Here is a 43,835-nt window from a genome sequence, read left to right as displayed (position 1 = left end):
AAAAATCGAGCGTCTTCCCTCTATCACGGAATCTCCCTTTTTTCAAGAAGAATCTTCCACTCCGACTTTTGTCGTATCTCCGACAAAACTTTCTTTTCAAACGAGGAACTTCCCATGAAAACAAATCAACTCCCCGGCGTATATATCCGCGGAACCGGCGTCATCGGATGGCCTCTCTCTTCTCTCCTCTTGATTCTCCAGGAAAAACTAAAACAGTTCCAGGTTTATATCGAGCCCTTTCGGTTGAAAGAATCGGAAATTCCGGCAATACTTTCCCTCGTGGAAAAAGGCGCGTATGTCGTTGAAACTTCCGAAAACGAAGTCGCAAAGTATTTTCCGGATTTTGTTAAAAAGGAAGACGCACTTTATAGATCCCTTGTGCTCTGCGATTGTTCGCCATCTGGAGTGGCGGATTCAAGAATCCAGGAATACTATTCATCAGAATATTCTAATATTAGAATGTTTATATCCCAAGGCAGTGAGCATAAATTCGGTCCACAGTTTATGTATCCGGATGCGAGGGATTCACTGGAGAAAAAACTTCCAAGAATGATTCACGTCGCGACCTGCAATACTCATACGCTCGCTGGATCACTGCGCATATTAACGGAAGAATCTCCTAAAGAATTGGAATCGATCTTGGAAGAAGCCGACTTTCTCGTCATTCGTCGTGATGCGGATATGGCCAAGGACGATCCGCACGTAACCGGGCCACTCTTGGTAAAACCGGAGGCGGAATGGGGAACACATCATAGCAGATTGTTAAACGAACTCTATTCCGAAATCGGAATCAAAATTCCGGTGACATCGTCTTCGGTCACGATCAATTCACCCTATATGCATCTGGTTCGTTTTCGATTTCGTCTTAAAAAAACGCTAAAAAGGGAAATCGTCTTAAAACGATTGCAAAACGATCCATATCTTTCGACTACAAATCTGATTTCCACGAACTCAATCTTTTCTTCCGGAAGAGATCGGGGACTTTACGGAAGAATTTTTTCTCACGCTGTGATTCCTCTCGGCTCTTTGGAGATTTTGGAGAAAGAAATTCGAGGTTACGCGGCGACTCCGGGAGATTCCAATGTTCACATTTCGACGATCTATGCAGTTTTCAAAGCACTTGGGATAGAATTTGGACCAACGGCCGAATCCTTTCTTCAGAGCATTGTCCTTCAGGAAATCTGAGATTTTCTAAAAAAGTAGGAGCTCACACTTTTTCCAGGAAATTGAGGAATGTCAAAAATCCCTCCTTTCCGTAAAAAGAATCCGCTGAAAAGGATTTTTTTTCTTGAATTCATTTGTTATATTGAAACAAATGTCTAATATAACAACATCTAAACTCAAAGAACCCTTGGAAGAGGCAGGAAAACAGAAATGAAAGCTAAGAGTATTCTAGAAACTATCGGAAACACTCCACACGTAAAAATCAACCGCTTGTACAACACAAAGAGCGAAATCTATGTAAAGTTAGAAAGATCGAATCCGGGCGGATCCATTAAGGATCGTATCGCACTTTCTATGATCGAAGACGCGGAGAAATCCGGAAAGCTCACAAAAGATAGTATCATCGTAGAACCGACCTCCGGAAACACAGGAATCGGATTGGCTTTGGTTGCGGCCGTTAAGGGATACAAACTCCTTTTAGTAATGCCTGAATCGATGAGCATCGAAAGAAGAAGAATCATGGCGGCTTACGGAGCCGAGTTCGAACTCACTCCTCGTGAAAAAGGAATGCCGGGCGCGATCGAAAAAGCAAAACAGATCGTTGCGGAAAATCCAAAAGCTTGGATGCCTCAGCAGTTTGAAAACGATGCAAACATCAAAGTGCACGTGGAAACCACAGCGCAAGAAATTCTAAAAGATTTTCCGGACGGATTGGATTTTGTGATCACAGGCGTTGGAACCGGAGGACATATCACAGGTGTCGCTCAAGTACTGAAACAAAAGTTTCCAAAATTGAAAGTGTTCGCGGTAGAACCAGAAGCTTCTCCCGTAATTTCCGGAGGAAAGCCGGGACCTCACCCGATTCAAGGGATCGGAGCAGGATTCATTCCAAAGAACCTTCACACGGATCTTTTAGACGGGGTGATTCAAGTGAGCAAAGACGAAGCGTTTCAATACGCTCAAAGAGCGGCGAAAGAAGAAGGAATCTTTATCGGAGTTTCTTCCGGAGCATCCTTGGCAGCGGTCGCCAAAAAACTTCCTGAAATTCCGGAAGGTTCTAAAGTTCTGACTTTCTCTTACGATACGGGTGAAAGATACCTTTCGATCGAAGGATTATTTCCGGTTCCATCGAACGCATAAAAATTTCTGATCTCAGCACTCTCCGTTTTAAAAACCCCGGAGCCGAAATGCCTCGGGGTTTTTTATATTAGATTCCATTTTTGGAATACATTTTTCGGGATGCGACACAAATCAAATCCGTAAGGAACACATACTTATTATCAATTATAAGAATTTTGAAAAGATGTATCGGTTTGTATTCCCTTGTGCCTGGTATTTGAAAATGTAAGCAAAGTTATATCGAAAGAATTTCGAGTCGAATCTCCGTCTCGTTTCGACTTTAATTTTTAATTCGAGGAAAATCGAAGTTCAAGGATCTCTTGAGAAGTGCTTTTCACTCTGCGTTACTCTTAAGGAGCGGATTTCATTTCGAATTAAAAAGAAATTCTTTAATGAGAAGAACCTATGAGGCCGTGAACGAACGTTTATATTTTATTGGAAAGTTTGATGCCAAAGGAATCGGAAATAAAATTTCTTGCATCACAATCCGTATTCTGCAAATTGCGGCTATGTGGAACCGATATACGATTTACGATCAGATTCAAAACTTAGATCCCGAGAAGGATTGTCACAAAATTTCTTTTCTCTCCGGCAGTTACGATTTTCCAAGGGATATAGAAATCTCTCTAGCATTAGCATTCTTTAAAACGTTTGCGATTCCTTCGATTGCAAAGATCTTAGACGGGACCAAACAATTCGAAAACTTCGGACAAAAGAGATACGACGACACTTCGATTCTTTTGGGAGAATTTTTGGAGAATGGAACCGAATCCGAAAACGGAAAGGCCGCGATTCGAAGACTCAATCAGATCCATAAAAAGTATTCGATTTCTAATCAGGATTTTCTCTACACCCTCAGCACGTTTATCTACGAACCCGTCCGCTGGAATTTTCGTTTCGGCTGGAGAAGGGCCTCAAAAAAAGAGAAACTCGCCAATTTTTATTTCTGGAAGAATGTGGGAAAGCTTATGAATATCAAAGATCTCCCCGACGACTACGATACATTTGAAATCTGGAATCGCAGATTTGAAAAGGAAAACTTCAAAAGAACTCCCGAAAGCGAACGTCTCGGCCGGGCGACGCTTCATATCCTTGCCGGAAGAATTCCGAAAATTCCGGGAATTCAAACGATTCTTTTTCACGGTCTTTTTAGCTTAATGGAACCCCCTCTTCGAGACGCGATGGGATTTCCAAAGCCGATTCGCTGGATCGAACTCGTAACGATCGCCGCATTTAAGACCCGCGCATTGATCCTGGAATTCTTTTGGCCTTCTCGAAAAAAACCGTTTCTTGTAACGAAGCGGAAAAACCCGACTTACAAAGACGGATATTTGATTGAAAACCTCGGGCCAAGTTAGACTTTAAAACTTCGTGTCCTACCTCCTCATCGTCGAATCTCCCTCGAAAGCAAAAACCATCTCCGGTTACTTGGGAAAAGAATATAAAATTCTCGCGACGCTCGGTCACGTCGCGGATCTTCCTAAGAAGACGCTTGGAGTCGATCTCAAAAATCGTTTCGAACCTGAATACACGATTCTTCCCGGAAAAAAAAAGGTGGTTTCCGAAATCGTCAAAGCCGCTAAAGAATCTGATAGAATTTACTTGGCAACCGATCCGGATCGTGAAGGTGAGTTTATCAGTTCCTATATTCGAGAGCGTCTCAAAAAAAAATCGAACGTCTTTCGGATTCGATTTTCCGAAATTACAAAGAATTCCATTCTCGCGGCGATCGAAAACGCGGCTCAGGTCCAAGAATCTCTTGTAAACGCTCAGAAAACGAGAAGGATCGGCGATCGTCTGATCGGATATTTTATCAGTCCGGTTCTCTGGAAGGAAATCGGGCCCGGACTTTCGGCCGGAAGGGTTCAATCCGTCGCACTAAAATGGATCTGCGATCGAGAAGAGGAAATCCGGGGTTTTAAACCGGAAGTATATTATAATATTTTGATTTACTCTAAGGATAAAAATGGGCGGGAAGGAATCTTTCAAAGAATCGGAGATAGGATTCTTTCCAAAGAAAAAGCGGACTTGATTCTTACGCAGATTCAAAAAGAGAAGAACTTAATCTTATCGGATAAAAAGGAATCGAAGGGAAAAAGCTTTCCTCCACCTCCGTTTCAGACCGCGAGTCTTCAGCAGGAAGCGTTTCGCAGATTTCAATTTTCATCCAAAAAAACGATGAACATCGCTCAGAAATTGTACGAGGGAATCGATCTCGGAAACGGTAAGCGGGAAGGGTTGATCACTTATATGAGAACGGATTCCACACGCCTGAGTCCGGACTTTGTCTCCCAAGCGCAGACTTGGATTCTTTCCAATTTAGGAAAGGACTTTCAGCAATCAGCGATCAAAACAAGAAAGTCGACCCGCAAAATTCAGGACGCACACGAGGCGATTCGGATTACAAACGTATCTTTGACTCCAAAGGATGCAAAAAGAATTCTAACCAAAGAAGAATTTTCCCTCTACGAACTCATCTGGAAAAGGAGCATCGGATCCCTCCTTCCTCCGGAAGAGTTTATAAAAACTGAATATTCGATCCTTTCTTCGGGTGAAATCTTTCGATTGGAAACAAAAAAGACAATCTTTCTCGGATTTAAGATTCTGATTGAAGCTGAGGATAAGCCGATTCCGGTTTGGGAAAAAGGAGAATCCGTTTTTATCGTAAAGGTGGAAGCCGAAACAAAACAGACTGAAGCTCCTTCCCGATTTTCAGAAGGTTCGCTCGTCGCAAAACTCGAAAAGGAAGGAATCGGCCGTCCCTCCACGTATGCGACCGTTGCGGAAACTTTGCTAAAAAGAAAGTATATCGATCAGGACAAAAAATTCTTCACTCCTCTTCCCTTGGGAGAGAAGGTAAATTTCTTTCTTCAATCGAGTTTTGGTGGATTATTTCGGGAAAAGTTTACCGCCGAACTTGAATCGGATCTGGACAAGATAGAACGAAACGAGTCCGATTCTTTTGAAATATTAAACCGACTTTGGTCTACTCTTCAAACTCAGATCGAAACTAGTAAAAAAAATTCGAACGTCGTCCGCAAGGGTTGGGCGGAAGTTCGAGAAAGGAAAAAGGAAACCGGCTGGGGAATCTGTCCGCTTTGTAAGGAAGGGGTTCTGCAAAAAAAGAAAACTTCGAAACAGAAGGAGTTCTATCAGTGCAATCGGTTTCCCGAATGCGAGTATGTGAGCTACGAGCTGTCGGCGGACCGCGGCGATTCTTATCTCTGAAACCTTAGTTTTCGAAACCCATTTCCATTCCACATTCTCTTACGGGAAGAGCCTTCTTCGGAAAGTAGATTCTTTCGCGTAATTTCTCTTGGAATTTTTTTAACAAGAACTCCGATGGATTAGCATTTTGTTAGAATTCCTCACTCGGATCCTTTCATTTTGAATCCTTTTCGTAAACGAAGAATACAAGTTTAATTCAAAATACACATCTTATGTTGAGCTTGTTTATTTTTTACGCGAAATCCATTTTTATTCCGATGTTCTTTTTCTACATCCGAGTATCGAGTTTTTGATTCTGATGAAAACACTCCGTTTTTTTCCCATAAAAGAGCAGGCCTTATTCTCATTGAGAATTCTGTTTGAGTTTTGATGGTTGAGATGTAAAATTTTAGATTGGGTCTGTTTGAATTTCAGCCAATCGTTTCATTTTTAAGGGTTTAGCTTCTTTTTTTAAGAAGGTTATAGAATGGAATTTGAATCTTTTTTTTAAGCCGTTTTGGATTGTGTGCTTCTGCGCTTGTTCGTTGCATAAAATGGAATATTGTAAATCCGATAAGTGAAAGTAGAGGTTGGGTTCTAAATTTTTTTTTGATTCTAAAAATGGTTTTTTCTTAAAGATGAGTCTGATTGTTAGAAGGGAAACAAAGATACTTTGTTTCCAGAGAAACCGTCGAGCGAGGATTCCTTGTTTTGAGGCGGATTTCAAAAGCAAAAACAAATATAAAACTTGAGGTTTCAATCATGAACACTAACAAATTGATTTCTGTAATTTCTCTTTTGGGCTTTCTGGCAGCGAGCTCCGTTTTTGCCGTCTCCGATGACGTTGAAGATCAACTTCTGGAAAAAGCGATCGTGGAAAGTGCCGTGACAAAAGAGCAAAAAACGGCTGTGGGAAATTATCTGCGGGCCATCGCATTTCAAAAAAACCAAAGAGCGGAAGAATTGAGAGAACTTGCCAGAAGATCCACAGGTGGTAAATTTCTTGCCAGCAACGCTCAATCTCAAAAATACATCAAACAAGCTCAGGTGCTGGAAAGGGAAAATGCGAGATACCAAGCACTTCTTGGTAATTTCTGATCGAAAATAAATATGATCTTTGTGGATTGAAAAAAGGCGCCTGAGGCGCCTTTTTTCTTTGAGCATCGGATTCGATTCTTATCCTATTTTTCGTATAGGCGAGCAGCGCTTCGTCAGGATGCCCCGAACGTTTTTTCCATCAGATTCTTAAGCTCGTTCAAGTCCTTTCGCACCCAGTTTGCGTCCTCCTCGAATTTTTTGGAACTCATCCCCTCTGTTTTAAAAAGCGAGAATAGAACTTCGCATCCGTCCGCGTTTGGAAGAATTCTCATTGGATTGTGGATTCGTTCTCCCGTTGGAAAGATTACGGTGTGATCGACGATTCCGAACTCATTCTCTTTCGTAAAGATCGCCTTGAGTGCGCCCTGAGGGGCGTCGATGATCCATTCCTCACCGGCTCCTGGTGTAATGGATTTGCAGAGTCCGGAAGCCCACTGCGGAAAGTTTCTAGGATCGGAAAGATATTTATAAACCTTCTCCGAAGAAGCGAGGATGGAGATTCCGATATGTTTTGTTTTTAGGATTCTGATCATCTTGAATTTTGCTCCGGAATCGTTTTGGATAAGAATTTGAATTTTGATTTCAAAAAAGCAAAGGCAATTCCAAATTTTGAAATCTGAAAAAAGTTTTTATCAGTTTCGTTTGGGAAGGACCGACCAAGTGCCGTTGATTTTTTTGACTTGTAAGGGGATTTCGTAGAGTTCTTCCAAGTATGTTTCTCTGAAAGATTCTTCGATCGGTCCGAACTTCAATACTTTTCCTTCTTTTAACAATACGGCTCTCGAATAGAATTCGGGAATTTCTTCCGGTCTGTGAGTGATGTAGAGAGAAGTGAAGTTTCTTTGTGTATGATATCGGTTTAAGAATCCTAAAAAATCTTCTCTCGCGGTGAGATCCAAAGAGGAGCAGGGTTCGTCGAGGATTAAAAGATCGGGCTCGCATACAAGACTTCTCAAAAAAAGAATTTTTTTCTTTTCTCCCGATGAGAGTGTAACGTAGAATTGTTCCTTTTTAGAAATCAGATCCGCTTCTTCCAAAATCCGTATCGCTTTTTTTTCTTCCTCGGAACTCGGATCTCTGTAATATCCTATCGTATGGAAAAGTCCGGTCAAGATTACTTCTAAGACCGTAAGTTTTCTTTGAAGAGCGTTTTCTTGTTGGGAAGCGTCCAGGATTCCGATTCTTTTTCTCAAGTCCTGAATGATCGTTTCTCCATAGGTTTCCTGAAAAAGTCGGATGGTTCCGGAACTGGCCCAGATCATCCCGTAGATCAGATTTACGAGTGTACTTTTTCCGGCTCCGTTTCTTCCCAAAAGGACGCAGTGTTCGTGTTCCCAAATCCGAAAGCTGACCTTGTCTAGGATCGTCTTTCCGGTCGGTCTATAACTGACTTCCTCGAGGGAAAGTAAGGGCTCCGATTGCAAACGTTTTTAGTTCTCCATTCTCGCGATGTTGTAGAGTTTTCGAAGTTTTTCACAGGTTTCTTCGAAGGTCTTTTTATCGGTTAGATCGTATTTCTGAAGAATGGTTTCGTCTATCGTAAAAAAGGAAGCTTTCTTATCGATACAATCCACCATCATGTTGGCAAGATATACAAGTTCGACTAAGTCGTGATAGACGCTTCCCATCGCCATAAAAGGCCTGTGGTGATATTCTATCATCTGAACAAGGTCCGGAGGAAAGTCCCATTTTTTCGCGAGAAGTCCCCCGAGGGTCGGATGGGAAATTCCGATCGAAATCTCTTCTAAGATCGTAGAACTTCCGAAGTCCCTGTCTTTTTGATAATTGGATAATTTGATAAAAAGTTTCTGATCCAAGGAAAGAAGAATAAACTTTCCAAGATCGTGAAGGAGCGCCCCGGCTGCGGCGATATCCGCGACTCTTGTCATTCCACCTCGGCCCGCGATATGACGTATAAAAAAACTGCACATGTTGGAATGATTCCAAACTTCTTGCAGTTTCGCATAACGTCCATCCATGATCTTTCTTACTCCGGAAACGTAGAGTAGGTTTCGAACATTTTTAAGGCCTACCACTTTCACTGCTTGGACGATCGTGTTGACCTTGTTTCTACTCGCAAAACCTGCGGAGTTGGATAGTTTTAAGAGGTCCACGCTCAAAGCAGGATTTTTTTCGATCTCGTTTGCTATGATGGAAAGATCGGAGTCCGGGTTGTTACAAAGAGAGATGATACGAGTGAGTGTGTTGGGAAGAGGAGGAAGTCCTTCGATTTCAGCCAAAATTCTTTCTTTGAGTTTGGTCGTTATATCGATCGGGACGATCTGCTGCGGAACTACGAGAGTCGCCCTCGTGAGTTTTCCGTCCGTATCCATTTTGAATTTATCGGATCCGATCCCGGAGTTTTTTAAGAGAAGTTGGATCAGAACCAATCCGAGTCCGGCGCTTTCCTGAGAATCGGAGATATCCATAAACGCGTCTGAAAGATCGTTGTATTTTCTCGCGGACTCGATTCTTTTTTTGATTCTTTCCGTTTCTTGGGGAAGTAGGGCCGCGTCGTTTTCTACAAGGATGGCGAGGCTGTTGTTGATCATCTTTGCACGGAGATGAATCTGAAAATTGCTGTTGATCAAACTTTCTTTCTGGTCGTCCCAGTGGTGTGTGATCTCTTGCTGAAAGGTTCTCATTCCCTTTGTGTAATGATCCGCGTTATGAATATCCAAATTCTTTTTGAGAAAAAAGATTCTTTTCGCATTCGCTTTGTTCGCGTTCATGAGAATTTCTTTTAAAATCGTAGAAATCACTTCGGTTAGAAAAAGTCGATCGATCTTCCCTAAAATATTGAGCAATAAATTATAGAGCTGTTGATGGTCCTCTTCCGATACGAATTTGTATTCGATATCTATGTCCTTTCCATTGAGAAGAGTTTCCGTGAGTTCCGTTATATTGAGCATCGATTGGCCTTTCTCTTTGCAATTTTTTGACGAATCGGAAATAAATCCAGTCTTTCCGGAAAACATTGTCCGGGGTCCGATTTATTCTTTCTATAGTATTCGAGGAAAGTTGGAGGATAGAGATGGTTTTGATCCGCGAAACAGAAAACGAAATCGAGCAACAATTGCGTTATTTTTTAGAGGAGAAACTGGAGGGAATCTTAGAAGAAGCCAGAAAGGTGAAAAAACGGCGTCAAGAAGTCTTCCACGGTAAAAAATTGGGAAACTTGGTAGGAGAAATCGACGCCTCCGAGAAAAATCGGGAGGAGGGCCAGTTGACTCTTTGGGACTAGAATTTCGCCCGATCAATGCGAACATAATAAAAGAATGGACATTGGAAATGCCCCTGATTAGAATTGAACCAATGGACAATAGCTTCTTTTCAGAAAGCGAAAGCGGCCAGGGTTTCCCCGTAAAAAGGGATATTCTCGACATCATGGACTCTTATCGGTACATGAACTCCTCCTACTTCTTTGATTTTCTATCAGATGGACGATGGGATCACGGAACGGGATGGATTGAAAAGAATATGAGCGGCGCGGATTGGTCCACCAGATATGTCCCGGAAAGTATCGAACGTTATAAAAAGCAAACGAAACGTTCCAGAAAATCTCTCTAAAAAAATACCTTTTTACCGTCAATTTCAGAGCGATTTTAGATCGAGATCTTCTTCTTTATTTCCTTGATCCCAAGATCTCCTTGTTTGATTTTTTCTCTTCCAAGAATTGATGCCAAGAACTGGATAAGATACTCACAAAAGTGGTTCTTTACTCTTAGAGGAAATCCGTCGGAAATACGACAGTCCTCCGTGAAAGTCGCGCGGCCCCGCCCTGACCTTGGGTGGAGGGGAGCGGTGGCGGGAAAAATCGGGAGACTTTCCTCTATCACAAAATCAGACTTTTCGCAAGAAAAAATCCCCGCGTAGGAACTCCTCCAAAACTTCGTCTTGTAAAATGATTTTAGTTACAATTCCTCTTAACTTGTAGTAAGGATAAATCCGTCGGAAATACGACAGTCCTCCGTGAAAGTAGCGCGGCCCCGCCCTGACCTTGGGTGGAGGGGAGCGGCGGCGGGAAAAATCGGAAGACTTTCCTCTATCACAAAATCAGACTTTTCGCAAGAAAAAATCCCCGCGTAGGAACTCCTCCAAACAGGAGGATTTCAACTATTCTCAGATTTTCCCGTTTTCAGAAACCATCGATCCAAACATCGAACCCACTAATGCTAAGAGGTCTTCCGACCTTTGTCTCCGGGGTTTTACGGGGTTCCAGAGTCTGAATTTTTTTTGAATCTTTCCATTTCACTCAAGAAGAATGAATTAAATCGAATGTCTCAAGAAACAAATCCTCAGTCTTCTTGGATCGAGAAACGTGGAAGAAACAAAAGACGGGTTTTTCAGTGTTTCTTTCGTGTGGTAATCTTTTTTTGCAAATCGAGGATTCTGTTTTATGGAAGACTTGGTTCCGTCATGAAATCTAAACTTCCTTTTTCATCCCAGGGAAGAAAAGAGCTATCCTTTCCGAATTTTATCCCGGACAAACTTCAAACCCATTTTCAGTTCTTAACGATGAGTTTGTCGAATAAATTGAAAAAACTTTCTAAAGCAGGTGGGGACTTGGGATCGACCGTCGAACATCGGGCGGAAGAAGGATTTCCGCCCGGAAGCAAATAATTCTCAATTGAGGAGTTTGATTCCGCTTACGTCCATGAATCTTCTGTAGACGAGCTTGTTTTTCTCTTTCAAAGGATTGAAAATCAAAATCACTACTTTGTTGTAACTCACATAACCGGGTCTGTACTCGGTATAATGATGCGACATGAGCGTTGCTTTGTATTTTGCGTTGTAGATCGTGTAAGTGTGTTTGTTGAGAGATTCGTGAGCTTGTTTCTTTTTCTCTTCTTCCGTCTGGTCCACAAAGTTGCTGATCAAAACCTGATCTTTTTTCGGACCTTGTTCTCCAAAGATCGTAAATTCTAAAGCATTTTCAGGATGATTGGTAAGATAGGTAATCATTTCCGTGAGAGCTGGAATTCCCATTTTCACGGTTTCTCCTCTCGCGATCTTATCATCGTATTCTTTTTTTACCTTATTGTATTTCTCTTCTCCCCAAACCGTTTTCGGTTCGAGCTTCTGAGGCATTAGGTTTTGAAAATTGATCACAAAGGTATTGTTTTCGGAGTCGTATCCTCTCCATTTCGGAAAAGGAACGAGTTCTCTTTTTTCAGCACTGACGGAAGAGGTTTCGTTCACCGCTAAAATATAAGCGGAAAACTTCGCCGGTTCGAAGTCCCGATTTTCCAGTTCCACCATCACATCCAGAAATTCTCCCTTTCCGTTATCTGAGTGTCTGCGGAAGAAGGAAATATTCTTCACGGCGAGACGTTCGTCGTAGAAGGATAGGGGATAGTAGTCTGTTCCTCCGTCCTTTTTGTTCGGATCGGGTTTTTCTGCGTTCTGGCTATAGGATGACTGACCTAGGAAAAGAAGTAGCAGGCAAACAGAGATTCTCAAAAAAGATTTCATAGTTATTCTGGTCCGATGGAATTCTTACTAATTTATATCGGTCTCTGCGAGCCGGAAATTAGGTTCGGAAAGTCGTTTTTTGTAAAAATTACCGTTTCCGGTTATTTTCGTCAACGTGAACTACTTTTGGGGAGTAATTAGAGGGAAGTTCTTTCTCTTCCACTTGCGCGTAGGTGATGATGATGACCTTGTCACCCTTCATCCCGAGTCTCGCGGCCGCTCCATTGAGACAAATCTCTCCGGATCCGCGCTTTCCTTCGATGATATAGGTCTCGAAACGGGCTCCATTGTTGACATTCACAACGGAAACCTTCTCATAGACCCGCATTCCTGCCGCGTCCACGAGATCCATGTCCACGGTCAGACTGCCTTCATAGTTCAGGTCCGCGTCCGTTACCGTAGCCCGGTGGATTTTACCTTTCATTACGGTTATTTGCATCTTAGGGTCCCGTTATTCACTAAATAGTACCTTAAAAATTTTACCGGAGATATTTAAAAGCGTTTTCCGCTTAAAAAAGTGAATTTTGGTATTTAAGGTATCCATGCTGAATGGAATTTCCGCAAAAAGTGGAGAAATGATGTAGTTTTCGTAGAGATTCGGGTATACCCGATTCTCATCGTAGACCGCATTCTTAAAATTTTCCAAAATCTTACGAATGATTCGTTTTTCCTGCCGATTCAAATCTACCGCTTCTTCTCCGGGTTCGCCCGTCCAAACGATCTGAAATCCTGAGATTCCTTTTTCCGTAAGTCTGGGCTTGATATCTATTAGACCGTTTTTTCTCAGATGAAGCAACGCCGACTGAAAATCTAAAGCGCAAGGAGAATCTTCCAAATGGATATAAGTCTGATTCGTGATCAGTTTTGCGTTTTTTTGGAAGTAAACCCCGTCCGCGTAATAGATCAGCTTGGAAAGGGACAAACGATCCCTTCCATTCGGGGACTTTTGTAGGATAAAAGAGATGACTTCTAAAAGTTTTTCCATATAAAGAATCTTGTGAGAATGATCGAACTGAAAGGAGAATTTCCATACCTTCGTTATGTGGAATTGCAGGAAAAATTTCGCCGATTTCGGAAAGAATGTGTTCTGTTTTTAGAACACGGTCCCACGATCACCGGCGGAATCAATTATAATCTTGAGAATCTCCTCTTAGGGAAGGATTTTCTGGAATCCCAAGGAATTGAGATCCATTTTATCCAGAGGGGCGGGGATTTTACCGCTCACGAACCAGGCCAACTCGTGATCTATTCTCACGTGGATTTGAAAAAACGGAATCTTTCCATTCGCACTTACCTGGAGAATTTTTTGGGCGCCTTACAAGATGCCGCGCTCAAAACCTGGAACTTAAGCCTTGTCTCCGATCCGGATTCTCCCGGTCTTTATCTTCAGTCTGATCCTTCGAAAAAGATCTGCTCTATCGGCGTGAACTTTAAGTCCTTTTTTACGAGTTATGGAATCGCGTTTAACTTGAACAACGATTTCAAGGCCTTTCGTTGTATCAACCCCTGCGGCAAAAACTGGCTGGACATGACGAACATCGAAATGTTGGGCCTTGACCCGGGCGCGGACAAACGAAACGAATTTCTTTCCCTGATTCAAAAAAGTCTAAATTCTTTTCTTCTTTCTTCGAAAAACGCGGTTTCTCACTGAAAACCTCGCGTTCTCCCATTTTATCCTCAAGAGAATGCCTCTTTTCTTCCGATTGATGAAAGAGAGGTCAGAAGAGTGAAGATTTTCAAAAGTATATTCTATTTTCTTTTATTGCTGATCGTCTGCGAAGCGGTCGCGCTCGGAGCCGTGGCCTGGTCGTTTTTAGAATCTTCTCTGGCATCTTTCGAACTCTTAAAAATCGCCTCCGATAACAGAGCGAGAGACACGTTAGGCACTCTTGCAAAGGCCGCTGAAAATTCAGGCTTAGATCGAAACTACGACGATATGAACTTTGTTTTTAACAGAATGACTAAGTTGTCCGAAAAAGACACGGACGGATATACGATCAAAGAACTTTTTTTAACCACAGATTCCGGAATCGTGCTCGCTCATTCCAATCCGGAATATCTTCAAGAAGATTTGAAGAAGAGGAAACCGGTGACCCTCTATCAAGACGCTCTTTATACAAGGGCATTTCGTCTTCGGAAATGGCAGATCGGTATTCCGGTTTTGATGGGTGAAAAAAAGGAAGTCGCGGGCCAGGGCGGTTTTTTTTCCAAACTCGCGGGTTACTTTCCCGAAATCAACGAACCCGAAATTCTTCTTTCCGCGGCCGTTTATCACCCGATCAAACTCGATCGTGTCGCTGCGATCCACATGATTTATGACCGAGGAAACTTCCGCACCTTCGTTTCCAAACAGACCGAACTCTTGGAGTGGTTGGTTCGTAATTATTCTCTAATCGCTTTGGGCGCCGCTTTATTTTTAGAATTTGTTTATCTCCTTTTGACCTTGGGCAATTCCACGAGACAATCGGTTCCCGATCTGAGCTCGAGACCTCTCGTGGAAAAGGTCTCTCATTCTTCCGAGATGAACGTTCCGGTTCTTGCGAGAAAATCGAGTCCTCTCGATTCTCTTCCGATTCCGGGAAGTCTTGGCAACGCCTCAGCCAAAGTGGAGGAGGCGGTTTCCACTCCTCCGGTTTCTCCGATCTTGGCCAAGTCTGAGATTTCAGCTCCGCAAGTCGCTTCCGTTGTCACGCAACCGATGGAGGTTCCTTCGGTAACAAACGTATCTCTTACTCATCCGGAACCCGCGCTCGCTACGGTTCAACCGACGATCGTCTCTTCGAAAGAAGAAGTTTTGGACGCGATCTACTTAGGATAAGATACAAAACGTGGAAATCCGATCCAGACTTTCCGGGAATATTCTCAAGCTCAAGTTGAAGGGGAAACTCGACGCTTCGAGCGCGGAGGATTTTTATTCTTATCTAAAATCGAAGTGGGAGGAAGGAATCCGGAAATTTTTATTTTCCTGCGAAGAACTCGAATACATCGAATCCGAAGGAATCAGCGTCCTTGCCCGCTTTGAGAATTTTTTGAAAAACAGGGGAGCTTCTTCCGCCTATTGCGCGTTCAACGAAGAATGTAAGACGTTACTCAGCTTTCTCGGGTTCGGTAAAACGATCGCTTTTTTCGAGGATCCTTCCCGCGCCGAAGAATATCTTTCTCTGATCAAAATTCAGGATCAGAGAACTTCCAAAAAAGAATCTTCTTCGATTTCCCGGATCAAAAGAAACGAGCCCATTCAGTTTTATTCTTCGAGCGGTTCCGCGTCTTCGGGTTCTCGCTCCGGTTTAGGCGGTTCTCATTCCGTTTATATTCCCGAGATTCAGACCGTTCCCGAATTCGAAGTTTCTTCCTCCGAGTCCGTGGAGAACGTGGAAAAGGAGTTTGAGAATCCGACTCCCGAAACGCAGAAGAACGAAGTTTCCACCTCGGAGTCGAGTGAGTCTAAGGAACAAGTTTTTTCCGATCCGTCTCAGAAAGAGGAAACTTCTTTGCGGGAAGAGGGAATTCATTCTTCATTTACCTCTTCCAAAATGCCGACTGCTTCTTCGCTTACAGAACCTTCTTCTTATTCCGCAAAATCCATTTTGGAGAAAGCGATTCAAACGGAAAAAAGTTTTCCAAAACGAATCATCTACTGCGGCGCTTGTAGCAGCCGAATTCGGGTTTCCAAGCCGGGAAGATACCAATGTCCGGCGTGTCAGATTCAGTTTGACCTAAATGCCATGGGCGGAGTTCGATACCTAGAAAAACTTCTAGGAACATAAGAGTTGTCCAACGCCGCTTCGCGAAGCATCGCACTTTCGTTTTATACGTTCTTGTCCAGAATTCTCGGTCTTGTGAGAGATCATTTTATGGCCGTCTCCTTCGGAACCGGCATGGTGGCTTCCGCGTTTTCGGTCGCTTATCGTTTACCCAATATGTTTCGCAATCTTTTGGCGGAGGGAACTCTTTCCCAATCCTTTATGCCTCTCTATGCGGAGTCGGGAAAAATCAGCGAAGAAGAAGCAAAGGTTATGAGCGGCGCCGTTCTCTCCTTTTTGTTTTTCGTTCTTTCGCTTCTCGTCGGAGTGATGTTTTTACTTTCCCCGTTTTTTCTTCCGTTTCTTGTGGGAGGAACAAAAGAATATTCAAATTTAGTAATAGAGCTTACCTATATCCTCTTTTTTTTGATCGTCACGGCGAGTCTTTCCGCGATTTTTATGGCGATCTCGAATTCTAAAAATCGTTTTTTTGTTCCTTCTCTTTCTCCGATTATCTTAAATCTGAGTTATCTTTTTGTCTTTATCGTTTTGTTTCCGTTTATTTCCGATCTTCACGACCGAGTGATTGTCCTTTGTTCGGCGATCGTGACCGGAGGTCTGATTCAGTTTCTCGTGCAGGTTTGGTTTGTCTGGAAAAAAGGGGACCTGCCGAAGATCAACTGGAACTGGAAACACCCGGCGATCCAAAAGATCTTTCGACTGATGCTTCCGGCTGCTCTCGGCGGCGGTTTTTATCAGTTGAGTCTTCTTGTGGATATCTTTCTCGCGAATTGGGTTCAAAATCAAAATCCGGGTTTGGGCGCTGTTGTGAGTTTGGATTACGCACAAAGACTCGTTCAACTGCCGACCGGCATCATCGGAGTCGCGCTTGCCACCACGATTCTTCCAGCGCTTCTTCAATCCTTGAAGAACGAACAGTGGTCCGAGGTGGGAACAGAATTGTCCGCAGCTCTTGAATTTGCGATCTTTCTTACGGTTCCTGCTGCGATCGGAATGTCGATCTTATCCGGTTCCATTTTAGATTCGATTTACTTCGGAGGAAAATGGGATCATCTTGCGACCCACACCGCAGTTTTACCCTTGATCTTTTATTCGATCGCGATTCCTTTTTTTAGCATCAATAAGATTTTGATTTCCTCTTATTATGCGTTTCAAGATACAAAAACTCCTCTCAAGATTCAGTCTGCCTCCTTTACGTTCAATATCGTTTTGAATCTTTCTCTGGTTTGGTTTTTAAAACATTCGGCGATCGCACTCGCGTCGGCGATCTCCGCTTCGATTACTTTTGTTTTACTCGGGGCACTTTTAAAAAAACACAGGGTCGAATTTCCCTGGCTTTCGCTCTTGAAAAAAATTTCCAAAATGATAGTTCCTTTTTTTCTTTTGGGGACTTACTTGCTCTTTCATAATTTATTCTTATATTCGCCAATTTTAAACTACTTGGAAGGAGAGGGGGTGAGTTACGCGCAGGCGTCCAGGATCAACCTTTTTATCGTAATTCTTCCGGCAATGGCGCTTTTCTTTGTTTCGAGTCTCGTTTTCCGCGTGGAAGGGATATACCTTTTGGTGGGAAGGTTTCGTAAAAAACACCGGATCACCTAACAAGTCGGAATGAAGTTTACGATTTACGTAAAACCAAACTCCAAAAAAGTCTTTCTCAGAAAAGAGGAGGATGGTTCCATTACGATTGCGGTCCGAGAACCGGCTTTGGAAGGAAAAGCGAATCAAGCGGTGATCGAGGCCCTATCCAAAGAGTGGAAAGTTCCAAAGAAAAAAATTCGAATTCTTTCCGGAGAAAAAGGAAAACGAAAGACCGTTGAGATCGATCTCTAAGATATAAGTCCAACCCCAATACGATGCGAAATTATTTATTTCTTTTAATCCTTATCTTTTTTCCCGCACTTCTTTGGTCCCAAACGGAAGATCCTTTCGACGAACTCGTCCGTGAAAAAAAAGAAATTTTCGGAAGTGAAAAGGAAGAAAAATATCCCTTGAGAGCCGGTTTTGTGGACTGGGAACGCTGGAACGGTCACAATTCGGTCCACGTCCTCTGGTTTATCCGTTATACCGATTATCCAAAATTTAAGCAATTTAGAATATTCCCGTTTTATAATTCTCTGGAGGCGAAGTCGGGTAACGCCTCCAAAAGTTATCTTTTTCCGTTCTATAGCTATCGAAGTCTGAATCTGGAAGGAATCCAAGACAATACTTTTCTTTCTCCCGTATTCTATCGTCGAACCGTGGCTCCTTCCGGGGACGGACCAGGATATCGGGAGTCGACGAACTTTTATTGGTTGGGTTACAACTCGAGTTCGTCCGGGCCCGGCTTTGAAAAAAGTTTCTCCATGTTTCCCGGATTTTTTCCCTTGATCGCAAGAGAGAAGGAATTGATCGGCGGAGTAAAATCGACTTCGACTTTGATTCTTCCTTTGCTTTTATTTAACAAAGAAACTCCGGAGGAATCTAAAACTACGCTCGCCTTGTTTCACTGGGGCCACGACTTGGAAAGAAGATTTTTCCGATTCTTTCCTCTACTTCATTACTCGACGGAAAAAATAAGGGAGGACTATTCGTTTACCTTTTTTCCTTTTTATCATCAATCCAGATCGAACAAAGAATCCAAGACGTTCACGATTTATTCTCCGCTTTGGTTTCAGGACGAGGAAAAAACAAGCGACTCTTATTTTGAATATTCTTTCAGCCCGATCGGTTGGTACAAATCAAAATCGATTTCGCTTCGTTCGGAAAATACTAAGTTCTTATTTCTTCCTTTGGCTTTGTATCTACAAGAAAACGGAGAAGATTATAAAATCAGAAACTTTCTTTTGTTTCAATGGGGAAAGGATAAGGACTGGAGTTATTTTCGAGTTCTACCTTTGCTCTACTGGTCCGGAAGTAAAAATCAATCGGATTCCAGTTTTACTTTTTTCCCTTTCGTCTTTTACAAAGAGAAATCCTACTTCAACATTTTTCCTCTCTATCACCACGGCTACGACGGGGAAGAATTCACTCAGTTTTTTCCTCCATTTTTATATTATCGTAAGGACGCAAAGGATTTTTCGGAAAACTTTCTGATCAATACCTATTGGAAGACCGACAAAGACGGGTTGTCAGACCTTACGATTTTTCCGTTTTTCTATTTTAAGAAAAACGAATATAAGCATTTGTTTCCGTTCTACTTTTCTTGGACGGATCGAGATCGGTCCGTAAACCGAGCCGGACCTCTTTTTTATCAACATCGATCGGAAGATGTCACCCACGATTATTATCTGAATACGTATTTCAAACGGGAACGAGGGAAGGGGCTTTCGGAACTTATAAGCGCTCCTTTTCTTTTTTACAAAAAGGATTCCTATCTTACCGTTTTACCTTTGTATCATCACAACTACGACGGGGAAAATTTCACTCAGTTGACGCTCTTGCCGCTTCCGATCTATCGGCATACTCGAAAGCAAGAATCGGAAACTTTTGTTCTAAACACCTATTGGAGTAAGGGCGCTCAAGGAGAATATCTTTCTTCGTTTGTGTTTCCGTTTTACTTTCATAAAAAGAATTCTTATCTGGCGATGCCTTTGTTTCTATTTTTTCAGAACGGATCGGAGAATGAAAAACAAACGATCGCTCCCTTTTATTATAAATATTACTCGGAAACCGAAGACGAATTGTTTACACTCGGTTATCACGAATTCAATTCGAAGAATTTTTCTTTTCAGCGTTTTTATCCGTTCTATTATTCCTCGGAATCGAAAACCGGGGAATCGTTTTTTGGCTTGGCCGGATTGTATTACCGCTGGAAGGATTCTTCGGGAGAGACCACAACAAGAACCGTTCTTCCGTTACACTATTATCAAAAAAATGAATATAATCTCTGGTTGCCTTTTTATTTTCGGTTCGGTGGAGACGATCGGAATTACGTTTCTTTTAGTCCGGTCCACTATCGCCTCCGATCTCCGAACGTGGATAGAGACTGGATATTTCTCTATTACTCTTCTGAAAACAGGGAAACTAAAACAAGTTCGAGTTTTATAGCGCCCCTTTATTGGCAATGGAAGAGTTCGGAGTCCAGAGGGGATATTTTTCTTCCGGCTTATCTAAAATACTACGAGAAGAATAAAAACTTAGAACTTTACTTTGGTGGGATCTCGATTTCTCAAACAGGTGGTAAGTTCGACGCTTCTTTGAAGTCGAGCGAATCCGGAAAAGAATTCTATGTGGATCTGGATTACGCGTTTATCTACAACCTCTTCAGCGTTTCTCTACGGAAGGAGATTTCCAATCCTCTTACCTTTTTTGACGATGAAAAAAAAGAGGAATCCGTTCCGGTTTTGCCTCAGGCAAAGAATCAAAAAAGTCTCAGTGTAAAAAAGGAAGTTCGGGTCGCGGTTGTAGGAGAGGAGAAAGAACAGAGGTCTGCTCAAGAAGGATCGAATTTTGTCTCGTATAAGAAGTTAGCGAGAGAAAATTCAAGAAATTATTTTGGTTGGGAAGCGTTATTCGGTATCGCCAGTTATCAATCCGGCGACGATAAAAAACACTTTCGAATTCTTCCCCTCGGTTGGTTTACTTGGGGAAAAAACAACGAAGATAAAATTTTCGCGTTTCCACTTCCTCTGCCTACCTTTTGGGGAACGATCGGAAACGAATCGTATCGAGTTGTGTTTCCCCTTTACGCGGAACAAAGGAAAGGTTCCGATTTTGTCCGTTCTTTGGGGATTTTTATTTTCGTGATGGAACAGGAAAAAGACCGTCGGGAATATTCGGTTCTCTGGCCATTGATTCGTTATTCAAAGTCGAAAGAGGAAGTCGCTTATCGTTTTTTTCCGTTCTTCACACATCGTGAAACCGCTTCCTCTTTGGAGACAAAAAGTATCTTTTTCTATCGCTCTAGAGAAAAGACCGGAGCTTACGAACGTTCCTCCTTTCATGGAATCTTATTTCCGCTTTATCAGGCTTCTGAAGAATACAATCATAAAGAAGGGAACAGTAGCGGCTCCGGTTACAGTTTGTTTTTTCCGTTTTATTTTAGAAACTATGAAGATCGTTCAAACAGCGAAAGTTTGGTTTTGAAGAAAAGAAATCTATATACTCCTCTCTTTTTATATTCTTCCGGCGAAGACGCCGTCTTAAAAACGAAACGATCCTTTCTACTCAGTCTTTTTTATTACAGCGGATCGAAAGAGGGAATTGCATTTGAAAAACCTTATACTTCGGAGTTGAACTTTATTCTTCCGATTCCTTTTGTTTTGTGGGGAAGGGAGAATGACGAAAAATACCGTTTCATTTTCGGCCATTACAGTTCTTCCTCAGCGCAAGCTTCTTCCTGGAATTTTCTGCTCTTGGCCGGCGCATCCAAGTGGAGACAAGGGGAGAAGGAGGAGGTTTCCTCCTTTTATGTCTTTCCGTTTTATTTCGGCAAGAGGATCAGCGAAGGGGAGAATTGGAAGTTCAAGTCGGATACGGTGCCCTTCTTTTATTCGGTAGAACGGACTCCGGAGTCCTACGATGCTACGTTCGGTTTGATTTTTAATTACAGGAAGAATTCCCGGACTCAAGAGGAAAGACTCCTTTTTCCTCCGTTTATTTATTACGAGAAGGAGAGAACGTCGTTCGGACAGGACGAATCCGTCGTGTATTCGTTATTATATGTTCATAAAAGTTTGAAAGAGGGAAACTCGAAACTTGTGTCCTCTTCGGATAACAATTTTTATACGATCTTTCCGATTCCCCTTTTTTATACCTATGAAAGTGTTACGGAAAATGAGACCAGGGTGGAAACTAACGGCTGGACCTGGTTGTTTTTTGCAAACTCTGAACAGAAAAATTTTCCGATTCTTAAAAAACAAAATTTCGAATTTAAGATGTTGCTCGGTCTTTTAGGCGGCTATTCTTCGGAAGTTGAACCGACTCAGGATACTCGATCGTGGAACTTATCCCTATTCTTTTTTAGAAAGACAAAACAAGAAAGCGGAATTCAAACGTATTCTTCCAGTTTGATTCCGATTCTTTATTCGAACGAAGTGACTCCGACTTCTTCCGAAACAAGTATTCTTATGATCGCCGGAATTAAATCTGATCAAAAGAGCGGATTCAAGCGGACGATGTTTCTTCCGTTCTGGTATCAAAAAGAAGAGGTCGCTCGAAAGGGTTATGTGGATTACACAATATTCACACCTGTTTTCTTTCAGACAAAGTCCGTCCAGGAAGGTGGAGGCGCCAATCTTTATACAAATCGGTTCTATCCGATCGCCCCCGTTCCGTTGCTCCATACATTCGAAGAACGTGTTCGTGAAGACAAGATCAAAAAGGACGTATGGGGTTTCGATTGGTTGTTTTTGGCGAACTATAAAAACACTCAATATCTTCACAACGGATCAGAATCGACTTCTTTTAAGGCGGCCCTTGCGCTTTTCGGATATGATAAAAACGGAATGGAAGGAGAACACGAAACGAGTTCTTATCTGTTTCCTCTTTTCTTTTATAAAAGTTCGGATCACAAAGACTACGATTACTACCGTTGGATCGTTCCGATCGTGAGTTATCGGAGTTTTAACGAAAGGCAGGGAAAAATCCGCTCTCATACGAACTTATTCGGAATTCTTCTGAATTACAAACGGGACGACGAGGAAGGAACCAAAAGTTTTTTTCTATTTCCTTCAGTTTATTATTCCAGCGAAAGAAGCGGAGCTGAAAAAACCTTCCTACTTTTTCCTCTGGTGTATACTTCCTTTAACGAAGGAAGTGAATATTCATTTTTCTTAATGGGATATTATCAGGGAAGAAATATGAAGAGCAATCGTTATAATTTTCTCTATCTTGTGGACTTGGAATCTTCGTTATCGGAGCAGAAGAAAGAGTTGTCCTTGTTTTTAGGCGCGTTTCATTCCGAATTCGAGAAGGATAGAACCCGCTGGTCCGTGCTCGGCGGCGTTTTGGCCGGATACGAATCGACTCCCCAGTTGACGGATTGGAACTTTCTTTGGATTCGTTATCTCAATTCTCCACAGGAAAAAATTCAAAACTTTCTTCCGGTCTATCGTTATAGCGAGACCTCCGACGGTTATTCCTTCCTGCTTCCTCCGGCTCTTACTTATCATTCGAAAGATAAAGAAGGTTCGCTCACGTTAGGCGGCTTTGGGCTTGTTTATTACAACAACCGTTCCGAAATTTACAAGGAAGAATCGACTAAAGTTTTAGGTGGACTTTTTTACTTCTCCGAATCGAAGTCGGAAAGAGGTTTTAGAAATCGGGGAGTATTCGGCTTTCCCGCGATCGGAGGTTTGATTTGGAATCACGAATACGAGGCCGAAACCGGTTACGAAAAAACTTCCTTCTTTAAGTTTATTTATAGCAGGACGACAACGGCAAAAGGGGAAACTTACAGTAGAATTTTGGGAATTCGATTGTAGAAGATCACTAAATCGAACTTATGGAACTCCGGAGAATTTTCGGAATTAAAAATTTTCGAGTCGTTCGAGTTCGGAGAAGATTTCAAGTAATGTTACTCTGACCCGTTCCAAAATGTCCCGGAATTGTATTTAGAAAGGGTTCTACAAATCAAAACGAACTTCGATTCTGAGTTGAAACTCCGTTTCGTTTCCAATTGATACCGATGATAGAAATGTCGTCCTGTTTTGGTACGCCGGATAAGAATTTTTCTTGTTCGCTTAACAAAGAGTCGATCCCGTCTCTAAGGGATTTGGAATCCATCGAATGAATGATTCTTTCGACTCTTTCCTCGCCGAATTCTTCCTTCTCGGTGTTCCATTGTTCTACGAGGCCGTCCGTAAAAAGGACAAGTTTAGAATCCGGATTGATTTTGAATTCGTTCGAAGTGTATTCCGTTTTAGAGATGGCTCCGACGATTCTTCCCGTTTTTTCCAGCTTTAGAATTTTATTTTCAAAAATCAGATATTGAGGAATATGGCCCGCCGAGGCATAACGAACATTGCCGGACTTCGTATCGATATCTAACACGATACAAGTAAAAAATTGATTCAAATTTCTGAATGTATTTAAGAATTCGTTGTTTAGGTGATATAAAACTTCAGTAACGCTGTAGATTCCACGTTTGAGAGATTCGTAGATCGCTTTGATCGCCATCGTGATCAGAGCCGCTTGTATTCCGTGCCCGGTCGCATCCGCAAGAAAAAATCGGGTCAGCCCTGGCCGAAGTTCCATAATGTCGAAAAAATCACCTCCGACTTCGCTCAACGGCAGATAACGTATGATGATTTCGAGTTCTCCAATCGTTCTATCTTTTTGAGAAAGAATTCCGGACTGAATTTTTTTCGCAGTGGAAAGATCGTTTTGAATCAGATTGAGGTTTTCTTCCAATTGTTTTGTGAGAATCTCCTTTTCCTGGATGTTCATCCGGATTCTTCCCAGAACGGAATTGTATCGTTCGGCTATCTGACCGACTTCCGTGAACGGTTCGATGGAAAGATCCTTACTGAGATCCCCCGTTCTTTTTTGGTATTCCATCTCGAGAAAAAGATCAATGAGTTCGGTCGTCGCTCGATGTTCCGTATAGTTTAAACCTTTTTGCTCGTTCAGTTCGGAAACACGAAACTTAAAAAAACGATTTGCCAATCCTAAAATAAGATAACTCAATCCGAAGGCGAGAGCGAAACAGGTGAGAATTCCGATACCTTGCACTTGGATTTGTTCCCATCGTGTCAATCCTGTCCCTAAAACTTCCAAATTTCCGAATAGACCTACTGCGATCGTTCCCCAAATCCCGGCCGCGAGATGTACCGGAATGGCTCCCACAGCGTCGTCTATGCGAAGTCGATCCAAAAGAGATCTTGTTTCAAACATTATGATCCCAGCGACGAAGCCGATAAAGACGGAGTCGAGGGAACCGACCGCGTGACAGGACGCGGTGATCGCGACAAGACCGGCTAACGCGCCGTTTAAGGGAAGAGTCGCTTCCGCATATTGAAGTCGGATCCAGCCGTAGATAAGAGAGGCCGCCATTCCGCTCGCCGCGGCGAACATCGTGTTGACGATGATTTTAGGAACCGAAGCGGTGAACGCTAACGTGCTTCCTCCGTTAAAGCCTATCCATCCAAGCCAAAGGATCAAGGTTCCGAGCATCGCGAGCGGAAGGTTGTGTCCCGTAATGTAACGAACCGATCCGTCTTCGCCGTATCTTCCGGAACGATTGCCTAAAAGTAACATCGCCGCGAGTCCTACCCAGCCACCCACGCTATGAACGACGGTCGATCCCGCAAAATCGACAAAGCCCAGCTTACCGAGCCAACCGGTTGCCGTCTCCCAGTTGAGTAAATTCTTTCCCCATACCCAATGACCGAAGATCGGATAGATGATGGCGGAGATAACGATCGTCACTACTATATAAGCTCCGAATTTCATACGTTCTGCGACGGCTCCCGAAACTATCGTCGCCGCCGTGCCGCAGAACATAAGTTGAAACAAAAAGAAAACGGCGATTTCAGGATGGACCGTTGAAAATTCGGGAAAGAAGGAATCGGATCCAATAAATCCGAAGAAGCTGGATCCGAACATAAGACCGAATCCGACGGAGTAGAAGATGAGCGTGGCGATTCCGAAGTCTGTAATATTCTTGATCGCGACGTTGATCGAATTTTTGGTTCTTGTCAGCCCGGATTCAAGACAAAGAAAACCGGCCTGCATAAAAAAAACAAGTCCTGAAGAAAGGATGATCCAAAGTATGTCGAAATTTGTCTTAGGCATCTACGTCTTTTGTCTTTAAGACGAATAAAGTTTGCAAGAATCATTTTCTGAATTTCGTTTTTACGGAAGATTTCATTCTTTTGGCGATCAGAAAATAACGTTATGCTCTGCTTAGAAATGAGGCATTCTGATTTGTATAGAATCAGAAACGTTATTTTTCGAACTGAGATTTTTAATAATTAAAACTCGGCTTCCTTTACGAGTTCTAATTCGAATTCTATTTCGAAACGACGCGTCGTTGTGGAGCATTCACGAATATTAAAATAGAAATTCAAATCGTGTTTTTTTGAAACGTTCATACCTTTTTGTGAGAACCCTGTGCCTTGAACAAATTTCATGTGGAATCGAAGCTGTTAGATATCTATTAGATACTAGTCTTTTTTATCTCCCAATGTCGTTCCGGTCATCGGAAGTAAGCCGAAATCGGAAGCTTTTTTTACCAACTCCGCCCGATTATGAACATTCAATTTTTTGTATATATTTTTTACGTGGTGTTGGATCGTATATTTACTTACGCCTAGGAATTCTGCGACACGATTGATCGTTTTCCCCGTTACCATATGATCTAAAATTTCCTTCTCTTTTTTGGTCAATTTGACTCCGTCGACCGTTTTTTTGAGTTTAAAGCTGTTCAATACGCGGAATGCGATCGTGGGTGTGATGATGGCTCCTCCTTGTAACACGGTATCGATTACTTCTAATATATCCTTTAATTCGGATTTTAGAATGTAGCCGATTGCTCCGTATCGAAGGGAGTTGTAGATCAGTTCGTCCGAGTTCATATTACTCAGCATAATTTTGCTGATGGCAGGATCTCTTTCGGAAAGTTTCGCCGCGAGATCGACTCCGGTGATTCCCGGAAGGAGAATGTCTAAAAAGATGATGTCTAACGTGCGTCCTTTTTCGTCGTTCCAGTAGGCCTCCGCGGAGTCCCAGTGAAAAATTTCCTTTACGTTCGGAACGGATTCTAAGATTTTTAGAATTTGGTTTTTGTAATTTTCGTCGTTTTCAACGATTCCAATTTTGATATTTTTAGTTTCCATGTTCTTCCTTTGTTCCGGCGTTTGAAATCAGATCGTTAAAAACGGTCCGCGCGAATTTGAAGACCGATCGAATAGACGTCCTGCAAAAGCGACATTTCCATCCTACCGTCCAACTTTACGATTCTTTCGATCAAGTTCTCGGTTCCCCTTCCGGATCGATTGTTGGCGAGTTTGTAGTCGGATCCCGAGCTCATATTCATGCGAATTTCCTTGTCTTTCATTGAAAAATTCCAAATCGAGATTCCTTTTCCGTATTTGAGATCGTTGTTCGTCACTTCGTTGATGATTCCGAAAAATTCCATCAAACTCGCTTCATCCTTATAAGAATCGAAAATTTTGAGGAGTTCGTCTTCGCATTGAAAATCGATTTCTCTGCCCGCATCCGAGTAACGTCTCAGAAGAACAAGATTTATACCCGTGATAAAATTTTCGGATACGAGATTGAGATCCTCTATTCTTAACATCTGTTCGCGTAACATTCCGATGGATTGATTTACGGTTCCGTGAATTTTTTCGAATAAATTCCGATCCGGTTGGATCGTTCCGCTCAAAAGTTCTTCGGAAAGAAATTTTAGGTCGATTAGCTTTGCCCCGAGATGATCGTGCAGGTCGATATTGATTTTTTGTCTGACCTGTTGAATCGCTTCCCGTTTTTCGTTTTCCTGTTCGATTCGATCCTTGTGAGCTTGGGCCAATTGGAGAAGATTATTCACCCGATACATCAGCTGTTCAAAGTCGAAGGGTTTTATTAAATAATCGTTTGCTCCGGCCTTTAGCGCGGAGATAAGATCGCTGTCTCTATTTTTTGCCGAAACCATTAGAATCGGCAATTCGATCGGACTCAATCGAGTGCGAATTTCTTTCGCCACTTCCAGGCCGGAAAGGCGCGGCATCATCACGTCCAAAATCACAGCTTGGAAATCCGAATCTTGATTCAAAAGTTCTAATGCTTCGCTCCCACTCTGAACGACGTGACATTCCATATTTCGAAGGGAAAGATAGTTCTGGATGACTTCTAAGTTGACCGGTTCGTCGTCTACGACGAGGATTCGAATTCTTTTTTGGGGATTCTTTTCCTTCCATTGCGGATTTTCATTCGAGACAAGCTCCGATGCGCCGAAAGAAGCATAATTTCGATTATTATCTTTTATTTGAGAATCGGGTGCGCTTTTGCTGATCGGAATCGTAAAGTAGAATCGGGAACCCTTATCGACTTCGGAATCCACATTCAATTCCCCTCCGTGTAAGGAAACGAGGGCCCGGCTGATCGTAAGTCCGAGGCCGGTGCCACCGGCATTACCTGCGTCTCCAGACTGAACTCTTTCAAAGAATTCGAATATTCGATTTTGTTGATCTTCTGGAATTCCGATTCCTGTGTCTGTGACGCTGATTTCGGCGGTGTTATCGTCGATCTGTTTTGCGCTTACAGTAATTTTTCCGGATTCCGTAAATTTGACCGCGTTTCCTATCAGGTTTTGAAGAATCTGTTGGAGCCGATTTTCATCCGCAAGGAGAGGAGGGAACCCCGCTTCGATTTCGTTTAACAAAAGTATCTTGGAAGGATCGACGTTGACACGGTTTAGGTTCAGCGTAAAATCGGCGGCTTGTTTTCCGTCCACCGGGATTTTTCGGAGATTGAGATCGCTGTGTTTGAGTTTGGAAAAGTCTTGAATGTCGTTTACCAAATTGGAAAGTCTTTCTCCGCTGGAAACGATCATCCCGAGTTGTCTTTCCACAAAAAAAGAAAGCGCACCGCCGGCTCCTCTTTTTAAGGAATCGGCGATTCCGATAATCCCTTGGAGTGGCGTCCTAAGTTCGTGCGAAGTGGTCGCGAGAAACTCGTCCTTGAGTTTGTCCAAAGAGATCAATCGATCGTTGGAGATTTGTAGGTCGCCGCTCAGTTTTTGAGACAGATAGTAGGAAATGGCAAATTGTTTGGAGATGATAAATGCCTGTGCAATAAAAAAGATCGATATCCCGTAGGAAATAAAATAGGATGTGTTGATGACCATATTCGCATAAAGAAGATCGTTGATGATGATCAGAAAAAGTAGAAAGCAGATTAAGAATCCGATCCAAGCCCCGACTCGTTTGTTTTTAATCGCGCGGATCAAAACGTATACGATATAAACACATTCTATAAATACGAAAAAACTAAAAAGAAGTAAGGTCTTGGAATAAAAGGCTAAATCCGTAACAAGGACGATTCCAGATAACAAGGAGAATGCAGCGACAAACGTGTAAGCGGCCTTTTTATGAAACTCATTTGGAAACATGGATCGTAAAAAGAGGGCTAAGATAAAACCGCCGATATAAACTGAAAGCAATTCCAATCGATAGCTGAGATTAAAGTCAAAGTTCGGAAGAAGCGTGAATAAAAGACGTTCTCCGGTTAATACGATCCTTACGATCGCAACGAGTCCGATAAGAGTAAAATAAAAGTGCGATAGTTCTCTGCGTAAAAGTAAAAAAAGACTGAGATGATAGAATACTCCGATAAATAGTCCGCCGGTGATAAATAGATCCAGCCAGATCGTTCTTTCCCGAAGTGTGGATAACTCTTCGTGTGTTCCGATTAAAACCTTAGCCCAGACTCCTCCTTTAGAATGTGAGAAGTTGGAGACCTCGACGACGATCTCGTTTTTTTTTTCCAAGGAGATCGGAGCGCTGACTGCAGGACGATACAAAGGATTGCTGGTTTCCGCCGAGGTTCCGACGGTGCCGCTGGAAAGAACTTTAACTCCGTTCACATAAAGATTATAGGCGGTCGCGGCCTCTAACATCTTAATTGCGACATTGTTTTGAGGGTTATCTAAAATTACATAGATTCGGTATGTCGCATAACCGAAGTCGGGATAATTTTTTCCATCACGGGAGTAATTTGTCCAGGAGTCGGGAACGTTGATAAATTCGGTTGGCAGTAAGGGGCTATTATTTTGAGAATCAGCCGATTCCTTGATTTCCGAATAGAGTCGATTCCAATAGAACTCCCATTCTCCGTCCAAACTCAAACGACCCTTGGAACTAAAATTCCAATCCGATCCGAGATTCAAAACTCCGTGTTGAACTTTCGGAGGTTTTACCGTGAAAAAAATCCTGTCGCAAGAGACAAAAAATAAAAAGAATAGAATCAAAAATCGAAGCGCTTTGTTCAGTCTATTCTTGATGACAAACATAAGGAATGTCTTAAAGAAAGAATCGAATTCAGGAAACCATTTTCTTTGTTCCGGAATATTTCCGATTGGAAACGGGACTTTTTCGAGTTCGATTTATTATGATAAACCGAACTCCTTTTTTGTTCAGTTTTGTTTTCGAAAAAACCACTCGATCGGGGGATTTGAACGGGAAAATAAAAATCTAAATTTCTTCCGGATTGCAATTTTATAAGGTTTGTCGTCCACTGGAAGCAGGATGTCAAAAGTCGATCCCATTCCTCCAGTTCTTCATCTTTCCGACGTGGTGGAAGAAAAGATAGAACCTCTTTTTTATGCGGGTCGTTTGGAAGATTTACCGCCCGGTTTTCGAGAATACGATAGCTCACATCGACATACATACTTCGCACTTTTCTTTTTTTTGGAAGGAAGCGGACTGCACACGATCGACTTTCAGGAATATACGATCGAAGCCGGTTCACTTTTCTTCTTAAAACCGGCGCAGGTACATTCTTGGAAATTTACGAAATCGGTGAAAGGATTTGCGCTCAAAATTTCCTCCGAGTTTTTTACGGATCAAGGAGAGAATGCTTCCGCGCTCCGCGATTATCCGTTCTTTCAGTTCGCTCGGAGTTCTCCTAAAATTAAAATCGAAGATTGCCCAAGGTTAAGATCGGATTTTGAAAGGCTCATCGATGAAAAGGATCGGAGTTCGGAGAAAAAAATGCTTCTGATCCTGTCTCAGGTGATTCTTTTGCAGGCTAAAAAGGAATATGATTTTCAAGAAGCTAACGAAATTCTCGCGGATTCTACGATCATATCGTTTCAAAAACTCTTGGAAGAGAATTTTTTAAAGGAGAGAAATACCTCCTATTATTCCAGAAAAATCGGAATCTCTCCGAATACCTTGAATCGAATTTGTCACGAAGAATTGGGGAGGTCCGCAAAATCGTTGATTCACGAACGGATTCTTCTCGAGATCAAACGTCTTCTTTTACATTCAAATTTGAATATTACACAAATTGCATGGGAATTGGGTTTCGCGGACAACGCCTATTTTAGTCGTTACTTCAAATCACAGACCGGGACTTCTCCCGAAAAATTCAGAGATTCCAGACGAAAAACACAATAGAATATCGAATCCGTCCATTTACATTTTGATTTTCTTTTTTTATAGTTTCCTTATCTTAAAGGAGATTGAAATGATCGAAAAATTCTTTCATACGGATTCGAGTTGGATCTTGACTTTTGTGCGAATCGCGCTCGGGGTTGTGATACTTCCTCATGGTCTTCAAAAATTATTCGGATGGTTCGGGGGGTTCGGATTGGGCGCTACGATGAGTTTTTTTCAGTCGCAAGGAATTCCTTCCCTGATTGCGTTCCTTGTCATCTTGGCGGAATCCTTGGGAGCTCTCGGTTTGATCCTGGGATTTGCGACAAAACTTTCCGCGTTCGGAATCGGGCTTACGATGCTCGGTGCGGCGATCTTTGTAAGAGCCAACGGTTTTTTTATGAACTGGTTCAATACACAGGCGGGAGAAGGTTTTGAATATCACATTCTCGCGATTGCAATGGCATTGACTCTTATGTTCGGAGGCGGAGGAGCTCTATCTTTGGATGCTCTGATCAGCGAAAAGATTCGATGAGAATTTAAAACGTTTTCGATTTCGGGCGGAGCGATTCTTCCCGGAATCGAAGTTTTATTGAGACGCATTTTATTAACTGACTCGATTTTTTTTCGTTCTCTCTTTAAAGGAATTCTGAAAGAAAGATCTCTTATTAAAAACGAAGACGGACCAATGATAAAATTCTCCCATTCGTTTCTATAAGTTTTTGATCGCAGATCGGTTTTCCTCTTCGAGGAAAACAAACCGTTTTCGACGAACGGCGATTTTTTGAATTCTTACTTCTTCTGTGAAAAAACGCAAAAAATAACGCGCGGGTGTAAGAACGAAGCGGATTTATAGAGGAACGGTTCCCACGTTTCTCGAAACGAAGTAGAGTAGAGCTTTCCGCGGATTAAAAACGAGATCGGAGAGGGAAACGCTGCGACGCGAAGAACGATCGCAGCGGTTTTCGAAATCATCGAGAGGTTATTTTCTTTTGGGAAGATTTGTTTTTTGTGGATTGGAGACGAGTCGCCGTAGTTTTTTGTTTTCCAAGTTTCTTTTCCGGACCCGATTTTGGATTCGTTTGTTTTTTACTAAACCTTTTCAAAAGAAAGACAGCGATTTCTTCTCCCTTTTTCATCCCTAAATCTACGGTTTCCTTGAGTTTGGATCCGTTTGTTGTGACGAGCGTCACGGGCAATTGATTTTCGGGAGAGATCATGTGGATCTGCACTCCCTTCGGAGGTTTTTGTGCGACCTCGCGTGCTATGTTGAAATGGTGATGGTGCCAACGACTCATCAAACGCGCCATCTTCCAGTCTTTCGGAAAAGATAGAAAACTCGTAAAAAATCCGAATGGAGGAGAAACTTTTTCAACGGGAGAATTTAAGACAATTGTAATGTCCTTATAGCCAGCTTCGATCAGATCCTCCAACGGAAGAGGATTGAGAACCGCCGCGTCGGAATAAAGATTTCCGTCCACTCTGTGTCTTCCTCTTGTCGCGATGGGAAGGGAAGTGGCCGCTTTCAAAAGATCGAATATGTTAGTCGTCGTGGCTCTTACGTATTCAATACTTCTTGTGTGAAGGTTGCTCACTGCGATTCTGAATTCGGGAAGACCGAACTTTTCAAAGTTCTCCGCTGGGAGGGGATATTTCTGACCGAAGAGGTCGTCCACGAGATATTCCTGATCCAAAAATGTTTTTCCTTGAAAGGGATGAAACGGCGAGATGAGTTTGCGACCCGCTAATTCGAAATACCAAATCGCTAGAGTTTTTAAACTTTTTTCGGGCTCTGGCTTCGGCATCGTGACGTAATAAGCGGCTGAACAAGCCCCTGAGGAAACCGCGACCACAAGGTCGAAATATTTTGGGGAAAGAATCGTATGCAAAGAATGTAATGCTCCTCCTGCGAAGGCTCCTTTCATTCCTCCACCTTCCACAAGTAGGGCTCGTTTGTTTCCTTTTGCGGGTGGAATTCTCATACTGCCGATCCCACCACGTTGGATTCCGATTCCTCGTAACTGTCGCTCGCCCCTTTTTTGTAAGTGAAAGGATAGGTTAAGTTGGTAAGACTAGCGATGTCGTGCATACGTTCGTGCAGGAATTCTTCCGGATCCTGATTCGGATATAAGTGTTTTAATTCTCCGATTCGAATCGTAAGTTTTGTTCTTCTTAAAAAACCTCTAGGTTCATAGTCCAGTCCGAGACAAAGGACAGGGAGCGGAGATTCCGGTTTGCCAACGATAAAACGAAATGCGCCGGCCCTTCCTCTCCCCATTTTGTATGGTACGGTGGTTTGTTCCGGAAAGATCACGAGCATATTACCATTGTATAATACTTTTCGCGCGAATAGAAGATCCTTTTTGCTCTTACGGGGTTCGAGTCGGTTTAACGGGATTCCTCCGCATTTCAAAAAGAAATCAAAAAAAATCGGGGCTGCCATAGAATCTTTCATCACGGCCCAGATACTCCAACGAACCTTATAAAGCGCTTTCGAAAGACCCAGAGGGATATCGTCGTTTCTCTGGTGTTTGGCGAGAACTAAAACGGTTCCGTCTTTGGGAACGTTGTGAAGTCCGTGAACTTCGGCCTTGTAAAATAGGCTTCCATAGAAACGACCGAACCAGTCTAAAATTCTTCGAACTCGATACGAACTTCCCGGATGCAAACCCGGTTCCGAGTCGGGAGCCTTGTATTTTTTATGGGATCGTTTTTCGTTTTGGGCGGAATTTGCTGATTTCATACATGGAATGAGAGCCGGATTGTAGGAATAGGTTGCAAAAAAAAGAACATTGTTCGTTAAGAATTCTTCTTTTTACGAAACGTGAAGATTTTTTTTGGGAAGAAAAAAACGAGAGTCGGTCGTTTAAAACTTCGTTTTAGCGATCATACGTATAAACGGCCCCGGTATTGATGGCCGCGTCGTCGTCGGTCGCTGCGGCAGGAGGTGTGTTCGGAGCAAAGACATTTAAATTCTGGGAACTGTCTTCCCCGCTTGCACCGATTACGATGCAGTCGTTCGAAACTCCGACGCTACTGCCAAAACCGTCCCCGGTTCCACCCACATTTTCCGCGTTAGGCGCTTTGAGATACGATCGTATGCTCCAACCGGAATTCGATCTGTGAAAGACATAGGCCGCTCCTGAGTTTGTCGCGGTGTCGTCGTCGGTCGCAGACGTCGGAAAGACGGAGGGAGAGTTTAAGACCGAAGACCACGAACTGTCTTCCGCAGAGGCTCCTACAACGATGATGTCTCCAAAGATGGCGACGCTGGCTCCGAATGAATCACCGCCGGCGAAATTTTCCGCGTTAGGCGCTTTTAAATAACTTTCCCAAGACCAAGTTGATCCGGAACGAACAAACACATAGGCGGCGCCGGCGCCGGCGGCCGCGTCGTTGTCTCCTGCAGGGGTCAGACTCGGACCCAGGGCGTTGAGCACGCTCCCTTGATTGCTGTCTTCTCCGGTGGCGGCAACTACGATTCGAGATCCGGAAATCGCTACGTTCGCTCCAAACTGGTCGTTGACTTCCGCATTGGGAGCTTTTAGGTAGGCTTCCCAAATCCAGTTGCCTCCACTTTTGCGAAATACATAAACAGCGCCTGCGGACAAAGCGGAATCATTATCACCAGCTGGGGTGAGACTTGGATCCGGGGCGTTGGAAACGGTCGTTTGGTTGCTCCTTTCTCCTCTGGCGCCGACTGCGATCGTATTCGAATCTTCTGATATAGAAACGCTGGAACCGAAATTATCGTTAGCCTCCGCGTTGGGGGCTTTGAGATAAGCCTGAAAAGCCCAGGTTGTACCCGTTCTTGAAAAAACATAGGCCGCACCAGAGTCCACTGCATTTGTATTACTGACAAAAGTCGAAGGTGCGTTTGTAACGGAAGTTTGATCACAGTCCTCAAAGACCGCTCCGACCACGATCGTATCTCCGGAGATCGCAACTGCGTTTCCGAATTGATTTGTCGCTGCCGCGTTAGGCGCCTTTAGATAGGCCTCCAGGGCCCAGGTGTTTCCCGTTCTACGAAAAACATAAGCGGCTCCGCTATTCCCGGCGCTGTCATTGTCTCCCGCGGGAGTGAGGCCCGTGAAGGGGGAGTGGATGACGTTTGTTTGATTGCTATCCTCTGAATTGACGCCGACGACGATGGTATCTCCGGAAATCGACACGCTTGTACCAAACATATCACTTGTCTCTGCGTTCGGAGCTTTGAGATACGCCTCGAGAGCCCAAGTAGTTCCGATACGGCGAAACACATAAACGGCTCCGGAATTTAAAGCCGTGTCGTCGTCCGTCGCCGCAGAAAGAACCGGTCCGGGAAAGTTTGTAACCGTCGTTTGGTTGCTGTCTTCCTGTGTCGCTCCTACGACCAGGGTGTCTCCGGAAATTGCCACCTTGTTTCCAAAAGAATCTCCACTCCCCGCGAAGTTCTCGGAATTCGGAGATTTGAGATAAGATGCCCAAGAAGAATTCAGGGCTTGGATCGTGATATCGATCGAAACGCTCGTAGAACCGTTTTCATTGGAGGCAGTGATTGTATAAGAAGTGGGGCCTTGCGCGGTTGTAGGAATTCCCGAAATTTCTCCGGTGTTCGTATCGAAAGACAATCCGCTCGGAAGTGCTGGCTCGATGGAGAATGTCGTTGGGTTTCCCGTCGAAGTGGGTTGAACCGCGATGATAGAAACATTCTTCACAAACGTGAGAGATGAGTTCGAAAAACTCAAGTTTGGAAGAATTGGATCTTCAGTCGGCAACGGACGAGAGCCCGAGATCGGATTTCCCAATAAGACCAGAGTGTCGTTTGTGGATTGATCTGGAAGGCATCCAAATGTTGCACTTAGAACCCAGAAAATACAAAAGATCGAGGAAACAGATAAGAATGGCTTACAAAAAAAAACTTTTCCTTTCATCCTATTTCCTCCCTGTGAGTTTTAAACCTAAGGTTTCCTTTTGGAAGGATTTGGCCTTTGGTTGTTTGCATAAGAATACGGAAGAAAAGACAAAAATACAGCCTGAGTTATAATCTATGAATCCCTTGATTATAATCTTTTTCAGACACCGATAGCGAATTTGCAATTTCCGTTTTGTTCTGACAAAAACACCGGACAAATGACATGGAAAGAAAAGGAAGGAAAAAGAATCAATTCCAAGAAAGGAATGGATTTAAAGAAGATAAAACAAAAACGAAAAAGAAAATGCGGTAACGTTCTGATATATAATAAAAATACAATATAGATCCGTAGGCGGCGGCTAACATGTTTAAGAGGATAAAAAGAAGAATTACTTTGAATCTTTGCAAGGGATGAAACGCTCAGGGACAATCAAAGGAATAAAACAGAATTTTTTACAGCAAATTTTGATTCTCCCCAAACACAAATCTGAAATTTTCCAAAAAAATCCCTCAAGGAATAGGATTTCAAAGGTTTGAAATTTTGTTTTTAATCCGGATAAAAAAAGGGGGGCGACGAAATCGGAATTCTTTTTCTCCGATTTCTTTTGCATTTTGTGGAAACTTTTAGAGGATTACGATCTTGCAATGCCATTCTGCGGTTCGAAAATCCCAAGGAATAAAAATGTGGATTCAGAGTAAATCGATGCCAAATCTTTTCAAAAGAAGGGCAAAACTCCCGTAGAGGAGGAGGGTCGTCAAGATGGAAGTTCCAATCGCGGGCCAGAAACCGATCGACTCATGAATTTTCGGAAAGAAAAAAAACATCGGAAGGCTCGGGATTACATACCAAAACGTGTAGTAGGCGTGATTTTCAATCTTGGAAGAATCCGCTTGTTCCAATTTTAACCAAATCAGAGTTAGGATCGTAACCAGTGGAAGAGATCCGATCAAAGCCGCCAGTTTATCGTTTTTTTTGGCAACTTCGGAAATTGCGACGATCAAAAAAGAGGTCATGGCGTATTTGAAAACTAAATAGAGCATTCTTTTTTCTCCAGAAAAGTGTATCTTTGGATAGAATTTGGACCTCAGCGATTTCATCCATCCAATCCTGCTCTTATAAATAATATTCCTTATATTCCAAAAATACGTTTCTTTAGACGCGGATTTTCCAACTCCATTTCTTTCAAGGGTCTATTCTTACTCACAAGTTGTCTGGATCGGAGGAAAGTCCGTCGGAACTCCGACAATTCTTCCGTGAAAGTCGCGGGCCCCACCCTGATCTTGGGTGGAGGGGTGAGGTGGCGGGAAAAACTCCGGTGGACTTTTCTATATCACAGAATTCTAATTTTGCAAGAAAAAATCCCTGTGTAGGAACTACGACAAAATTCCGCTTCTCGGACAACTTCCGTCGGAACTACGACAATTCTTCCGTGAAAGTCGCGGGCCCCACCCTGATTTTGGGTGGAGGGGAGCGGTGGCGGGAAAAACTCCGGTGGACTTTTCTATATCACAGAATCCTAATTTTGCAAGAAAAAATCCCTGTGTAGGAACTACGACGGGTTCTTCTTTTACTTCTCCGGGGGCAGAACCGTAAAACTCAAATTGATCTTTGTCTTCTCTTCCCCTTCAAAAAGAGAAGAATTAAATTTGAATTCCACATCTGCGGGAAAGATTGTATTCGTATAAGGAAAGGATCCCAATCGATTTTCTTTTTTGAGTTTATCCTTGATCATCGATCCCAAATATTGAAAGGATCCGATCCAATCTTCTCCCATCTCAAAACCTTCCATTCTTTCTACGGTTCCGGAAAGACTCACCGTCGCGAAGTAAGAATCCTTGATCGCCTTTGCTTCCGAAGGAAGTAATTTGCGATTGAAGCGGAGAATAAAACCGGGAGTTTCCCTTGCGTGAAAGTACAGATAATTCGCAAACTTTTCCCAGGTATCAGGCTTCTTTACGTTCGGGATTTCAACTATGTAGTGATGGTTTTTTTCAACGGGTTCCAAACATTCTCCCATTCGATTGAAATGGTCGCAGAGAGTGACCGAAGCGATTTCCAATTTAGAGGGGGCGCACTGAATCATTAAAATCGAGAAAAGAATAAAAAGAAAAGAATTAGTTTTTTGTAATATTTTGTACATAAGATTCTCTCAGGCTCGTAAAAAAATAGATCGCTTCCGGTGTCTTAAAAAAAGGAGGGGAAGTTTCGCGACTCACCATCTTTTGTTTCTGGTAGTTGTAAACGGTTTCCGCATAGACACCGTTGAAAAGATAAATTCTATGAAAATCATCCCGAATGGACGCCATGACGACCGAGTGACTGCAAAGATAACCGGGAAAGATCCGAATTCCGCTGTCTTTTTCAAGAGCCGCATTCTGAATCGCGAGACATTCTTTCTGGATCGAAGGTAGTTCTTCTCGGTGGATTCTCCTTTTGAAAGAAAGAATTTTCGTATGCCTTCCCGGAAATTGATTCCAGAGGTCGGCTTCCGGATCCTTCCAAGTTGGCATCGGATTGCTTTCATACAAGGTCGCCGAGAATTTTTTTTCGGTCTTTACTTTGATCGAATAAAACATTTCCGCGTCTTCATACGCGATTACAATAAAGAAGGAGGCGCCGGGAGGTTTGGTCAGCTTTTCTTTTTCAAGAGGTTTCTTTTTGGGGGAATTCATTGGGATTGAAAATCAGCTTCCAGATTTTACTTTCGAATCGAAATAATCCAGAATAATTTTATTCAACCACCTTCCATCCGGAATTTCCGGAGTTGGATCGGTTAAGAATCCAACGTGACCGCCTTTGGGAGTGAGGATCGTCTGAATATGCGGCAAATTCTCCCATCCGATTTTCTCCCAATCAAAGGGAGGAACAACCGGATCATCCTCTGAATGAATGACGATTCCAGGATGACGGATTTCCGGTATATAGTGTTTACTCGAACAATCTTGATAGTAATCCAAAGCACCCCGATAACCGAAAAAAGGAGCGGTCACAAGATCGTCGAAATCAAAGAACGTCTTCGTCTCAAAAGCGTTCTTCTCGAGTTCGGGAGGAAGTTGTATGACCTTATTCTTAATCTTCTTTCGAAACTCGGAAACGAAACGATCCCTATAAAATCTTCCTTCTGCGGAGTCGATAAACTCGCAACCCTTCAAAAGATCCAAGGGAGGATTTGTGGAAGAGAAGGCTTCCACCTTATGATTGCGTCTTTCTCCTAAATACTTTAAAACCAAACTCGCGGAAAGGGAGAATCCGGAGAGAAAAATCCGATGAGAAAGTTTTTCCCAAACAAAATCGATCACGTCTTGAACGTCCTTCGTCTGACCGATGTTATAAGTTCCTTTTGAAAATCCCTGGCCTCGTCCGCAGTTTCTTAGATTCATCCGAACGCATCCGTAGCCTCTTTGTAGGGCATTCTGCGCGAGAGCGACAAGATAAGAGCTGTCCGAAGTTCCTTCCATCCCGTGAATCATCACGATATAAGTACCGTTCCATTTCGGAGCCGAAGAAGAATAATGTTGAAGAGGGGGGTTGTGTTCTAGCCAGACCGCGTCTCCGGAACCGTCGCTCAATTGAAGGAGAACGTCTTCTACATAATACGTCGTTCTGAGATGATTTTGTGGAGGAAAGAACGTACTGTATACGGTCTGGAGGTGTTTGCCTTTGAGAAACCGTTTTGGCTTGAAGGGTTGAGAACTCATTTCAGGAAGGATCCTTACTTAGACATCAGAGTTCTTGAAAGAATTCGTCCCAGTCCGCGAGTTGTTCTTTGTTTACGTGAGGCGATTTTTTTAAGAATTTATGCATTCTCTTTAAAAAATCGATTCCTCTTTTTACGATTCCAGCGTCTTCCGGATGCATATCGGAAAGATAGAAGTTTACGAATTCGTCGAGCTCAAAGGAACCGATGTCTTTTAACAAAACTTCTTCCTTGGTTTCTTCTTCGTCTTCTCCTTCTAAAAAAAGAAGCGATGAAAATTCCAGGAAGAGTTCGTTTAATTTCTGATCTTCTTCCGCGTTTCTTCCCTTTTGGGGAGCCGCTAAAAATTCTTTTAAAAAATCGTTGAGAGAAACGGTTTTGGACAAGAGAAAATCCAATCAGCTAAAGTCGATTGTTGTCGCGAGCTTATCTACGATTCCGTATTTGAGCGCTTCTTCAGCGTCCATATAATAGTCGCGATCCGTATCTTCTTCGAGTTTAGAAACGGGATGTCCGCAGGCGTCCGCGAGAATCTGGTTCAATTTGGCTTTTGTTTTGAGAATTTCCTCTGCGTGGATTTTTAAATCCGTCGCGGGAGCTACGATTTGTCCGCCGATGCTCGGTTGGTGAATCATCACTTTTCCATTCGGCCAAATCGAACGTTCTCCTTTTTTTCCGGCAGCGAGAAGAACGGAACCCATAGAGGCGGCCATTCCCATACAAACCGTGTGAACCGGAGAAGTGATCATTTGGATCGTATCAAATACGGTCATTCCGGAAGTTACAACACCGCCGGGGCTATTGATAAAAAACGTGATTGGTTTTCCTGGATCTTTCATTTCCAAGAAGAGGAGTTTGCCGACCAAGTCCTTAGACGATTCGTCGGTTACCGGACCCCAGAGAAAAATCTTTCTGTGGTCGAGGAAATTTTTAGAAATTTTACTTCCTGTGAGTTCTTCGAATACTTCCTGAATTTTTTCTGTTTCTGGCATTCCTGAACCTTTCCTTTAGTTGTTGCTAAAGTCCAGTTTCTTCTTCCTCATTTTTATGAAAACTCCAATACAAGTAAAACTAGCAAAGATTGCGTAGAAAATCCGAATAAATTGGATCGGTGGAACCGGAAATTGTTTCCCGGGACGAAACGCATTGAGTCTGGACGCGAGAATGGGTTTTAACTCGCCAACGTTCTCCGTTTCTCTGAATTTTATAATCTGCGCATTCTCGCTCAAAAGATAGAATCTTCGGGCCTCTCTTTCGAGGGCCACTTGATCATTTTTTAAAATCCTTTGTTTCTCTTCCAACTGTCTATTCTCATAGGAAAGTCTTTCCACGTCCAACTGGAGCGAAGCGAGAGATTCTTCCAGTTGGGAACGTACTACGATCCCGGATTCTCCCAGGACGATGAAATAGAAGAGCCCTGAGAGAAAACATGAGAACCAAAAGACTTTTGTCGAAAGAGAAGTCATAGTTTAAAGATTATAAAAAGTCTCCCTACCTTTGTAAATCGCCGAGTTTCCGAGTTCTTCTTCGATTCGAAGAAGCTCGTTGTATTTTGCAATTCGATCCGTTCTGGAAAGAGAACCCGTCTTGATCTGTCCCGCGTTTGTCGCAACCGCGATATGAGAGATAGTAACGTCTTCGGTTTCCCCGCTTCGGTGACTCACCACATTCGTGTATTTGGCTTTTTTCGCCATTTCAATCGAAGCGAGAGTTTCGGAAAGGGAACCGATCTGATTTACTTTGATCAGGATCGAGTTACCGACTCCGGAAGCGATTCCTTTGGAAAGTTTCTCAATGTTTGTAACAAAGAGATCGTCTCCTACAAGCTGAATTTTCTTTCCTAATTTTTCGGAAAGAAGTTTCCAGCCGTCCCAGTCGTTTTCGTCCAAACCGTCTTCGATCGTAATGATCGGATATTTGGAGACCAAATTCGCATAATAATCTACCAATTCGGAACTGGAGAACTCTTTATTATTTTCGGCACCGAGTACGTATTTCTTTTTGCTTTTGTCGTAAAACTCGGAAGAAGCCGCATCCAAACCCAATAAAACGTCTTTTTCCGGTTTATAACCGGCCTTTTCGATCGCCTGAAGAATGACTTCGATCGCTTCCACGTTGCTTGTGAGGTTGGGAGCAAAGCCGCCTTCGTCACCCACGGCCGTGTTCAGATTCTTACTTTTGAGCACACCTTTTAAAGAATGGAATACTTCGGCTCCCATTCTGAGTCCTTCCCGGAAACTTTTGGCTCCCACGGGGAGAATCATAAATTCTTGAAAGTCCACGTTGTTGTCCGCATGAGCTCCGCCGTTGATGATGTTCATCATCGGAACCGGAAGTTCTCTCGCAAAGTTTCCTCCAATATAACGGTATAATGGAAGTTTGGAATAAGCCGCAGAAGCTTTGGCAACGGCGAGTGACGTTCCAAGGATCGCGTTGGCTCCGAGTTTTCCTTTGTTTTTGGTTCCGTCCGCGTCGAGCATCAACTGATCGATTCGATTTTGATCCAGTGCGTCTTCGCCTTTAAGAACTTCTTGGATCTTTACGTTTACGTGTTCGACGGCCTTGAGAACTCCTTTTCCGAGATAGCGGTGTTTGTCGCCGTCTCTGAGTTCGACAGCCTCGTATTCTCCGGTCGAAGCTCCGGAAGGAACCGCGGCTCTACCAAAGGAGCCGTCTACTAAGGTAACATCCACCTCAACGGTCGGATTTCCGCGCGAGTCGATGATTTCCCGAGCGTGTATTTTTTGAATTTGAGAGTTATGAGACATTGTACTTCCTGAGATTCTCTATGTTTAGTGCCTGACGGAGAAGAAAAGAGACCGCAAAAACAAAACGAAACCCGATTTTGATTTCTCAAAAACTAAAATCAAAAGAATCGGTTTTAGTTTTGAATTGGAGGCTTCATTTTCCAGCTCCCGAGTCAGAGTCAGGGTTATTAAACGGTCCATATCGAATAAATCAAGCGGGAAACGAAAAAATGGATTGCCCGCTTCTGTCTGATTTCTTATAGCTAAACCCCGAAAGGAAACGATTGGATCGCTCGAAATGAAATTCTCCGAAAAACACGTCTTAGGTTTTCACGCCGTCTTTACTATCATTGCGGCTCTGATTCTTTTTAGTCCCGGAAATCTTTCCACGGGCTGGAGAATGTTCTGCATTGTACTTGTCTATAACGCGGGACTTCCGTTGTTTTCCAGGATCTGGACGCACGAACGTTGGACGGATCTCTGGTTTTTTCTTTTACCTTTGAGTTTTTTTCAAGTGTTCCCCGATTGGTTTTTATCCAAGGTGATAGGCTCCTTAGAATTTCCGGAAGATGGATTTCCAAAGATCGGAACTGTTTCCGGTTATATGGCGGGTCTTTGGGTGATCCCCTTGTTTCTTTCCACGTTTATATCGATCCGTTATCGGAAACGAGTTTCCGATGCTCCGGCGATCCAGAGTTACTTGATCGGAGGTTCGGTCGCTTTTTTGATCTTCTTAGGTTCGGAGGAATTTTCTTATCTCATCCCGGTCTGGTTTGCGAAGAATGTTTTTATGGTAGGACACGTTGCTGTTTACGTCCTGATTCCGGAATTCATTCTCGGAGCTTTTGCCGCGTATGCCTATCACGTTTCGGAATACGCTTCTCTTCCGGAGAAAATTCTCTGGGCCTTTTTGACGATGTGCGTCTATTTGGGAGCGCTCGCCTTTTTCTTTTTGTTAATCGAAGGAAGTTCTAAGATTTCGATTTAGGAAGAATTTGTTTTTTGGAAGGGATCCTGCATTCCATGCGAAAAATATCTTTGAGAATCGAAGATTCTCCGAAGAGCGTTTTGTCCTGAAAGGACTTTTGATCGGATCCGAAAACGGAAGGCACGAACTGTGAAAGGAGAGAACTCGAATCCAAAAAGAATGGGAGTTTTTTAGATCGTTCTTTACGATCTCAAAATCCTTGGGCGAATCGTCTTTTGTTTCGAAGTGTCTTTCTTTGCAAAATAAGATTCCAAATCGAATGAGGTTTGGATTTTGATTTGATGGAAGGAATCGTTGGTCGTAAATATTTTGCATAGAAGTCGAAAAATAGATTTGTAACGAAGGAAGTTTCGAAGAAAAATTTCGGTCCGATGTCATATTCAAAATTTAGAATGCTCTTGTTTATTTTTTTTGAAGGAATCGTTTAGGAGAGGAATTTCCATTTTTTGAGGAACGTTCCGGATACTTTTCTTTTTGTTAAGACCGGGTTTTGCGACGGAGCTTTTTACTGTTGGTGAACAAACACGTGGTGTGAGTTCCTACATTCTCAAAGGGAATCTCTGAAATGTGTGAGTTCCTGCATTCTCAAAGGGAATCTCTGAAATGTGTGAGTTCCTACATTCTCAAAGCGAATTTCTGAAATGTGTGAGTTCCTACA

Annotated in this window: 37 protein-coding genes; 17 read left to right on the top strand and 20 right to left on the bottom strand. The window is 42.9% G+C overall.

Annotated features, from left to right (window positions below; all coding sequences use genetic code 11):
• Positions 1–114: 114 nt before the first annotated feature.
• From JWG45_RS15620 to JWG45_RS15600, 5 genes are all read left to right on the top strand, one after another.
• On the top strand, positions 115–1,185 hold the full coding sequence (locus JWG45_RS15620; RefSeq protein ID WP_205280574.1) for a hypothetical protein: 1,071 nt from the start codon (positions 115–117) through the stop codon (positions 1,183–1,185).
• Between the two features lie 189 nt (positions 1,186–1,374).
• Positions 1,375–2,304, top strand: a complete 930-nt coding sequence (cysK, locus tag JWG45_RS15615; protein ID WP_205280573.1) for a cysteine synthase A — start codon at positions 1,375–1,377, stop codon at positions 2,302–2,304.
• A 371-nt stretch (positions 2,305–2,675) separates the two neighbouring features.
• Entirely contained in the window at positions 2,676–3,641 is a 966-nt protein-coding gene (locus JWG45_RS15610; protein WP_232380710.1) for an oxygenase MpaB family protein, read from the top strand.
• A gap of 13 nt (positions 3,642–3,654) precedes the next feature.
• The gene (gene topA, locus JWG45_RS15605; protein WP_205280572.1) at positions 3,655–5,511 is read left to right on the top strand and encodes a type I DNA topoisomerase; all 1,857 of its coding nucleotides are present in this window, start codon (positions 3,655–3,657) and stop codon (positions 5,509–5,511) included.
• Between the two features lie 741 nt (positions 5,512–6,252).
• Positions 6,253–6,588, top strand: a complete 336-nt coding sequence (locus JWG45_RS15600) for an LIC10421/LIC12816 family protein (RefSeq protein WP_205280571.1) — start codon at positions 6,253–6,255, stop codon at positions 6,586–6,588.
• A gap of 113 nt (positions 6,589–6,701) precedes the next feature.
• Here JWG45_RS15600 and JWG45_RS15595 read toward each other — a convergent pair whose 3' ends face one another.
• The 3 genes from JWG45_RS15595 to JWG45_RS15585 form a co-directional block, all read right to left on the bottom strand.
• Positions 6,702–7,121, bottom strand: a complete 420-nt coding sequence (locus JWG45_RS15595) for an SRPBCC family protein (protein WP_205280570.1) — start codon at positions 7,119–7,121, stop codon at positions 6,702–6,704.
• Positions 7,122–7,220: 99 nt separating this feature from the next.
• Complete coding sequence (locus tag JWG45_RS15590; protein WP_205280569.1) at positions 7,221–8,012, bottom strand: ABC transporter ATP-binding protein; 792 nt, start codon at positions 8,010–8,012, stop codon at positions 7,221–7,223.
• 6 nt (positions 8,013–8,018) lie between these two features.
• Positions 8,019–9,500, bottom strand: a complete 1,482-nt coding sequence (locus JWG45_RS15585; RefSeq protein ID WP_205280568.1) for an HDOD domain-containing protein — start codon at positions 9,498–9,500, stop codon at positions 8,019–8,021.
• A gap of 122 nt (positions 9,501–9,622) precedes the next feature.
• Between JWG45_RS15585 and JWG45_RS15580 the strand changes: the two genes are divergently transcribed.
• The 3 genes from JWG45_RS15580 (at position 9,623) to JWG45_RS15570 (ending at position 11,211) form a co-directional block, all read left to right on the top strand.
• On the top strand, positions 9,623–9,832 hold the full coding sequence (locus JWG45_RS15580; protein ID WP_205280567.1) for an LIC12077 family protein: 210 nt from the start codon (positions 9,623–9,625) through the stop codon (positions 9,830–9,832).
• 71 nt (positions 9,833–9,903) lie between these two features.
• A complete protein-coding gene (locus JWG45_RS15575) occupies positions 9,904–10,158 on the top strand; it encodes a hypothetical protein (RefSeq protein WP_205280566.1) in 255 nt (84 codons plus the stop codon).
• An 849-nt stretch (positions 10,159–11,007) separates the two neighbouring features.
• Positions 11,008–11,211: a hypothetical protein gene (locus JWG45_RS15570; RefSeq protein ID WP_205280565.1), complete on the top strand. Its 204-nt coding sequence runs from the start codon at positions 11,008–11,010 to the stop codon at positions 11,209–11,211.
• A gap of 3 nt (positions 11,212–11,214) precedes the next feature.
• On the opposite strand, the gene JWG45_RS15565 is transcribed toward JWG45_RS15570, so the two are convergent.
• The 3 genes from JWG45_RS15565 to JWG45_RS15555 all read right to left on the bottom strand — a co-directional run bounded on the left by JWG45_RS15565 (position 11,215) and on the right by JWG45_RS15555 (position 13,048).
• The gene (locus JWG45_RS15565) at positions 11,215–12,063 is read right to left on the bottom strand and encodes a hypothetical protein (protein WP_205280564.1); all 849 of its coding nucleotides are present in this window, start codon (positions 12,061–12,063) and stop codon (positions 11,215–11,217) included.
• 88 nt (positions 12,064–12,151) lie between these two features.
• Positions 12,152–12,487 carry an aspartate 1-decarboxylase gene (gene panD, locus JWG45_RS15560; RefSeq protein WP_100784009.1) on the bottom strand — a complete coding sequence of 112 codons (336 nt, stop codon included), beginning with the start codon at positions 12,485–12,487 and terminating at the stop codon, positions 12,152–12,154.
• Positions 12,488–12,514: 27 nt separating this feature from the next.
• A complete protein-coding gene (locus JWG45_RS15555; RefSeq protein ID WP_069607001.1) occupies positions 12,515–13,048 on the bottom strand; it encodes a type II toxin-antitoxin system antitoxin SocA domain-containing protein in 534 nt (177 codons plus the stop codon).
• A gap of 18 nt (positions 13,049–13,066) precedes the next feature.
• Between JWG45_RS15555 and lipB the strand changes: the two genes are divergently transcribed.
• From lipB to JWG45_RS15525, 6 genes are all read left to right on the top strand, one after another.
• Entirely contained in the window at positions 13,067–13,714 is a 648-nt protein-coding gene (lipB, locus tag JWG45_RS15550; RefSeq protein WP_205280563.1) for a lipoyl(octanoyl) transferase LipB, read from the top strand.
• Positions 13,715–13,789: 75 nt separating this feature from the next.
• Positions 13,790–14,881 (top strand): LIC_12071 family protein, encoded by a 1,092-nt coding sequence (locus JWG45_RS15545; protein ID WP_205280562.1) that lies wholly within the window; start codon positions 13,790–13,792, stop codon positions 14,879–14,881.
• Between the two features lie 10 nt (positions 14,882–14,891).
• The gene (locus JWG45_RS15540; RefSeq protein WP_205280561.1) at positions 14,892–15,830 is read left to right on the top strand and encodes an STAS domain-containing protein; all 939 of its coding nucleotides are present in this window, start codon (positions 14,892–14,894) and stop codon (positions 15,828–15,830) included.
• Between the two features lie 3 nt (positions 15,831–15,833).
• The gene (gene murJ, locus JWG45_RS15535; protein ID WP_205280560.1) at positions 15,834–17,429 is read left to right on the top strand and encodes a murein biosynthesis integral membrane protein MurJ; all 1,596 of its coding nucleotides are present in this window, start codon (positions 15,834–15,836) and stop codon (positions 17,427–17,429) included.
• 9 nt (positions 17,430–17,438) lie between these two features.
• Positions 17,439–17,660, top strand: a complete 222-nt coding sequence (locus JWG45_RS15530) for a DUF167 domain-containing protein (protein WP_205280559.1) — start codon at positions 17,439–17,441, stop codon at positions 17,658–17,660.
• A gap of 23 nt (positions 17,661–17,683) precedes the next feature.
• The gene (locus tag JWG45_RS15525) at positions 17,684–23,233 is read left to right on the top strand and encodes an LA_1737 family protein (RefSeq protein ID WP_205280558.1); all 5,550 of its coding nucleotides are present in this window, start codon (positions 17,684–17,686) and stop codon (positions 23,231–23,233) included.
• 148 nt (positions 23,234–23,381) lie between these two features.
• On the opposite strand, the gene amt is transcribed toward JWG45_RS15525, so the two are convergent.
• The 3 genes from amt to JWG45_RS15510 all read right to left on the bottom strand — a co-directional run bounded on the left by amt (position 23,382) and on the right by JWG45_RS15510 (position 29,763).
• Positions 23,382–25,544 carry an ammonium transporter gene (gene amt / locus JWG45_RS15520; protein ID WP_205280557.1) on the bottom strand — a complete coding sequence of 721 codons (2,163 nt, stop codon included), beginning with the start codon at positions 25,542–25,544 and terminating at the stop codon, positions 23,382–23,384.
• A gap of 371 nt (positions 25,545–25,915) precedes the next feature.
• On the bottom strand, positions 25,916–26,587 hold the full coding sequence (locus JWG45_RS15515) for a LuxR C-terminal-related transcriptional regulator (RefSeq protein WP_205280556.1): 672 nt from the start codon (positions 26,585–26,587) through the stop codon (positions 25,916–25,918).
• 35 nt (positions 26,588–26,622) lie between these two features.
• Positions 26,623–29,763 carry an ATP-binding protein gene (locus tag JWG45_RS15510; protein ID WP_205280555.1) on the bottom strand — a complete coding sequence of 1,047 codons (3,141 nt, stop codon included), beginning with the start codon at positions 29,761–29,763 and terminating at the stop codon, positions 26,623–26,625.
• A gap of 235 nt (positions 29,764–29,998) precedes the next feature.
• On the opposite strand from JWG45_RS15510, the gene JWG45_RS15505 reads away from it, so the two are divergent.
• On the top strand, positions 29,999–30,871 hold the full coding sequence (locus JWG45_RS15505; RefSeq protein WP_205280554.1) for a helix-turn-helix domain-containing protein: 873 nt from the start codon (positions 29,999–30,001) through the stop codon (positions 30,869–30,871).
• Positions 30,872–30,941: 70 nt separating this feature from the next.
• Complete coding sequence (locus JWG45_RS15500) at positions 30,942–31,385, top strand: DoxX family protein (RefSeq protein ID WP_205280553.1); 444 nt, start codon at positions 30,942–30,944, stop codon at positions 31,383–31,385.
• Between the two features lie 436 nt (positions 31,386–31,821).
• Here the strand turns inward: JWG45_RS15500 and JWG45_RS15495 are convergent, their stop codons facing one another.
• From JWG45_RS15495 to eno, 11 genes are all read right to left on the bottom strand, one after another.
• On the bottom strand, positions 31,822–32,832 hold the full coding sequence (locus tag JWG45_RS15495) for a patatin-like phospholipase family protein (protein ID WP_205280552.1): 1,011 nt from the start codon (positions 32,830–32,832) through the stop codon (positions 31,822–31,824).
• The gene (locus tag JWG45_RS15490) at positions 32,829–33,593 is read right to left on the bottom strand and encodes a lysophospholipid acyltransferase family protein (protein ID WP_205280551.1); all 765 of its coding nucleotides are present in this window, start codon (positions 33,591–33,593) and stop codon (positions 32,829–32,831) included. Before JWG45_RS15490 ends, JWG45_RS15495 begins: the two co-directional genes overlap by 4 nt.
• A 136-nt stretch (positions 33,594–33,729) precedes the next feature.
• Positions 33,730–35,763 (bottom strand): putative Ig domain-containing protein, encoded by a 2,034-nt coding sequence (locus tag JWG45_RS15485; RefSeq protein WP_205280550.1) that lies wholly within the window; start codon positions 35,761–35,763, stop codon positions 33,730–33,732.
• Positions 35,764–36,434: 671 nt separating this feature from the next.
• On the bottom strand, positions 36,435–36,785 hold the full coding sequence (locus tag JWG45_RS15480) for a DUF3147 family protein (RefSeq protein ID WP_205280549.1): 351 nt from the start codon (positions 36,783–36,785) through the stop codon (positions 36,435–36,437).
• 527 nt (positions 36,786–37,312) lie between these two features.
• Complete coding sequence (lcpA, locus tag JWG45_RS15475; protein ID WP_205280548.1) at positions 37,313–37,885, bottom strand: complement regulator-acquiring protein LcpA; 573 nt, start codon at positions 37,883–37,885, stop codon at positions 37,313–37,315.
• Positions 37,860–38,417 carry a DUF4416 family protein gene (locus JWG45_RS15470; RefSeq protein WP_205280547.1) on the bottom strand — a complete coding sequence of 186 codons (558 nt, stop codon included), beginning with the start codon at positions 38,415–38,417 and terminating at the stop codon, positions 37,860–37,862. The genes lcpA and JWG45_RS15470 overlap by 26 nt, the downstream gene beginning before the upstream one ends.
• A 12-nt stretch (positions 38,418–38,429) precedes the next feature.
• Positions 38,430–39,443: a YheT family hydrolase gene (locus JWG45_RS15465; protein WP_205280546.1), complete on the bottom strand. Its 1,014-nt coding sequence runs from the start codon at positions 39,441–39,443 to the stop codon at positions 38,430–38,432.
• 25 nt (positions 39,444–39,468) lie between these two features.
• Complete coding sequence (locus JWG45_RS15460; protein ID WP_205280545.1) at positions 39,469–39,828, bottom strand: hypothetical protein; 360 nt, start codon at positions 39,826–39,828, stop codon at positions 39,469–39,471.
• A 12-nt stretch (positions 39,829–39,840) separates the two neighbouring features.
• Entirely contained in the window at positions 39,841–40,434 is a 594-nt protein-coding gene (locus tag JWG45_RS15455; protein ID WP_069607558.1) for an ATP-dependent Clp protease proteolytic subunit, read from the bottom strand.
• Positions 40,435–40,449: 15 nt separating this feature from the next.
• Positions 40,450–40,908, bottom strand: a complete 459-nt coding sequence (locus JWG45_RS15450; RefSeq protein ID WP_205280544.1) for a septum formation initiator family protein — start codon at positions 40,906–40,908, stop codon at positions 40,450–40,452.
• 3 nt (positions 40,909–40,911) lie between these two features.
• The gene (eno, locus tag JWG45_RS15445) at positions 40,912–42,210 is read right to left on the bottom strand and encodes a phosphopyruvate hydratase (RefSeq protein WP_205280543.1); all 1,299 of its coding nucleotides are present in this window, start codon (positions 42,208–42,210) and stop codon (positions 40,912–40,914) included.
• Between the two features lie 277 nt (positions 42,211–42,487).
• Here eno and JWG45_RS15440 point away from each other — a divergent pair, with 277 nt between their 5' ends.
• Entirely contained in the window at positions 42,488–43,177 is a 690-nt protein-coding gene (locus JWG45_RS15440) for a DUF6989 domain-containing protein (RefSeq protein ID WP_205280542.1), read from the top strand.
• The last annotated feature ends 658 nt before the right edge of the window (positions 43,178–43,835 follow it).

It is taken from the genome of Leptospira ainlahdjerensis (assembly GCF_016919175.1).
In the GTDB taxonomy this organism is placed as follows: Bacteria; Spirochaetota; Leptospiria; order Leptospirales; family Leptospiraceae; genus Leptospira; species Leptospira ainlahdjerensis.
Note: the sequence above shows the minus strand (reverse complement) of the source record. Positions and strands in the feature narration are given on the sequence as shown.

Excerpts from the sequence above, each read along its gene's own strand:
- JWG45_RS15620 (WP_205280574.1), top strand. The coding sequence starts at position 115 with ATGAAAACAAATCAACTCCCCGGCGTATATATCCGCGGAACCGGCGTC.
- cysK (WP_205280573.1), top strand. The coding sequence starts at position 1,375 with ATGAAAGCTAAGAGTATTCTAGAAACTATCGGAAACACTCCACACGTA.
- JWG45_RS15610 (WP_232380710.1), top strand. The coding sequence starts at position 2,676 with ATGAGAAGAACCTATGAGGCCGTGAACGAACGTTTATATTTTATTGGA.
- JWG45_RS15600 (WP_205280571.1), top strand. The coding sequence starts at position 6,253 with ATGAACACTAACAAATTGATTTCTGTAATTTCTCTTTTGGGCTTTCTG.
- JWG45_RS15595 (WP_205280570.1), bottom strand. The coding sequence starts at position 7,121 with ATGATCAGAATCCTAAAAACAAAACATATCGGAATCTCCATCCTCGCT.
- JWG45_RS15585 (WP_205280568.1), bottom strand. The coding sequence starts at position 9,500 with ATGCTCAATATAACGGAACTCACGGAAACTCTTCTCAATGGAAAGGAC.
- JWG45_RS15580 (WP_205280567.1), top strand. The coding sequence starts at position 9,623 with ATGGTTTTGATCCGCGAAACAGAAAACGAAATCGAGCAACAATTGCGT.
- JWG45_RS15575 (WP_205280566.1), top strand. The coding sequence starts at position 9,904 with ATGGACAATAGCTTCTTTTCAGAAAGCGAAAGCGGCCAGGGTTTCCCC.
- JWG45_RS15570 (WP_205280565.1), top strand. The coding sequence starts at position 11,008 with ATGAAATCTAAACTTCCTTTTTCATCCCAGGGAAGAAAAGAGCTATCC.
- JWG45_RS15565 (WP_205280564.1), bottom strand. The coding sequence starts at position 12,063 with ATGAAATCTTTTTTGAGAATCTCTGTTTGCCTGCTACTTCTTTTCCTA.
- panD (WP_100784009.1), bottom strand. The coding sequence starts at position 12,487 with ATGAAAGGTAAAATCCACCGGGCTACGGTAACGGACGCGGACCTGAAC.
- JWG45_RS15555 (WP_069607001.1), bottom strand. The coding sequence starts at position 13,048 with ATGGAAAAACTTTTAGAAGTCATCTCTTTTATCCTACAAAAGTCCCCG.
- lipB (WP_205280563.1), top strand. The coding sequence starts at position 13,067 with ATGATCGAACTGAAAGGAGAATTTCCATACCTTCGTTATGTGGAATTG.
- JWG45_RS15530 (WP_205280559.1), top strand. The coding sequence starts at position 17,439 with ATGAAGTTTACGATTTACGTAAAACCAAACTCCAAAAAAGTCTTTCTC.
- JWG45_RS15525 (WP_205280558.1), top strand. The coding sequence starts at position 17,684 with ATGCGAAATTATTTATTTCTTTTAATCCTTATCTTTTTTCCCGCACTT.
- amt (WP_205280557.1), bottom strand. The coding sequence starts at position 25,544 with ATGCCTAAGACAAATTTCGACATACTTTGGATCATCCTTTCTTCAGGA.
- JWG45_RS15515 (WP_205280556.1), bottom strand. The coding sequence starts at position 26,587 with ATGGAAACTAAAAATATCAAAATTGGAATCGTTGAAAACGACGAAAAT.
- JWG45_RS15510 (WP_205280555.1), bottom strand. The coding sequence starts at position 29,763 with ATGTTTGTCATCAAGAATAGACTGAACAAAGCGCTTCGATTTTTGATT.
- JWG45_RS15505 (WP_205280554.1), top strand. The coding sequence starts at position 29,999 with ATGTCAAAAGTCGATCCCATTCCTCCAGTTCTTCATCTTTCCGACGTG.
- JWG45_RS15500 (WP_205280553.1), top strand. The coding sequence starts at position 30,942 with ATGATCGAAAAATTCTTTCATACGGATTCGAGTTGGATCTTGACTTTT.
- JWG45_RS15495 (WP_205280552.1), bottom strand. The coding sequence starts at position 32,832 with ATGAGAATTCCACCCGCAAAAGGAAACAAACGAGCCCTACTTGTGGAA.
- JWG45_RS15490 (WP_205280551.1), bottom strand. The coding sequence starts at position 33,593 with ATGAAATCAGCAAATTCCGCCCAAAACGAAAAACGATCCCATAAAAAA.
- JWG45_RS15485 (WP_205280550.1), bottom strand. The coding sequence starts at position 35,763 with ATGAAAGGAAAAGTTTTTTTTTGTAAGCCATTCTTATCTGTTTCCTCG.
- JWG45_RS15480 (WP_205280549.1), bottom strand. The coding sequence starts at position 36,785 with ATGCTCTATTTAGTTTTCAAATACGCCATGACCTCTTTTTTGATCGTC.
- lcpA (WP_205280548.1), bottom strand. The coding sequence starts at position 37,885 with ATGTACAAAATATTACAAAAAACTAATTCTTTTCTTTTTATTCTTTTC.
- JWG45_RS15470 (WP_205280547.1), bottom strand. The coding sequence starts at position 38,417 with ATGAATTCCCCCAAAAAGAAACCTCTTGAAAAAGAAAAGCTGACCAAA.
- JWG45_RS15465 (WP_205280546.1), bottom strand. The coding sequence starts at position 39,443 with ATGAGTTCTCAACCCTTCAAGCCAAAACGGTTTCTCAAAGGCAAACAC.
- JWG45_RS15455 (WP_069607558.1), bottom strand. The coding sequence starts at position 40,434 with ATGCCAGAAACAGAAAAAATTCAGGAAGTATTCGAAGAACTCACAGGA.
- JWG45_RS15450 (WP_205280544.1), bottom strand. The coding sequence starts at position 40,908 with ATGACTTCTCTTTCGACAAAAGTCTTTTGGTTCTCATGTTTTCTCTCA.
- eno (WP_205280543.1), bottom strand. The coding sequence starts at position 42,210 with ATGTCTCATAACTCTCAAATTCAAAAAATACACGCTCGGGAAATCATC.
- JWG45_RS15440 (WP_205280542.1), top strand. The coding sequence starts at position 42,488 with ATGAAATTCTCCGAAAAACACGTCTTAGGTTTTCACGCCGTCTTTACT.